Source organism: Pseudoclavibacter terrae, assembly GCF_008831075.1.
In the GTDB taxonomy this organism is placed as follows: domain Bacteria; phylum Actinomycetota; class Actinomycetes; order Actinomycetales; family Microbacteriaceae; genus Pseudoclavibacter; species Pseudoclavibacter terrae.
Map to the genome: position 1 here is coordinate 643004 of NZ_WBJX01000001.1, position 54466 is coordinate 697469.

A 54466-nucleotide genomic window follows, 5' to 3' on the forward strand; every position below is an offset into this window, starting at 1 on the left:
CACGGACGTGACCGGCGTCATCACCCTGCCCGAGGGCAAGGAAATGATCATGCCTGGTGACACCACGGACATGACCGTCGAGCTCATCCAGCCGATCGCCATGGAAGAGGGCCTCGGCTTCGCAATCCGTGAGGGTGGCCGCACCGTCGGCGCCGGCACGGTGACGAAGATCAACAAGTAAGCTTCCAGCTCACTGCAGAGTGGGGTCGGACCTTCGGGTCCGGCCCCATTCTTGTTTTCTCGGCGTCCGAGCGGCTCGCGACTGCTCGCGGGTCGACTCGGCGGCTCACCGATTCGGGAACCGGGTTAGAATCAGACGCCGTGTGACGAGCGAAGCTCCGCAGCCTCTCGATCCCCTCCGATGAGCTCCTCGACGCACCGAGCGGAGGAACGCCCACCGCCTCAGCGCAGCCCCAGGAGCTCGACGAATGTCCGTACGCGCAGAACGCCCCACGAGCGCGAGCGCTCGGCCTGCGCCGAACCGCTACCGGACCGACATCCAGGGACTGCGGGCGATCGCATCCCTCCTCGTCGCGTCGTTCCACATCTGGTTCGGCACCGTCTCCGGCGGCGTCGACCTGTTCTTCGTCCTCGGCGGGTTCCTGCTCGCCACGACGCTCGTCGGGGAACTCGAGCGGCGGGGGAGCATCCGAGCCTGGCAGTACGTGAAACGCACGGCGACGCGCCTGTTCCCGATGGCCGGGCTCGTCCTCATCGTCGTCGCTGTCGTCCTCCTCCTCACGGCCCCGGCGCTCTCCTTCCAGCGGAACGTCACCGACCTCTTCGCCGCCGCCACGTACTGGGAGAACTGGCGACTCGCCGGGGACGCGACCGACTACATCGCCGCTGGCCACGACAAGTCAGCGGTCCAGCATTTCTGGGCCATGTCGGTGCAGGGCCAGGCCACGCTGATCCTGCTCGGGTTCGTCCTCGTGCTCGGCGCCGTCGCGAAGCTGGCGAAGTGGCCTGTGCGGCGCGTGGCCGTAGCGGGGTTCGCGCTGCTCACCGCCGCCTCCCTCGCCTACGCCCTCAACGGGGTGGCGGTGGACCCCGTCCCCACCTACTACAGCACGTGGGCTCGCCTGTGGGAGTTCGGGATCGGGGCCGTCGCGGCGCTGGTCATCACGCGGATCCACGTGCCGAAGATGCTCCGGGCGATCCTCGGCAGCCTGGGTCTCGCCCTCGTGCTGAGCGCAGGTCTCCTGCCGAGCTCCTGGCCGTATCCGGGACTCATCGCGCTCTACCCGGTCGGCGGGGCTCTGCTCGTCCTCATCGCCGGCGCATCGGGCGAACCCGCCGGGGGCAACCGGCTCCTCACCTGGAGGCCCTTGGTCTGGCTCGGCGGCTTCTCCTACGGCCTGTACCTCTGGAGCTGGCCGATCCTCAAGCTGTTCGTCGAGGTCTTCCCGGACCGGGCCGAGCCGGTCTCCTTCTTCGACGGACTCCTCCTCCTCGCGGTCTCGATCGCCATCGCGTGGGCGACCTCCCGCGGCCTCAAGCTCCTGGGGAGGATCAGGAACCCGCTCGCACAGATCGACGCGACGGCCCCGAAGTGGAAGCCGAACCCGAGGCTCATCACCTCCATCACCGTTCCCCTGGTCGCACTTGTCGCCTTCGTCGGCGTCCAGATCGCTCCGCAGGTCCACGAGGACGCCATCGAGGCGATCGAACTCGCGCCGGCCGTCGACAACCCCGACGAGCTCTCGGCGGTCATCGCGGACGCGATCGCAGACCCCACCGTCCCGGACGGGCGGCTGCTCACCGGGGCTGAAGCGCGCAGCGAGGAGTGGGAGCTCGACGACTGCGTGTCGGTCGCGTCGGACGAAGCGGTCGATCGCTGCGTTTACGGAAGCCCGGATGCAGAGCGCGAGGTGTGGATCGTCGGGGACTCCCAGGCCGTGACGTGGGCGCCAGGGTTCCGAGAGGCACTCGGCGAGGACACGAAGTTGCAGCTCATGGGGCTGTCGATGTGCCCGTTCACCTCCGGAGCGGGACTGGACAGCATCGACCACTACCGGGAGACGTGCGAGGGACACAACTCCTGGGTCGTGGAACAGGCGACCGAGCGCCTCCCGGACGTGGTCGTGGTCACGTACGGCGCCTGGTGGGTCGGTGACGGATACGAGGAGCTCGGCGATGACGTCGGAGCCGACCTCGGACGGGGCAGCAGCGACTACGTCCGAGCCCTCACCGATCTCGGCATCGAGGTCGTGTGGCTCGACTCGGTGCCGCCGACGCAGGCCCTCGACGAGTGCATGGAGGCGTCGACGGTCTCGGAGGCAGCGCGTGCGTGCGAGACGCCGTTCGGCGAGGAGCGCCAGCAGCGCGTCGACGAGCTGGCGACCGAGATGGGGGAGTCCGGTGCCGATGTGGTTCCCACGACCGCCTGGTTCTGCGACATCGACCTGGCGTCGTGCCCGAGCGTGGTTGCCGGGACTCCTGTCCACAGCGATCCGACGCACATCGGCAGGCAGTACTCGCTGTACCTCTCGAAGGTCATCGCTGACCGAGTTCTGGCCCCGCACGGCTTCTGAGCCAGCGATCTCGAGGTCGCGACACGCCCGGGTTGCAAGAACAGGTCCCTCCGGTCTAAACTCGGTGAGTTCAGTATTTCGGGGCCCGGCGCTAGTCGTGTGTTCGAATCACTGCCCGGAGAGTGCATAAGCGCCCAATGTCTTCAGACAGCAGTCGGAAGACAGACGGAGTGTCGCAAGACGCCCAGCGCGCAGCTTAGGCCACCGGCAGCAGAGCAAAGCTCCGGCCAACGGACAACACCTCACCGAGGTCGAGTCCGGAAGGCCGTCCATCAGCTTGAGTACACTCCTGTGCTCCGAGCAGGTGAACTTGACAGAAAAACAGTGGTGCGAATCCCGGCGTGAAGACGCCACGGGGTTGCATGCGAAGCCGCAATGGCGGCACGTCATTGAGAGAGAGAGTCAACCATGGCGGGACAGAAGATCCGCATTCGACTGAAGTCGTATGACCACGAGGTCATCGACAGCTCGGCGCGCAAGATCGTCGACACCGTAACCCGTGCTGGCGCCTCCGTCATCGGTCCGGTGCCCCTGCCTACCGAGAAGAACGTGATCGCCGTGATCCGTAGCCCTCACAAGTACAAGGACAGCCGCGAGCACTTCGAGATGCGCACCCACAAGCGTCTGATCGACATCGTCGACCCGACGCCGAAGGCCGTCGACTCGCTCATGCGTCTCGACCTTCCGGCCGACGTCAACATCGAGATCAAGCTCTAGGGAAACACATGTCTACCGCTACCAAGACGTTCAAGGGACTGCTGGGCACGAAGCTCGGCATGACCCAGGTCTGGGACGCTGACAACCGTCTCGTCCCCGTCACGGTCATCCAGGTGAGCACCAACGTCGTCACCGAGATCATGACCGTCGAAAAGAACGGCTACGAAGCCGTCCAGATCGCCGCAGGCGCCATCGACCCGCGCAAGGTGAACAAGCCGGCCGCCGGCAAGTTCGCAGCAGCGGGCGTCACGCCGCGCCGTCACATCACCGAACTCCGCACCGCTGACGCAGCGACGTACACGATCGGTCAGGAGCTCGGCGCAGACACGTTCGAGCCCGGCACCAAGATCGACGTCGTCGGCACCAGCAAGGGCAAGGGCTTCGCCGGTGTCATGAAGCGTCACAACTTCTCCGGCGTCGGCGCATCCCACGGTGCCCACAAGAACCACCGTCGCCCCGGCTCCATCGGTGCCTCCGCGACCCCCAGCCGTGTCTTCAAGGGCACGCGCATGGCTGGCCGGATGGGTGGCGACCGCGTCACCGTCCAGAACCTCACGGTTCACGCAGCCGACGCCGAGAAGGGCATCCTCCTCGTCAAGGGTGCTGTCCCCGGCCCCAAGGGTCGTCTCGTTTTCGTTCGCAACGCAGTGAAGGGGGCCTAGTTTCCTATGGCAACCAAGATTGACGTCACCGACGCAGCCGGCAAGAAGTCCGGCACGGTCGAACTGCCTGCCGCCATCTTCGACGCGCAGACCAACGTCCCGCTGATCCACCAGGTTGTCGTCGCACAGCGTGCAGCTGCTCGTCAGGGCACGCACAAGACGAAGAACCGTGGAGAGGTTTCCGGTTCAGGCCGCAAGCCGTTCAAGCAGAAGGGCACCGGCCGCGCCCGTCAGGGTTCGGTCCGCATGCCGCAGCACAAGGGCGGTGGCATCGTCCACGGGCCGACGCCGCGCGACTACTCGCAGCGCACCCCCAAGAAGATGATCGCAGCAGCCCTCATCGGCGCACTGAGCGACCGCGCACGCGGTGGCCACCTGCACATCGTCGACTCCCTCGTCACGGGTGAGAAGGCCTCGACCAAGGTCGCAGCCGCAGCAATCGCGAAGGTCGCGGCGGGACGCAACATCCTCGTCGTCCTCGACCGCAGCGACGAGCTCAGCCTCCTGAGCGTGCGCAACCTCCCGGCGCTCCACGTCCTGTTCGTTGACCAGCTCAACGCCTACGACGTGCTCGTCTCGGACGACATCCTCTTCACGAAGGCTGCCTACGACGCGTTCGTCGAGAGCAAGACCAGCAAGGAGCAGGGCGCATGAGCGCAAACAACAAGGACCCGCGCGACATCATCTTCGCGCCGGTGATCTCCGAGAAGAGCTACAGCCTGATCGACCAGGGCAAGTACACCTTCGAGGTCGACCCTCGTTCGAACAAGACCGAGATCAAGCTCGCCATCGAGCAGATCTTCGATGTCAAGGTCGACAAGGTCAACACCTTGAACCGCACGGGCAAGACGCGCCGCACCCGCTTCGGGCTCGGCAAGCGCAAGGACACCAAGCGCGCCATCGTCTCGCTCAAGTCCGGCACCATCGACATCTTCTCGAACGCCGGTTAATCGAGAGCACAGAGGACGAATTCACATGGCTATTCGCAATTACAAGCCCACGACGCCTGGCCGTCGTGGAGCCTCGGTGTCCGAGTTCACCGAGATCACGCGCTCGACTCCTGAGAAGTCGCTGCTCCGCCCCCTGACCAAGTCGGGTGGCCGCAACAACCAGGGACGCATCACGACCCGTCACATCGGTGGTGGCCACAAGCGCCAGTACCGCGTCATCGACTTCCGTCGCAATGACAAGGACGGCGTGAACGCCAAGGTCGCTCACATCGAGTACGACCCCAACCGCACCGCTCGCATCGCGCTGCTGCACTTCTTCGACGGAACCAAGCGCTACATCCTGGCTCCGAACAAGCTCAAGCAGGGCGACATCATCGAGTCGGGCGCTGGCGCCGACATCAAGCCGGGCAACAACCTCCCGCTGAAGAACATCCCGACCGGTACGGTCATCCACGCCATCGAGCTCCGCCCAGGCGGCGGCGCGAAGATGGCGCGTTCGGCCGGAGCATCCGTTCGCCTCGTCGCGAAGGACGGCCCCTACGCGCAGCTGCGTCTGCCGAGCGGCGAAGTCCGCAACGTCGACGTGCGCTGCCGCGCGACGATCGGCGAGGTCGGCAACGCCGAGCAGTCGAACATCAACCTGGGCAAGGCCGGCCGCAAGCGCTGGCTCGGCGTTCGTCCCACGGTCCGTGGTGTCGTCATGAACCCGGTCGACCACCCGCACGGTGGTGGTGAAGGTCGCACCTCCGGTGGACGTCACCCGGTGAGCCCCTGGGGTAAGCCAGAAGGCCGCACCCGTCGCCCCAACAAGGAGAGCGACAAGCTCATCGTCCGCCGTCGCCCTGCCGGCAAGAAGCGTAAGTAGGAGATCAGAAGATGCCTCGCAGTCTCAAGAAGGGCCCCTTCGTCGACGAACACCTCTTCCAGAAGGTGGTCAAGCAGAACGAAGCTGGCTCGAAGAACGTCATCAAGACCTGGTCGCGCCGATCGATGATCGTGCCGGACATGCTCGGACACACCATCGCCGTGCACGACGGTCGCAAGCACATCCCCGTGTTTGTCACCGAAACCATGGTCGGCCACAAGCTCGGCGAGTTTGCACCGACCCGCACCTTCCGTGGACACGAGAAGGACGACAAGAAGGGTCGTCGCCGCTAACGCGGCGACGTGAAGGAGGAAAATATGGTGGAGTCAACCGCACGCGTGCGGCACATCCGCGTCACCCCTCAGAAGGCTCGTCGCGTCGTCAACTTGATCCGCGGCAAGCAGGCGCTCGAAGCGCTCGCAATCCTGAAGTTCGCACCTCAGGGTGCCTCTGAGCCGGTCTACAAGGTCGTTGCATCAGCAATCGCCAACGCACGAGTCAAGGCAGACAAGGACAGCGAGTTCCTTGACGAGCGCGACCTCTACATCGCCAAGGCGTTCGTAGACGAGGGTGCAACCCTCAAGCGCTTCCGTCCGCGTGCACAGGGACGAGCATTCCGCATCAACAAGCGCACAAGCCACATCACGGTTGTGCTGGCGACGCCGGAGCTCGCCGAGGCCGAGAAGGGGAGCAGCAAGTAATGGGCCAGAAGATCAATCCGTACGGCTTCCGTCTCGGAATCACGACCGACCACGTCAGCCGCTGGTACGCAGACTCGACCAAGCCGGGTCAGCGCTACAGCGACTACGTCAAGGAAGACATTCGCATCCGCGAGTACCTCCAGAAGTCGCTCGACCGTGCAGGCGTCTCGCGTATCGAGATCGAGCGCACACGTGACCGCGTTCGCGTCGACATCTACACGGCTCGCCCCGGCATCGTCATCGGACGACGCGGAGCAGAGGCCGAGCGCATCCGCGCCGACCTCGAGAAGCTCACGGGCAAGCAGATCCAGCTGAACATCCTCGAGGTCAAGAACCCCGAGGCTGACGCTCAGCTGGTCGCGCAGGGCATCGCCGAGCAGCTCTCTGCTCGCGTCGCCTTCCGCCGTGCAATGCGCAAGGGCCTCCAGGGCGCTCAGCGTGCAGGTGCCAAGGGCATCCGCATCCAGGTCTCCGGCCGCCTCGGCGGCGCTGAGATGAGCCGCTCGGAGTTCTACCGCGAAGGACGCGTTCCGCTGCACACGCTCCGCGCCAACATCGACTACGGCTTCTACGAGGCCAAGACCACCTACGGTCGCATCGGTGTCAAGGTGTGGATCTACAAGGGCGACATGACCAACAAGGAACTCGCCCGCGAACAGGCCAACCAGAAGTCGTCCCGTGGGGACCGTAACGACCGCTCCCGCCGTGGCCCGCGCCGCGACAACGAGAAGCAGGTCGCCGCAGGAGTTGAGGCGTAACCATGTTGATTCCACGTCGAGTCAAGCACCGTAAGCAGCACCGCCCGGACCGCAGCGGCATGTCGAAGGGTGGCAACACCGTCTCGTTCGGCGAGTTCGGCATCCAGGCGCTCACGCCGTCCTACGTCACGAACCGTCAGATCGAGGCAGCTCGTATCGCGATGACCCGCCACATCAAGCGTGGCGGCAAGGTCTGGATCAACATCTACCCGGACCGCCCGATGACCGCTCGCCCCGCCGAGACCCGCATGGGTTCCGGTAAGGGTGCAGTCGACTCCTGGGTCGCGAACGTCAAGCCCGGCCGCGTCCTCTTCGAGGTCGCCGGCGTCAGCGAGGAGCTCGCTCGCGAGGCCCTCACGCGCGCCATCCACAAGCTGCCGCTCAAGGCACGCATCATTTCGCGCGAGGAAGGCGAGTAATCATGGCGATTGGTACCAAGGAGCTCGCCACCACCGAGCTCGACAACTTCGAAGACGGACGTCTCGTCGAAGAGCTCAAGAAGGCGAAGGAAGAGCTGTTCAACCTGCGCTTCCAGGCCGTGACCAACCAGGTCGAAGAGCGTGGACGCATCCGTCAGGTCAAGCGCGACATCGCGCGCATCTACACGGTGATCCGCGAGCGTGAGCTCGGGATCCGCGCAACCCCGGCCCCGGTCGAGAAGCCGGCCAAGAAGTCGAAGGCCACGAAGGCTTCGAAGAAGGCCGAAGCCCCTGAGGCTGCGCCCGAGGCTGAGAACGAGGAGACCAAGTAATGGCTGAAAGCACGACACAGCCCGAGGCAACGGAAGAGGCGCACGAGCGCAACTACCGCAAGACCCGGCGCGGCTACGTCACGAGCGACAAGATGGACAAGACCATCACCGTCTCGGTCGAAGAGCGCGTCAAGCACCCCCTCTACGGCAAGGTGCTCCGCCGCTCGAGCAAGGTCAAGGCGCACGACGCCGACAACCAGGCCGGCATCGGCGACCTCGTCCTGATTGCAGAGACCCGTCCCCTCAGCGCTACCAAGCGCTGGCGCCTGGTCGAGATCCTGGAGAAGGCGAAGTAGGCCTCGCCTCTTCGACCGCTCAGCGAAGGAATTTGACAGATGCTTCAGCAAGAATCCCGAGTCCGCGTCGCCGACAACACCGGCGCCAAGGAACTCCTCACGATCCGCGTACTCGGTGGCTCCGGCCGCCGCTACGCGGGAATCGGTGACGTCATCGTCGCGACCGTCAAGGACGCGATCCCCGGCGGAAACCTCAAGAAGGGTGAGGTCGTCAAGGCCGTCATCGTTCGCACGATCAAGTCGACCCGTCGTCCCGACGGCTCGTACATCAAGTTCGACGAGAACGCAGCGGTCATCCTCAAGGGTGACAACGAGCCGCGTGGCACTCGAATCTTCGGACCGGTCGGTCGCGAACTCCGCGACAAGAAGTTCATGAAGATCGTGTCGCTCGCGCCGGAGGTGATTTAACCCATGGCAACGATCCGCAAGGGAGACCTGGTCCAGGTCATCTCAGGCACGAGCCAGGCCCGCGGTGGAGACCGCGGCAAGCAGGGCGAAGTGCTCGAGGTGCTCCGCGACGAGAACCGCATTCTCGTCCAGGGCATCAACTTCGTGACCAAGCACGTTCGCGTCGGACAGACGCAGCGTGGCACGAAGACGGGTGGCATCGAGACCGTCGAGGCCCCCATCCACATCTCGAACGTCGCACTCGTCGACCCCGAGACCAAGCAGCCGGCTCGCACCGGTGTGCAGGTCGAAGAGGTCACGAAGGACGGCGTCACCAAGACGGTGCGCACGCGCGTCTTCAAGCCCTCGCGTCGCGCAGCCAAGCCTGCCAAGGCAGAGAAGGCCCCCAAGGCTGACAAGGCCGAGAAGGCCGAGAAGAAGCCCGCGACGAAGGCCAAGGCCGCCGCACCGAAGAAGAAGGACGACGAGTAGATATGACTGACATCGCCACGGAGGCTGGCAAAATCCAGCCCCGTCTCAAGCTGAAGTACCGCGAAGAGCTCAAGGCTCAGCTGCAGGCAGACCTCGGCGTGAGCAACGTCCACCAGGTTCCGGGTCTCGTGAAGATCGTCGTGAACATGGGTGTTGGCGAGGCAGCTCGCGACGGCAAGATCATCGAAGGTGCCATCACGGACCTCACGGCGATCACGGGTCAGAAGCCCAAGGTCACGAAGGCCACGAAGTCCATCGCGCAGTTCAAGCTGCGCGAAGGCCAGCCGATCGGCGCGCACGTCACGCTGCGCGGCGACCGCATGTGGGAGTTCCTCGACCGCCTGCTCTCGCTCGCTCTTCCCCGTATCCGCGACTTCCGTGGTCTCAGCGACCGCCAGTTCGACGGCAACGGAAACTACACCTTCGGCCTCACGGAGCAGGTAATGTTCCATGAGATCGATCCAGACAAGATCGACCGCACACGCGGTATGGACATCACCGTCGTCACGACGGCGAAGAACGACGAAGAAGGACGCGCCCTCCTGGGCAAGCTCGGCTTCCCGTTCCAGGCCGGTCTCCAGCAGAACTAGTCTGAACACCCGAGGGTCACGGCAGCAGCCGTGACCCCATCGGGCTGTTGCAACCGCAACCGCCCGTCCACCACAGGTCGCGGGGCCGTGTACGGCCCCGCGAAACCAGGCGAAAGGCACTCATCATGACGATGACAGATCCCGTCGCAGATATGCTGACGCGACTGCGCAACGCGAACTCGGCGCACCACGACTCCGTGTCGATGCCGAGCTCGAAGCTCAAGTCCCACATTGCCGACATCCTCAAGCGCGAGGGTTACATCACCGACTGGACAGTCGAAGATGCACGAGTGGGCCAGACCCTCACTCTCTCGCTCAAGTTCGGTCCGAACCGCGAGAGGTCGATCGTCGGCATCAAGCGCGTCTCCAAGCCAGGTCTTCGCGTCTACGCGCGCTCGACCGAGCTGCCAAGCGTCCTCGGCGGCCTCGGCATTGCCATCCTGTCCACCTCCTCCGGTCTCCTCACGGACCGTCAGGCCGAGCAGAAGGGCGTAGGCGGAGAAGTCCTCGCCTACGTGTGGTAATCCGTCATGTCACGAATTGGTCGTCTCCCGATCAGCGTCCCAGCTGGCGTTGACATCAAGATCGACGCACAGAACGTCACCGTCAAGGGCCCGAAGGGCGAGCTCGCGCTCGTCGTCGCCAACCCCATCGAGGTCAAGCTCGAAGACGGTCAGGTTCTCGTCACGCGTCCGAACGACGAGCGTGAGTCCCGTGCACTGCACGGCCTGACCCGCACGCTCATCAACAACAACATCATCGGCGTCACCGAGGGCTACACCAAGAAGCTCGAGGTCGTTGGAACCGGTTACCGCATCGTCTCCAAGGGCACGGGCGTCGAGTTCGCACTCGGCTACTCGCACCCGATCAACGTCGAGCCCCCGGCGGGCATCACGTTCCAGGTCGAGGGCAACAACAAGCTCACGGTCGTCGGAATCGACAAGCAGGCTGTCGGCGAGGTCGCAGCGAACATCCGCAAGCTCCGCCTCCCCGAGCCCTACAAGGGCAAGGGCGTGCGTTACGAGGGCGAGCAGATCCGCCGCAAGGCCGGAAAGTCAGGTAAGTAACCATGGGACTCGGAACTCGAGGAAAGAGCAAGCAGGCAGCGACCCGTCGCCGCCACGTCCGCCTTCGCAAGAAGGTCTCCGGCGACGCGCAGCGTCCCCGTCTCGTCGTCACGCGCTCCGCGCGTCACGTCTTCGTCCAGGTTGTCGACGACACCAAGGGCATCACGCTCGCATCCGCATCCACCATGGAAGCTGAGCTGCGTGCGTTCGAGGGCGACAAGTCCGCAAAGGCGAAGCGAGTCGGCGAGCTCGTCGGCGCACGCGCCAAGGACGCCGGCATCGAGAGCGTGGTCTTCGACCGCGGCGGCAACAAGTACGCCGGTCGCGTCGCGGCCATCGCTGATGGAGCACGAGAGGCAGGGCTGAACCTGTGACCGAGAAAATCGACACCAACACGCCCGACAACATGACCGACACGCCCGTTGAGACGGCCGCGTCGAGTGAGTCGGCACAGCGCGAGGGCGGCAGCGGACGCGACAACAACCGTCGCGGCGGCGGTCGCGGCGAGCGCGGACAGGGTGGCGGTCGTGACCGCAACTCCCGCGACGACAAGAGCCAGTTCCTTGAGCGCGTCGTCACCATCAACCGCGTCTCCAAGGTCGTCAAGGGTGGTCGACGCTTCGCGTTCACCGCGCTCGTCGTCGTCGGAGACGGCAACGGACTCGTGGGCGTCGGCTACGGCAAGGCCCGTGAGGTCCCGCTGGCCATCTCCAAGGGCGTCGAAGAGGCGAAGAAGAACTTCTTCCGCGTCCCGCGCGTCCTGAAGACGATCCCGCACCCCGTGCAGGGCGAGGCAGCAGCAGGCGTCGTCCTGCTCCGTCCCGCCGCTGCAGGTACCGGTGTTATCGCCGGTGGCCCCGTCCGCGCCGTACTCGAGTGCGCGGGCATCCATGACGTCCTGTCGAAGTCGCTCGGCTCGTCGAACACGATCAACATCGTGCACGCGACCGTCGCGGCCCTCAAGCAGCTCGAGGAGCCGCGCGCCGTCGCAGCTCGTCGTGGCCTGCCTGTCGACCAGGTCGTCCCGCAGCGCATCCTGCGTGCCGAGGCCAACGCGGCCAAGGCAGCAGCCGAAGCACAGAAGGTTGGTGCCTGATGGCCGCGAGTCTCAAGGTGACCCAGATCAAGTCCAAGATCAGCGAGAAGCAGAACCAGCGCGACACCCTGCGCTCGCTCGGCCTCAAGCGCATCGGCGACACCGTCGTGAAGCCGGACAACTCGGTGAACCGCGGCTACGTCAAGACTGTCGCTCACCTGGTCTCAGTTGAGGAGATTTCCGAATGAGCAAGAACGAGAACGAGAAGGACGTGACCTCCGAGCCGCAGCTCAAGGTCCACCACCTCCGCCCCGCTCCCGGCGCCAAGAAGTCCAAGACGCGCGTCGGTCGCGGTGAGGGCTCCAAGGGCAAGACCGCTGGTCGCGGCACCAAGGGGTCGAAGGCACGTACCACCGTGCGCATCGGCTTCGAAGGTGGCCAGATGCCACTGCACATGCGTACGCCGAAGCTGCGCGGGTTCAAGAACCCGTTCCGCGTCGAGTACCAGGTCGTCAACCTCTCCAAGCTGGCTGAGCTCTTCCCCGAGGGCGGCGATGTCACCATCGCGAACCTCGTGGCAAAGGGCGCGGTTCGCAAGAACGAGCCCGTCAAGGTGCTCGGCAATGGCGAGATTGCGGTTAAGCTGAACGTCGCGGTCGACAAGGTCTCCAGCTCAGCAGAGCAGAAGATCGTTGCTGCCGGCGGTTCCGTCAAGTAGTAACTCCAAGCGGGGGTCGGCGGTTGCCGACCCCCGCTTGTCTCTTTCACGAGAAATGAAAGCAGGAACGTAGTGTTCAGTGCCGTCGCACGAGTGTTCAAGACTCCGGATCTTCGTCGCAAGATCCTCTTCACGCTCGCTATGGTCGCCATCTACCGGATCGGCACCACGGTTCCTGGCCCCTTTGTGAACTACGTCAACGTGCAGCAGTGCCTCGACACTGGGACGCAGATGGCCGGTCTCTACGACATGGTCAACCTGTTCTCCGGTGGTGCGCTGCTCCAGTTGTCGATCTTCGCGCTGGGCATCATGCCGTACATCACGGCATCGATCATCACGCAGCTGCTGCGTGTGGTCATCCCACACTTCGAGGCACTCCACAAGGAGGGTCAGGCGGGCCAGTCGAAGCTCACGCAGTACACGCGCTACCTGACGATCGCCCTCGCGATCCTGCAGGCGACGACGCTCGCCACGGTCGCGAAGTCGGGGACGCTCTTCGGCACAGGCAATGCAGCCTGCGAGAACGTCCTCAGCATGCTCAACGAGTCCGCTGCGACCCCTGAGAACGCCGTGATCAACATGGTCCGCATCGTGCTCATGGTCGCTGCCATGACCGCGGGCACCGCAGTCATCATGTGGATGGCGGAGCTCATCACGGAGCGCGGCGTCGGCAACGGCATGTCGCTCCTGATCTTCACCTCGATCGCCGCGTCGTTCCCCTCCGCGTTCGGCGCCATCGCGGCGGGAACCGGTGGAATGACGACGCTCGTCATCGTCATCGCGATCGGGCTCCTGATCATGATGGCGGTCGTGTTCGTCGAGCAGTCGCAGCGTCGCATCCCGGTGCAGTACGCCAAGCGCATGGTCGGGCGCCGCACCTACGGCGGCAACAGCACGTACATCCCCATCAAGGTGAACCAGGCAGGTGTGATCCCCGTGATCTTCGCCTCGTCGCTGCTGTACCTGCCCGCGCTCGTCGCGCAGTTCAACCAGCCGGCGGCGGGGGAGACCCCGCCCGAGTGGGTCACCTGGGTCATGAACAACTTCACGACCGGAGACCACCCGCTCTACATGGCGGTGTACTTCCTCCTCATCATCGGCTTCACGTACTTCTACGTCGCGATCGCCTTCAACCCGGAGGAAGTCGCAGAGAACATGCGCAAGCACGGTGGCTTCGTGCCCGGTATCCGCGCCGGTCGACCCACCGCCGAGTACCTCAACTTCGTGCTGACGCGCATCACGTTCCCCGGCTCCCTGTACCTGGGTGTGCTCGCGCTCATCCCGCTCATCGCGCTCTCCACCGTCAACGCGAACGCGAACTTCCCGTTCGGCGGCGCCTCGATCCTCATCGTCGTCGGTGTCGGCCTCGAGACGGTGAAGCAGATCGACGCTCAACTCCAACAACGCAACTACGAGGGGCTTCTCCGATGACACATCACGACCAGACCTTCCGCCTGCTCATCGTCGGACCTCCAGGGGCTGGCAAGGGAACGCAGGCCGTCGGCATCGCTGAGGCCTTCGGCATCCCCGCCATCTCCACGGGCGACATCTTCCGTGCCAACATCAAGAACGGCACGAACCTCGGCATCCAGGTTCGCGAGATCATCGAGAGCGGCAACCTCGTTCCCGATTCCCTCACGAACGAGCTCGTGCGCGACCGCCTGACCGAGGCGGACGCCGCAGCCGGCTTCCTCCTCGACGGCTACCCTCGCACGCTCGAGCAGGTCGCGTTCCTGACGCAGCTGCTCGCAGAGCAGGGCACCGCGATCGACGCGGTCATCGAGCTCAAGGTCGATGTGGACAGCGTCGTCGAGCGTCTCCGCCGTCGTTCGCTCGAGCAGGGTCGCGCGGATGACACGGAAGAGGCCATCCGCCACCGTCAGAACGTGTACCTGCAGGAGACGGCGCCTCTTCTCGAGACGTACGCAGCGCGCGGCGTGCTCGTGAGCGTCAACGGCTTCGGCACGGTCGAAGAAGTCCGCAACCGGATATTCGCCGCCCTCGAGCAGCGTGGCCTGCGTCACCCGCTGCACCGCTTGAGCGGCAAGTAGGCACGACACCGCACCGCAACCTAGGACCCGCCGGGAGGAAACTCCGGGCGGGTCCTTCGTGCTGGGGCCGATCGCCCACGGCTGCCCTCGTCCAGGGCCTTTCGTCCCTGGTCCACTGCTGATCTTCTCGGCTAGCGTTGCTCTGTACGCCTCCCAGTCGGGAGGCGCTGCATGAACCCTGCAGACAAGGTTGTCCAGGAATGGAGACGCGTATGCCCTCGCCCTCAGCTGAGCCACATGACCTCGTCGATTTCGACGTGCTGCTGAACGAAGAGGAGTTGGCGCTGCGTCGACGGGTGCGGCTCCTCGTGGACGAGCACGTGCGGCCGCGTATCGCCTCCTGGTACGAGGATGCTGAGTTCCCGATCGACCTCGTGCCGGTGCTTGCGAGCGAGGGACTGCTCGGCATGCACCTGAGCGGGTACGGATGCGCCGGACGCAGCGCCGTCGAGTACGGGATCGCGGCCGCCGAGCTGGAGGCTGGCGACTCGGGGATCCGCACGTTCGTCTCCGTGCAGGGCTCTCTTGCGATGAGCGCGATCTGGAAGCACGGCAGCGAGGACCAGAAGAACGAGTGGCTTCCGCGCATGGCGGCGGGCGAGGTCATCGGATGCTTCGGTCTGACCGAGCCCGAGGCTGGATCTGATCCGGGGACCATGCGCACCTTCGCCCGGCGGGACGGCGACGACTGGGTTCTCAGCGGTGCGAAGAGATGGATCGGCCTGGCGTCGCTCGCGCAGATCGCAGTCATCTGGGCGCAGACCGACGACGGCGTCCGCGGCTTCCTCGTGCCGACCGCAGCCGCCGGCTTCTCGGCGACGCCAATCGGCCCGAAGCTCTCGATGCGCGCCTCCGTGCAGTGCGACATCGTCCTCGACAAGGTCAGGGTGCCTGCCGATGCCATGCTCCCCGGGGCACGCGGGCTGCGCGGGCCCTTCGAGTGCCTCAACGAAGCCCGGTACGGCATCGCGTGGGGCGTCATGGGGGCGGCCAGGGACAGCTTCGAGGCGGCACTCGCCTACGCGGGGGAGCGGCAGCCGTTCAACCGTCCGCTGTCCGGCTTCCAGCTGACCCAGCAGAAGCTCGTCGACATGGCTCTCGAGATCAACAAGGGCTTCCTGCTCGCGCTCCAGCTCGGACGCCTCAAGGACGCCGGGCGCATCCAGCCGCATCACATCTCCGCCGGCAAGCTCAACAACACGCGGGAGGCGATCGCCATCGCACGTGAGGCACGGACCGTACTCGGCGGCAACGGCATCACCCTCGACTACTCTCCGCTGCGTCATGCGAACAACCTCGAGTCGGTGCGCACCTACGAGGGGACGGACGAGATCCACACCCTCGTGCTCGGCAACAAGCTGACCGGCATCCCGGCCTTCAGGTAGGAACGACCGATGCTTCCAGATCGCGAACACGATGGTGTGCTGAGCGGGGTGCGGGTCGCGGACTTCTCGCGGGTGCTCGCGGGCCCGTACGCGACGATGATGCTGGCCGACTTCGGCGCGGACGTCATCAAGATAGAGCCGCCAGGCGGTGACGAGACGCGCGCCTGGACGCCGCCGGTCGATGCGCGTGGGCAGTCGACGTACTTCGGGGGAGTGAACAGGGGCAAGCGGTCGCTGCTGCTCGACCTGACCGACGCCGCTGACCTCGCGACGGCGAAGCGCCTCGCCCTCGAGGCCGATGTCGTGGTCGAGAACTTCCGGCCCGGAGTCATGGCGCGCTTCGGTCTGGACTACGAGACCGTGCGCGGTGAGAACCCGTCCGCCGTGTACTGCTCCGTCACGGGATTCGGCGCCGTCGGCGGTGCAGCGATGCCCGGTTACGACCTGCTGGTGCAGGCCGTCGGCGGCCTCATGAGCATCACCGGGCCGGTGGACGGAGAGCCGAGCAAGGTCGGCGTCGCCCTCGTCGACGTGCTGACCGGGTTGAACGCGGTGACCGGGATCCTCCTCGCGCTCCGCGAGCGGGAAAGAACCGGCGTCGGGCAGCGGGTCGAGGTCGATCTCATGACGAGTCTGCTGTCGGCGCTCGCAAATCAGGCGTCGAGCACGCTGGCGACGGGAGAGGCTCCTGCGCGGCTCGGCAACGCGCACCCGAGCATCGCGCCGTACGAGCTGTTCGAAGCTCGGGACCGGCCACTCGTGATCGCCGTCGGCAACGATCGTCAGTTCGCCGCGCTGGCGGACGCCCTGGGGGCTCCCGGCCTGGCGAGCGACGCGCGATTCGCCTCCAACCGCCTGCGTGTGCGGCACCGCGCCGAGCTCAGGGCGATCCTCGCGGGGCTGCTGGCCGGCAAGAAGGCGCGCGACTGGGTCGAGGTGCTGACCTCATCACGGGTGCCCGCCGGTCTCGTGAACGACGTCGCCGAGGCGTTCGAGCTCGCTGGGCGTCTCGGGCTGGAGCCGGTCGTGGACCTCCCGGGAGCTGGAAGCGACCCGGTCCGATCGGTGGCGAACCCCATCCACCTGTCTGCGACGCCCGCGCGCCCCCGCGTCCCGTCGCCGGAACTCGGCTCGCGGGGTGCAGGCGTCACCTGGAGGTAGGGCCGCGGTTCTCCGATCGTGACGGCCCACGGGCGATGTTGCTGAAGTGTTGCCGGCGGCACGCACCGTGCCCTCGTCCCGGGAACGAGCGTCGGAGGGCGCCGAAGATGCGCACACCGAGGACGGAGCGCGGATGACCTGGACTGAGCTCTCACCGAGGGCGGAGCGCGGACCTCGCGCCGGGCGAGGTGAGGATGGACACGAGAGGCCGAGCGACTCGCGGCTCACTACGCCAGCACCGCCGAGGAGTGGGAGCGCCTGGGCGGCAGGCCCAAGGGCTGGCACTAGCGGGACCAGGTTACAGAACCGTGACCCGCGTCTCGCCGGTGTTGCCAAAGCGTTGTCGCCTGCTGGCCTGAACGCCCGCGGCGGGAGGCTAGCTTCGCAGGACCCCATCGGATCGGGGATGAGGCGAGCACGGAGGACTTCTTGACCTGGACTGCGAACGCAGAGGCGAACGAGGCCGCTCCCGAGGCCGCGTCGTCCGCGCACCCTGCAGGTGACGAGCGCCCTGCCCCTGCCCCTGCCCTGCCCCTGCCCCTGACGTCGGCCCCGTTGCCGCTCCCGCCCTGTGGCAGCGGAACCTTGCCCTCGGCGTCTTCCTGGCCTCGCTGCTCGTCGGGGTGACGGCGTGGCGGGCATTCGGGATGACCGTCTGGTGGGAGCCGAGCGATCACGGCGAGGGGTATTTCCGGCAGTTCATCGGCAGCTACCTCGGAATCGGGCTCTCGCTCGCGGTCTGGCCGCTTTTGCTTCTCTTGGCCGCCCTTGCGCTTGTGCTCGCGTTGCGGAGCACGCGTTCCTCGGCGGTGCGGCTCGCATGCGCGGCGGCCGTCATCGCGGCCACGCATCTCGGCTTCACGGTGCACTGGACGCTCGAGGCCGAACGAATCGTGGTCGAGTACGCGGGCCTGTCGGCGCAGGGACCGGGCGCCGCGAGGTCCTCGGACCCTCAGGCAGGCCCAGAGGAGACCCCCGATGCGGTGGGGTGGGCGTACGAGCAGCCCCTGGACCCAGCGGGCTCGGTGACCTCGCTGTCGAAGGAGGAGCTGGCTGCCGGGGTGGAGTCGCTGCGGGTCGCGACGCTCGGAGTGATGGTGAACCCGATCCCGAACCTCATGGTGGGTCCGCTCGACGCTCCGCCGGAGGAGGTCGGCTGCGTGCCCGGCGCAGAGACGGGGGACGTCCCCGACGAGGGCACTGCCTCGGGTACCGCCTACGTCCTGACGCTGAGTCTGTCCGGGCCAGACACGATCACCGATGAGCAGAACATCATGGCCCTCTGGCAGGAGCGGGGCCTGACCTACGATCGCGCCATGGGCACGAACTATGCGGGAGGGCCGGTCTCGCAGGCGATCGATCAGGTGCGGATGCGCGGCGACAGCGAGGGGTGGCTGAACATCACCATCACGAGCCACTGCGCGCCCGACGCGGAGGAGTGAGCCCGATGGAACAGCTTCACGAAGAGGGCCGGGCGAGCGCGGACCAGGAAGGCCCGCACGACACCCGGATCGCCAAGGGCGTCGTCGTGCTCTCCCTGCTCACGCTCGGCGTCCCGCTGGCCGCGTTCCTCTGGCTTGTGCTCTTCTCGCGTGCTGCCATGCCACGGGCACTCGGCCCCGGGACGCTTCCCGGCTGGCTCGGCTCTCTGCCGGTCCTCGAGCCGGCGTCGTTCCTCACTATGCTCGGGGCGCTGGCACTCCTGCTTCTCGCCGCCGCCGCACCCACCGTGTTGTCGAGCCTTGCGAGGGACCTTGCACTCAAGCTGCACGCGCAGCATGTGCTGCTCCTCGCCGGGGCCCTCGTCACGGCGCGCGCGGTGTGCCGCCTCTCCGCGATCGGGACGCTCGTCGTCGCCCTGCTCTTCGTGACCGCCTCGGCCCTCTCTCTCACCGGTGGGCTCGCGTCCGCCGGTGACTCGACCCCGACGCCACACGGCGAGGCCCAGCTGACGGACGATGTCCCGCCGGATGACAGAGACGTCGAGGTGAGCGTCGACACCTCGGCCGCCGACGCGGAGCGCGCAATGGGCCTGGTGACACCGGAGCAGCGTGCGGGAGTCGTCGGGCTCGCGGAGGCGACCATGGCGCTCGTGCCGACGGCAGCGTACGTGCGCGACTCGGCGGGTGGAGAGCCGCTGCAGACCACAGCGCGCTTCTGCACGATGGGTTCGGAGGAGGGAGTCGCGGTCGACGTGAGCGCGTACTTCCAGACCGACGGGCAGGCCTTCGACGGCGAGGCGATCCGCACGCTCTGGGGTGAGCGCGGACTCACCGTCAGCGGCACGCTGAGCGAGATCAACGGAGACACAGACGGCACGGCGGATGCGAGCTACACGACCCTGTTCTACGACACGGACGGCGTGTTCGTCCTGATGCTCCTCGGGCAGTGCCGTTCCGTGGCGTGAGACGTGGTGCACCGACGCCACGATCGCGCGTTCGTCAGGGTCGTAGACTCTCCTGATGCGCAAGAGCATCTACAAGACCCCTGCCGAGCTCGCAGCGATGGTCCCAGCCGGGCTGATCACGGCTCTCGCCCTCGACGCCGTCGCAGAGGCGATCCGGCCGGGAGTGACCACGCTGGAGCTGGACGCCATCGCGGAGAGGGTCGTGCGCGACAACGGTGCGGTCCCGAACTTCGCGCTCGTCCCCGGGTACCGTCACACGATCTGCGCCTCCGTCGACGATGCGGTGGTGCACGGCATTCCGAACGCCGAGCCGCTGAGGGCGGGGCAGCTGGTCTCGATCGACGCCGGCGCCATGTTCGAAGGCTGGAACGGGGACTCCGCACGCACCTTCGTCGTTCCCGGCGACGGCGCGGACACGGTCGCGGTGGCGGATGGGGCGCGCCTCAGCGAGGCCTGCGAACGCTCGCTCTGGGCAGGTATCGCGAAGCTCGCGACGGCGAGGCACCTCGCCGAGGTCGGCGCGGCGGTCGAGGAATCCATCGAGCAGTCCGGCGACTTCGGGATCCTCGAGGACTTCGCGGGACACGGCATCGGGCGCAGCATGCACGAGGAGCCGACCGTGCACAACATCCGCGTGTTCGGCCGAGGGCCCGTCGTCAAGCCGGGGCTCGCCATCTGCATCGAGCCGATGCTCACGCTCGGTGGGCCGGATGTGGTCATCGACGACGACGAGTGGACCGTGCGCTCAGCCGACGGAACGCTCGGCGCGCACTGGGAGCACACCATCCTCGTCCATGCCGGCGGCATCTGGGTCTCGACCGCCCACGACGGGGGAGCGGCGGGACTCGCGCCATTCGGCGTGGTGCCGGTTCTGCCAGCTGGCGCAGGAGTATAGCCCGCACTTGCACTCCGCGGGAAGACCACCTAGAGTTGACGCTTGGTGTCTTTTGCGTTGCGATTTCGCGCGCGTCGTCACCGTCCATCCGCACGACCAGCGTGCATTCAATAGCAAACGACAGTGAGGCTATGGCCAAGAAAGACGGCGTCATCGAGATCGAGGGTTCGGTTGTCGAGGCATTGCCAAACGCAATGTTCCGCGTAGAGCTCTCGAACGGACACAAGGTTCTTGCTCACATCTCGGGCAAGATGCGTCAGCACTACATCCGCATCCTTCCTGAGGACCGCGTGATCGTGGAGTTGAGCCCGTACGACTTGACCCGCGGCCGCATCGTCTACCGCTACAAGTAGGCACGCTGTAAGGAACGGCTGGGCATACGCCTGCCCAGCACGAGGCCAGCGATCACAGAAGGAACTTCAATGAAGGTCAACCCCAGCGTCAAGAAGATCTGCGACAAGTGCAAGGTTATCCGCCGTCACGGTCGCGTCATGGTCATCTGCGAGAACCCGCGCCACAAGCAGCGCCAGGGCTAATCGCTCGGGGCTCCTCTCGCACGTGCGAGTCGCGCGTGAGAGATGCCCCTGAGTGCACCAGCACTCGACGTCACAACTGAATACGAAACAGCACCAGTAAGAACCGAAGGGCGTCGAGCCCGACGGGGACACCTTCGGACCGAGGCCGGGGCCCATCCGGTGCATCACACCTCAACCCACAGGAGAAATCCCATGGCACGTCTCGCAGGCGTCGACCTCCCGCGCGAAAAGCGCGTCGAGATCGCACTCACCTACATCTACGGCGTCGGCCGCACGAGCGCACTCAAGGCGCTCCAGGACACCGGCATCGACGGCAACATCCGCGTCAAGAACCTCGACGACGAGCAGCTCGTTCAGCTCCGCGACTACATCGAAGGCAACTTCAAGGTAGAAGGTGACCTCCGACGCGAGGTCGCAGCTGACATCCGCCGCAAGGTCGAAATCGGCAGCTACGAGGGTCTCCGCCACCGCCGCGGTCTCCCCGTGCGCGGCCAGCGCACGAAGACCAACGCGCGTACCCGCAAGGGTCCGAAGCGCACGGTCGCCGGCAAGAAGAAGGCACGCTAGTCGCCGCCGCGACAGCGCCCGCAGATTTCGTAGGAGAGAACATTGGCTACCCCAAAGAGCGCCGCTCGTAAGCCGCGCAAGAAGGACAAGAAGAACGTCGCAGTGGGCCAGGCCCACATCAAGTCGACCTTCAACAACACGATCGTGTCGATCACCGACCCGTCCGGAGCTGTCATCAGCTGGGCGTCCTCCGGTGGAGTCGGCTTCAAGGGCTCGCGCAAGTCGACCCCGTTCGCCGCGCAGCTCGCCGCCGAGGCAGCAGCTCGCCAGGCGCAGGAGCACGGCATGAAGAAGGTCGACGTCTTCGTCAAGGGACCGGGCTCCGGTCGCGAGACCGCGATCCGCTCGCTTCAGGCCGCTGGCCTCGAGGTCGGCTCGATCAACGACGTCACCCCCCAGGCACACAACGGCTGCCGCCCCCCGAAGCGTCGCCGCGTCTAGCCTCTCGTCCGCTGCGAGGCTCTCCCGCAAGGGAGGGCCTTGTGGCGGATGTTCGGCGTCCCCGCTCGAACTCCACACCCGGTCGACGACGTGCGTCGGCTGAATCGCCAAGTGTCATATAGCGGACACTTTGCCGAAAGGAACCCATAGTGCTTATCGCACAGCGTCCAACGCTCACCGAGGAAAGCCTCTCCGAGAACCGCTCGAAGTTCACGATCGGACCGCTCGAGCCCGGCTTCGGCTACACCCTCGGCAACTCACTGCGTCGCACCCTGCTGTCCTCCATCCCGGGGGCTGCAGTCACGAGCATCCGTCTCGACGGTGTCCTCCACAAGTTCACGACCATCCCTGGTGTGAAGGAAGACGTCACCGAGATCATCCTCAACATCAAGCAGCTGGTCGTCTCCAGCGAGCACGATGAGCCGATCACGGCCTACCTCCGCAAGACGGGGGCCGGCGAGGTCACGGCTGCTGACATCTCCGCACCGGCCGGTGTCGAGGTGCACAACCCGGACCTCGTCATCGCGACGCTGAACGACGACGCGAAGTTCGAGCTCGAGCTCACCATCGAGCGCGGCCGCGGCTACGTGTCGGCGACGCAGAACCGCAACGAGTTCTCCGAGGCCGGCCAGGTCCCGATCGACTCGATCTACTCGCCCGTCCTCAAGGTCACCTACCGTGTCGACGCGACGCGTGCCGGTGAGCGCACCGACTTCGACAACCTCGTCGTCGACGTCGAGACGAAGCCGGCCATCTCGCCGCGCGACGCCATCGCCTCGGCCGGTCGAACGCTCGTCGAGCTCTTCAGCCTCGCCCGCGAGCTGAACGAGCAGGCAGAGGGCATCGAGATCGGCCCAGCGCCGGTCGACGCGGTCCTCACCAACGAGCTGTCGATGCCGATCGAAGACCTCGACCTCTCCGTGCGCTCGTACAACTGCCTCAAGCGCGAGGGCATCAACACCGTTTCCGAGCTCGTCGCGCTCAGCGAGACCCAGCTCATGAACATCCGCAACTTCGGTCAGAAGTCGGTCGACGAGGTGCGCGACAAGCTCACCGAGCTCGGCCTCTCGCTCAAGGACTCGGTTCCCGGGTTCGAGGGCGCTCACTTCTACGGTGCCGGCGACGACACCGGCGAGTACGTCTAAACAGACCTGCCCGCCAGACCGACTTCACACGAAAGAGAATGACGAATGCCTAAGCCCAACAAGGGTCCTCGCCTCGGAGGCGGCCCCGCACACGAGCGCCTCATGCTCGCGACGCTCGCGGCCCAGCTGTACACGCACAAGCGCATCCAGACGACCGAGACGAAGGCCAAGCGCCTCCGCCCGCTCGCTGAGCGCCTGATCACCTTCGCGAAGCGCGGCGACATTCACGCACGCCGTCGCGTGCTGCAGGTCGTCACCGACAAGACCGTCGTGCACGAGCTCTTCACGGAGATCGCACCGCAGATGGCAGGTCGCGACGGCGGATACACCCGCATCATCAAGACCGGCTACCGCAAGGGCGACAACGCCCCCATGGCAGTCATCGAGCTCGTCCTCGAGCCCGTCACCCCGAAGGCCTCCGCAGTGAAGACCGCCCCAGCCGCGGCACCTGCTGAGCCCGAGGTCGAAGCGGACGAGGTCGAGACGGCCGCGGGTGACACCGAGGCGTCCGAGCCAACGGCCGACGGCGGCACGCAGCCGACGGAAGCCAACGACGCGGCAGCAGACGCCGCCGAGTCGGACACCGACGAGAAGGCCGACGACGCCAAGTAGTCGAACCTGACACCGAAGCCCTCGAGCATCCACACGGAATGCTCGGGGGCTTCGTCGTGTCGCAGAGAATCGTGATCGAGTAAGGGAAGATGGGTTCATGGCGCACGGGCGAGATACGGCACGGTTCCGTCTGGACATCGCCTACGACGGAACAGCCTTCAGCGGTTGGGCAGCGCAGCCCGAGCTGCGCACCGTCCAGGGCACGCTCGAGGACGCGCTCCGCCTCGTTGCCCGCGAACTCCCGCCCGGCCCGCTCCTCACCGTCGCGGGCAGGACCGACGCCGGCGTCCACGCCACGGCTCAGGTCGCGCACCTCGATCTGGATGAGCGTGCGGTCGACAACGTCCGACGGCGGTCAGACGACGACATCGCCGAGATCCTCCTCCGCCGCACCAACGGTGTGCTCGGGCGTGACAGCGACGTCGTCGTCGCCCGCGTCTCACCGGCGCCGGCCGGCTTCGACGCGCGCTTCTCGGCGATCTCACGCAGCTACGAGTTCCGCATCGCAGACCGACTCACGCCCCCGAACCCCATCGAACGGCACCGGACCGCCGTCGTCACCCGCGCGCTGGACGCTGGCCTCATGCAGGCGGCGGCGGACACCCTCGTGGGCCTCCACGATTTCGCCGGCTTCTGCAGGCCCCGCCCGAACGCGACGACGATCCGCACGCTGCAGCGGTTCGACTGGGCGCGCGATGAGCACGGCGTGCTCCTCGCGCACCTCGAAGCTGATGCGTTCTGCCACTCGATGGTGCGCTCTCTCGTGGGAATGTGCGCTGAGGTGGGGGCCGGGCGCATCCGCATGAAGGACGTACCGGCGCTGCTCGAGGCGACTGAGCGAAGCAGCGCGTTCCCCGTCCTCTCCGCGAAAGGCCTGACCTTGACGGGGGTCGGCTACCCGCCCGAGCACGAGCTGCTTCAACGCCAGCAGGTGACGAGGGCGCAGCGCCCGGCGCTGCATCTGGTCGAGCCGCTGGGCGAGTCCACGAGCATCGATGCGGGATCTACATCTCCCGACTGATTCCCAGGGTCTCGCGAGCGTCCAGACTGGATGCATGGTCGATCTCATCAGCTACGCGGCGCTGGCTCTGCCCGTCGCCGTCTTCATCCTGCTGAGCCTGACCTCGAAGCTCTGGCCAAGGGCCACGGCGGCCGGGGCCTGGACCGCGCTCGGAGTCGGCATCATCGTCTCCGCCTACGGCGTCGTGAGCATGGCGGTTCCCTCGCTCGACCCGACCGACCCCGACTTCTTCCTCGGATCCTTCCTCTTCGCTGCATCCCTGATCGCCGGGGGAGTTGGGACCATGCTGATCGTCGGCGTGTTCGGCGCTGCGGCGAGGTTCCGGACGATCCGCGCGCGCCGCCTCGCGCATGTGCCCGCATGAGATTGCCATCGGACGTTCGCTGACGTAAGCTACTCAAGTTGTCTGCACTCCGGTGTCGGCTTCGAAGTTGAGCCCTCGACTGTGACGTTCGCGGCTGAGCGTCCCTGGGACACGGTTCCCGGCACCTCATCCGCAACCATCACGACAGAGCGGGATTCACGACCTCCTCATTTCGACGAAAGGTGCACATTCATGCGCACGTACACACCAAAGGGCGGTGACATCACCCATGACTGGGTGGTCATCGACGCGACTGATGTCGTTCTCGGCCGTCTCGCAACCCACGCGGCAGCACTGCTCCGCGGCAAGCACAAGGCAACCTTCGCTCAGCACGTTGACATGGGCGACTTCGTCATCGTCATCAACGCTGAGAAGGTCGCGCTGACGGGCTCCAAGCTCCAGAAGAAGCTCGCCTACCGCCACTCGGGCTACCCGGGCGGCCTCACGGCGACCTCCTACACGGAGATGCTCGAGAAGCACCCAACGCGCGCCGTCGAGAAGGCGATCCGCGGCATGCTCCCCAAGAACACGCTCGGACGCGACCAGCTCAAGAAGCTCAAGGTCTACGCAGGCGCTGAGCACCCGCACGCAGCCCAGCAGCCGAAGCCGTACGTCTTCGACCAGGTTGCCCAGTAGCGGCCCGAGCTAGGAAAGAGAACACAGTGGCAACCATTGCAGAGTCCATCGAGCAGCCGCAGAGCTACTCGACCGAAACCCCAGAGGCAGAGGCGGCCGTCCAGGCACCTCGTCCGGCGCTCACCGTTCCCGGTGCGGCTGTCGGTCGCCGCAAGCAGGCAATCGCCCGCGTGCGCCTCATCCCGGGAACCGGCACCATCACGGTCAACGACCGCGACATCGCCGACTACTTCCCGAACAAGCTGCACCAGCAGCTGATCAACGACCCGTTCACGATCCTGAGCCTCGGTGGCGCGTACGACGTCATCGCGCGCATCTCGGGTGGCGGACCTTCCGGCCAGGCCGGCGCCCTTCGCCTCGGCATCGCGCGCGCTCTGAACGAGATCGACCGCGAGAACAACCGCCCGGAGCTCAAGAAGGCCGGCTTCCTCTCTCGTGACGCTCGCGTCAAGGAGCGCAAGAAGGCCGGACTCAAGAAGGCCCGTAAGGCGCCTCAGTACTCGAAGCGCTAAGTCCAGACATTTCGAATGCCTAGGCTTTTCGGAACGGACGGGGTTCGTGGGCTTGCGAACGACCACCTCACGGTCGAGCTCGCCCTCAGCCTCGCCCAGGCCGCTGCCATCGTGCTCGCGACATCTGCTCGCGAGCACGGGCGGCGGCCTCGTGCTGTTTTGGCCCGCGATCCGCGGGTCTCAGGCGAATTCATCTCGGCCGCGGTCGCGGCCGGGCTCGCCTCCTCCGGGGTCGACGTGCTCGACGCCGGGGTCATCCCCACGCCTGCCGCCGCGTTCCTGACGGCGGAGATCGGCGCCGACTTCGGTGTCATGATCTCCGCGTCGCACAACCCTGCGCCCGACAACGGGATCAAGTTCTTCGCGCGCGGCGGACGCAAGCTGGCCGACGATCTGGAGAATCAGATCGAGGCGCTCCTCGGCCGAGAGAAGCTCACGCCCACCGGTGCCGGTGTCGGGAGCATCGAGCGGTTCGCCGACGCGGAAGACCGCTACGCGCTCCACCTGCTGCGCAGCCTGCCGCTCCGCGAGGACGGCACTTCGCCGCTGCGGGGCCTGCATGTCGTGCTCGACTGCGCCCACGGCGCGGCCGCGGGGGTCTCTCCCGAGGTCTTCACCGATGCTGGCGCGCAGGTGACGGTCATCGGCAACGCGCCCAACGGACTCAACATCAACGAGGGCGTCGGGTCGACCCACCTCGGTGAGCTGGCGCGCACCGTGACCGAGCTCGGGGCAGACCTCGGCATCGCCCACGACGGCGACGCCGACCGCTGCCTCGCCATCGATGCTGACGGGAACGTCGTCGACGGCGACCAGATCATGGCGATCCTGGCGGTCTCGATGCGGCGACGCGGTGCCCTGCGTGAAGACACGCTCGTGGCGACCGTCATGTCGAACCTCGGCCTCAAGATCGCGATGCGCGAAGCGGGCATCCGCATGATCGAGACGAAGGTCGGCGACCGCTACGTGCTCGAAGAGCTCAACGAGCGGGGCCTGGCCCTCGGCGGAGAGCAGTCGGGGCACGTGATCCTCACCGACTACGCGACGACCGGCGATGGAATTCTCACCGGACTCCACATCGCGGCGGAGATGCGGCGCACGGGCAAGACCCTCGCCGAACTCGCATCCGTGATGCGCGTCTACCCGCAGGTGCTCATCAACGTGCCAGGGGTGCGGAAAGAAGACTGCGCCACCGACGAACCGCTGCAGGCCGCGGTCGCCCAGATCGCCAGCGAGCTCGGCGAGACGGGACGGGTGCTGCTGCGCCCGTCGGGAACCGAGCCGCTCGTGCGCGTCATGATCGAAGCCGGCGAGCAGGAGACCGCGCAACGTCATGCGGAGGCGCTTGCCGCCGTCGTCCGCGAACGCCTGGCCCTCTGAGGCGGGCTCGCGAGGGACGGCACCCGCGAACATCAGTCGAGAACGGGGTTCCACTGCGCCAGGACACGGTGCAGCGGAACCCCGTTCTCGTTCTGCGGGATTCCACTTGAATCTCCAGCCTCGCCACTGGCACCCTCAGTGAGCCCTCCGCGAGGGGAGCCCACCTCGGTGTGCGAACAAAACAAAGCCCGAGGCAAAGTTTTGGTGACAATCTCGCATCTCGGGCTTCGCGCGTGGATATGCTCAACACGCGGAAATCCCGCCAATCGTAAGGAGCTCTCCATGATCGAACGCAAGATCACCGTCGCCTCGGAACACGGCCTTCACGCACGTCCCGCAGCGCTCTTCGTGCAGGCAGCGACCGAAGCCGGCGTCCCGGTGACGATCGCGAAGGGCGACAAGAGCGTCAACGCGGCCAGCATCCTCGGCGTGCTCTCGCTTGGCGTCTCCAAGGGTGACGAGATCACCCTCTCCGTCGATGGTGACGAAGCCGTCGCCGACCAGCTCGTGGCTCTCCTGGAGACCAACCACGACGCTTGAGCCGCCGCGCGCGCTCCGGCCACTCGGCCAATTCTTGAAATCCGGGAACAGTCGCACTGACTTCTCCCCTCCGATCCCCGCGCATGGGGACTGCTTGGAGCAACAATGACTGCAGAAGCCACAACGACCGAACGAAAGGGCGCCCGGGTCGGCGTCCAGAAGTTCGGTGCGTTCCTCTCCGGCATGGTCATGCCGAACATCCCGGCGTTCATCGCCTGGGGCCTCATCACCACGCTCTTCATCGAGACGGGCTGGCTGAACGAGCTGTTCCCCGGCAACGGCCAGCTCTGGGGCACCCTGGGTGGCTGGGCGATCGACCCGGCCACCATCAGCGACGAGAACCCAGAGGGCACGGCCTTCCCCGGCCTCGTCGGCCCGATGATCACCTACCTGCTGCCCCTCCTCATCGCCTACCAGGGCGGCAAGATGGTCTACGACACGCGTGGTGGCGTCGTCGGCGCGATCGCGACGATGGGTGTCATCGTCGGCGCCGGAATCCCGATGTTCATCGGTGCCATGATCATGGGCCCGCTCGCGGCATGGATCATGAAGAAGGTCGACAGCATCTGGGACGGCAAGATCCGCGCCGGCTTCGAGATGCTCGTCAACAACTTCTCGGCCGGCATCCTCGCGATGCTTCTGGCTCTCGCCGGGTTCTTCGCGATCGCTCCGGTCATCACGTGGCTCACCGAACGCCTCGGCGAGGGAGTCGACGCACTCGTCAACGCCGGGCTGCTGCCGCTCGCGAGCATCCTCATCGAGCCCGCGAAGATCCTGTTCCTCAACAACGCGATCAACCAGGGAGTCCTCACGCCCCTGGGAGTCGCGCAGTCGGAAGAGGCGGGCAAGAGCATCCTGTTCCTGCTCGAGGCGAACCCCGGCCCCGGTCTGGGACTCCTCCTCGCGTTCTGCTTCTTCGGTGTCGGGGTTGCACGCGCGAGTGCACCTGGCGCGGTCATCATCCAGTTCCTCGGTGGCATCCACGAGATCTACTTCCCGTACGTGCTCGCGAAGCCCGCTCTCATCCTCGCGGTCATCGGCGGTGGCGCGACCGGCGTCCTCACGAACGTCATCTTCGACTCGGGTCTCGTCGCTCCGGCTTCTCCCGGGTCGATCTTCGCGATCATGATCATGACGGCGCAGGGGAGCCACCTCGGCGTCATCCTGTCGGTCGTGTTCTCGGCTGGAGTCACTTTCGCGATCGCTGCTGCCATCCTGCTGAGCTCGCGCAAGAAGGACCTGGCCGCAGAAGCTGCCGGGGGCAACAGCTTCGCGGATGCTGTCGCGCAGACCGAGGCGAACAAGGGCAAGAAGTCCGACGCTCTGTCTGGTCTGGCCACGCAGGCCGGTGGTGACGCGGTCGACACCAGGGTGATCACCAATGTCGTCTTCGCGTGCGATGCAGGCATGGGCTCGAGCGCCATGGGGGCATCCGTGCTCAGGAACAAGATCAAGAAGGCCGGAATCGAGGGGATCAACGTGAAGAACGTCTCGATCGCGAACCTCGACGCAACGCCGGACCTCATCGTCACGCACCAGGACCTCACGGACCGGGCGAAGCAGAAGTCCCCAGACGCGATCCACGTGTCCGTGGAAAACTTCATGAACAGCCCCAGGTATGACGAGGTCGTGGCAAGGCTCGCCAACCAGTGAGCCACGCCATCGATTGACCCTCGGCCCCGAGCTGGAACACTCCAGCTCGGGGCCTCCTATCGAAAGGAACCGAAAAAATGGCAGAAGTACTGAGCCTCGACAGCATCCGTCTCGGCGGAACCGCACGAACGCGCGAGGAAGCCATCACGGAAGCGGGTGAGCTGCTCGTCGCAGCCGGTGCCGTGACGCAGGACTACATCCAGGCGATGCACGATCGCGAGCAGAGCGTCTCGACGTTCATGGGCAACTACCTCGCGATCCCGCACGGCACGAACGAGGCCAAGGACTCGATCCTCGGTTCCGCCCTGTCCGTGATCCGCTACGACGAGCCCATCGACTGGGGTGGAAACGAGACCCGTTTCGTCATCGGCATCGCAGGCAAGGACGGCGGCCACCTCGAGATCCTCTCGAGCGTGGCGATCGTGTTCAGCGACGAGGACAACGTGGACGCCCTCCTGAAGGCGGAGACGCCGGAAGAGCTCGCACGGCTCCTCGGGGACGTGAACGAGTAATGAAGGCAGTCCACATCGGTGCTGGCAACATCGGTCGCGGCTTCATCGGGCTCGTCCTGCATGAAGCCGGGTACGAGGTCGTCTACGCCGACGTCAACGCCGACCTCATCGGGGCGCTCCAGGCGGTCGACACCTACACGGTGCACGAAGTCGGTCCGTCCGCCAAGAGCCACGTCGTCGATCGCTTCCGGGCGATCAACTCGGCCACGCACGAGGACGAGGTCGTGCAGGAGATCGCCACAGCCGACGTCGTCACGTGCGCCGTCGGTCCGAACGTGCTCCGCTTCATCGCGCCCGTCATCCGCAAGGGCCTCGCAGCCCGCCCGGCCGACGCGCCGAAGCTCGCCGTCATGGCGTGCGAGAACGCGATCGGCGCATCCGACACGCTCAAGGGGCTTGTCCTCGACGGCGCCGAGGAGCTGGCCGACCGAGCCGTCTTCGCCAATACGGCGGTCGACCGCATCGTTCCCGAGCAGGCTGTCGAGGGGGTCGATGTCACCGTCGAGGACTTCTTCGAGTGGACGATCGACCGGACGCCGTTCGACGGTGCCGAGCCGAGAATCCCGGCCGCGCACTTCGTGGACGACCTCGAGCCGTACATCGAGCGCAAGCTCTTCACGGTGAACACGGGTCACGCGACGATCGCCTACCACGGCTTCGTCGCGGGCGCCACGAACATGCAGGATGCGCTCGCGCTTCCCGCGGTCGCGGCAGAGGTCGAAGCGGTGCTGGGCGAGACGAGCCGAGTGCTCGTCTCGCAGTTCGGGTTCTCGGAAGACGACCACGCCGAGTACGTCGCGACGACGCTCTCGAGGTTCGCGAACCGTGATCTGCCCGACCAGCCCGCTCGCGTCGGCCGTCAGCCGCTGCGCAAGCTCTCGGCGAAGGAGCGCTTCGTGCGCCCGGCGTCTGAGGCTGCCGCGGCGGGGCTGTCGTACGACGCGCTCGTTCGCGCGATCGGGGCGGCTCTGCGGTTCGACTTCGAAGCCGACCAGGAGAGCGTCGAGCTGCAGCAGAAGCTCGCGACGCTCGACGCGGAGACGTTGACCCGCGAGGTCACCGGCCTCGACGGCGGCGCGCTCTACGCAGCGGTGGTCGCAGAGGTCGAGCAGGCGCAGGCGGCACGCACCGCCTAGCGTCCGCACCACGCAGTCACGAAGCCCCTTCCGAGTTCGCTCGGGAGGGGCTTCGCGCTGTCCCATCGCCCAGCCATCCCGAGACTGCGACCAGGCGCCCCTGGGCTCGAGAACGAGGCGCCGGGCTTAGACCTTGCGGAGGAGGACGCTGCGCACGGTGTGGTCGCTCGCCTTGCGGAGCACCAGTTGCGCGCGGGAGCGGGTCGGCATGACGTTCTCGCGCAGGTTCGGGCCGTTGATGCGCGACCAGATGCTGCGGGCGTGCTCGAGGGCCTCATCGGTGCTGAGGTCGGCGAAACGCCGGAAGTACGACCTCGGATTCGTGAACGCGCCGCGCTGCAACGACAGGAAACGCTGCTCGTACCACCGGGCGATGTCCTCAGAGCGCGCGTCGACGTAGATGGAGAAGTCGAACATGTCGCTCACGGCGAGCGAATGAGCACGAGGGGGCTGGAGCACGTTGAGGCCCTCGACGATGAGGACATCCGGTTGATTCACGACGATCTCGGCGTCGGGGACGATGTCGTAGCTGAGGTGCGAGTAGAACGGCGCGCGGGCCTCCGTTGCGCCGCTCTTCACTTTCGTGATGAACCGCAGCAGCGCCCGCTGGTCGTACGACTCCGGGAAGCCCTTGCGTTCCATCAGGCCGCGGCGCTCGAGCTCCGCGTTGGGGTAGAGGAAGCCGTCCGTGGTGACGAGCTCCACGCGGGGCGTGTCCTCCCAGCGGCGCAGCAACTCCCTGAGGAGGCGCGAAACCGTCGACTTCCCGACGGCCACCGACCCGGCGACGCCGATGACGAACGGCGTGGATGCGCTGCGCTCGCCGAGGAAACCGCTGGTCGCGCGGTGCAGCGAACGGGCGTTCGAGACGTAGAGGTTGATGAGGCGGGACAGCGGCACGTAGACGTCCCGAACCTCGTCCAGATCGAGGTGATCCCCGAGGCCTCGGAGGCGGATGAGGTCGGACTCGTCGAGCGTCATCGGGGTCGATGGTGCCAGGTCGGCCCAGTCCTGGCGGAGGATCTCGACGAAGGGCGAGTCTCCTCCGCTGCGCGGAATCTGACCAGTTGCGGACATAGAACGCGAGTCTAGTGCGGTGTCCGGCCCCGCATGAGCGGTGCCCCTAAGATGGCCCCTATGTGCGGAATTGTTGGTTACGTTGGTCCACGAGAGAGCCTTGACATCCTGATGGGCGGCCTCGCAAGACTCGAGTACCGGGGGTACGACTCCGCGGGTGTCGCGGTCATCGATGACGAGGGGCAGATCGAGACCCGCAAGCGCGCGGGCAAGCTGAAGGTGCTGCGCGAGGACCTCGAGCGCCACCCGCTCTCCGATGGCCACACGGGCATCGGCCACACCAGGTGGGCGACGCACGGCGGTCCGACGGACGCGAACGCGCATCCGCACCTCGCCGATGACGGCAAGCTGGCTGTCATCCACAACGGGATCATCGAGAACTTCGCCGAGCTCAAGGCTGAGCTCGTCGAGCTGGGCTACACGTTCAAGTCGGAGACGGACACCGAGGTCGCAGCCGTCATGATCGGCCACGTCTACCGCGAGGTCGGCAGCCTCGAGCAGGCCTTCCGGGCCGTGGTCCGGCGCCTCGACGGGGCGTTCACGCTTCTCGCGGTGCACGCGAACGAGCCCGGACTCGTAGTCGGCGCGCGTCTCAACTCGCCGCTGGTCATCGGCCTCGGCGATGGAGAGAACTTCCTCGGCTCCGACGTCGCCGCATTCGTCGAGTACACGCCGCGTGCACTGGCCGTCGGTCAGGAGCAGATCGTGCTCGTGCGTCCGGACTCGGTCGAGATCACGACGTTCGACGGCGAGCCCGCCACGGCGGAGGCCTTCGAGGTGTCGTGGGACGCGTCAGCCGCCGAGAAGGGCGGCTGGCCGAGCTTCATGGCCAAGGAGATCGACGAGGACCCGGAAGCCGTTGCGAACACGCTGCGCGGTCGCATCGTCGAGGGGCGGGTCGCACTGCCAGACCTCGACGCGCTCGGGGACGACTTCTTCAACGACATCCACCGCATCATCATCGTCGCCTGCGGAACGGCCGCCTACTCGGCGCAGGTGGGCGCGTACGCCATGGAGAAGTGGGCCCGCGTGCCCGTGCAGGTCGAGCTCGCCCACGAGTTCCGCTACCGCGACCCCGTCCTCGACTCCCGCACGCTCATCGTCTCGATGAGCCAGTCTGGCGAGACGATGGATACCCTCATGGCGGTCCGCTACGCCATGTCCCGAGGCGCGAAGACGCTCTCGATCTGCAACACGCAGGGTGCGACGATCCCACGCGAGTCCGACGCGGTCGTCTACACGCACGCGGGACCCGAGGTCGCCGTCGCATCGACGAAGGCGTTCCTCGCCCAGATCACCGCGCTCTACCTGCTCGGCATCTACACGGCCACCGTGCGCGGCACGATGACCGACGAGCGCCGCGAGGAGCTCCTCACGGAGTTCCAGACGATCCCAGAGAAGGTGCGGACCGTCCTCGGCGTCCGGGAGCGCATCCACGAGCTCGCGAACTGGATGGCCGACACCCGCTCGGTGCTGTACCTGGGCCGCAACGTCGGCTACCCCATCGCTCTCGAGGGCGCGCTGAAGCTCAAGGAGATCGCGTACATCCACGCGGAGGGCTTCGCGGCGGGCGAGCTCAAGCACGGCCCGATCGCGCTCATCGAACCCGGACAGCCCGTCTTCGTCATCGTGCCGAGCCCTCGCCACGACGACACGCTGCACCCGAAGATCGTCTCGAACATCCAGGAGATCCGCGCACGCGGTGCCCGGGTGCTCGCGATCTGCGAGGTCGGTGACGCGGCCGTGCTGCCGTACGCCGACGAGGTCATCGCGGTTCCGCCGACCGAGCCCTTCTTCGAGCCGCTCCTCGCAGTCGTGCCGCTGCAGATCTTCGCGATCGAGTTGGCGACGGCCAAGGGCCTCGACGTCGACCAGCCTCGCAACCTGGCGAAGTCCGTCACCGTCGAGTAGTCGAGCGTGATCTTCGGTATCGGAGTGGACACTGTGGAGCTCGCGCGGTTCGCGCGGGCCCTGCAGCGGGCGCCGCGCCTGCGTGAACGCCTGTTCACTCCCGCTGAGCGGGAGCGGTCTGTGGCGTCCCTCGGTGCACGGTTCGCGGCTCGCGAGGCGGCGGTGAAGGCGCTCGGCGGGATCGGGTCGCTCAGCTTCCTCGATTTCGAGGTGGAGAGCGGCCCCGCGGGTCGCCCGGAATTCGCGGTGACTCCCGCGCTCCGTGCGCACCTCGACGCCGTTGGCGTCGACCACCTGCATCTCTCGCTCACCCACGAGCGCACGACTGCGACCGCGTTCGTCATCGCCGAACGGGCTGCGGGCGCCGGAGTCGGCGCGTGACGGGCCCTCGTATCGACGTCGACCTCGATGCCATCCGGGCGAACGTGCGCGCGGTCGCCGAGCTCACCGGCACGCCCCTGCTCGCCGTCGTCAAGGCGAATGCCTACGGGCACGGGGCATCCGACGTCGCGCGGGCCGCGCTCGAGGGCGGAGCCGAGCGCCTCGGCGTCGTCGACCTCGCCGAGGCGTTCGCGCTCCGAGCGGCCGGCATCACGGCGCCCATCCTCGCTTGGATGCACGGGGCACGCACCGATTGGCTCGCGGCGCTCGGCGCCGAGATCGAGCTGGGCATCTCGTCGCTCGCGCAGCTTGAACTCCTGGATATCGGCCTTGGTCGCCTCGAGCATTCGGATCGCTCCGTGGTGGTGCATCTCAAGCTCGACACCGGCCTTGGGCGCAACGGCATCAGTGCGCTCGAGTGGGAAGCCGCGTTCACGAAGACGGCCGAGCTCGAGCGGCGGGGCATCGTCCGGCTCGATGGGCTGTTCAGCCACCTCGCGGGGGCGGGCCATGAGGCGGACGCCGCCCAGCTCACCTCGTTCGAGCGCGCGCTTGCGCTCGCGGGACGCTGCGGGCTGACGCCCTCCGTCCGGCATCTTGCCGCGACGGCGGGCTCGATGACGTTGCCGGAGGCGCGCTTTGATCTCGTGCGCCTGGGCGTCTCTCTGTACGGGCTCTCGCCGTTCTCCGCGGGCGCAGACTGTCCCGTCGCCCTGCGGCCGGCGCTCGCGCTGAGCGCTCCCATCCGTGAAGACCAGCGGGGGTATCGCGTCGACGTCGGGCACGCCGTCGGGCTGCCGCCGGTTGCACCGGGTTCGCTGCTCTTCACCGACGATGCCGGCGCCGACTGGCGCCTGGTGTCGGTGGATGCCCTGGAGCTGCGCATCGAGCCGGTCGACGCTGACGTCGCCGCGTCCGAGAACCCCGCCGAGCGTGACGAGGAGCGTCGCTTGCTGGTCATCGACGCGGATCGCTCTGCGAGCGCCGACGACTGGGCGGCCGCGGCGGGCACCATCAACTACGAGGTCGTCACCCGGCTCAGTGCGCGCATCCCGCGACGTCCTTCCTCTCTCGGAGGCGCGGCGTCGGCAGGGGGTGCGGGCATCCCAGCCCGGACCGACGGTCTCGCGCCACTGCGGGAGCTCACGGTCGACGTCGAGCTGCTGCGCACCCGCATGAGCGAGCGAGCGCGCGGCCTCGCGGAGGCGCTCGCCGAGGGGACGGGGGCGCGTCAGGCGGCTCGGATGTTCAGCGTCGACGTCTCGGCGGACGCCTACGGCCTCGGTGCGCGACTCGTCGCTGATCTGACCCTCGAACACGGCCTCCTCCCGCTCGTCGCGACCACGACGGAGCTCGCGCACGTGGGGGAGGCGGCACGAAGCAGCACGCTCGTCGACCACGAGCGCACGAGGGACGCCGGAACCCGCGCGGTCTACGGGTTCGACGGTCCGGGAGCGCACGCGGCGGTCTCCCTCGCGAGCGAACTGGTGCACGTCAAGCGCGTCGCGGCCGGGCACGGCGTCTCCTACGGCTACGACTGGGTCGCCGAGGAATCCACGATCCTGGGTCTGGTCCCGCTCGGCTACGCCGATGCCATTCCCCGCCGCGTCGCAGGCCGCGCCGAGGTCGTCGTCGGTGGCAGGAGGAAGCCGATCGTCGGACGCGTTGCCATGGACCAGGTGGTGGTCGACCTCCAGGATCAGGAGGCGTGGATCGGCATGCCCGTCTCCGTCTTCGGTTCGGGCCCTCAGGACATCCGCCTCGACGAGTGGGCGGCATGGTCCGGCGTCGAACCCCGGGCCTTCGTGGCGGCGCTGGGCACTCGCGTCGTGCGGCGGGCAGTCCAGGGGGACGGGAAGGTGCAAGCAGATGCAAGATGACACGACCGTGAGCGCCATCGTCGGCCTCGCCACGGCTGATGAGATGGTTCGGGCTGGCGAGATCGTCGGCGGTCAGCTGGTGGCAGGCGACGTGCTGGTGCTCACCGGCCCACTGGGCGCAGGCAAGACGACGTTCGCTCGCGGACTCGGCACAGCACTCGGCGTCCGCGGGCCGGTCACGAGTCCGACGTTCGTGCTCGCGCGCACCCATCCATCGCTCGTGGGCGGGCCCGAGCTCATCCACGTCGACGCCTACCGCCTCGGCCACCCCGCTGAGCTCGACGACCTCGGTCTCGATCTGGCTGCGAGCGTGACCGTCGTCGAGTGGGGGCGGGATGCGGTGCCGCTGGTCACCGATCGCTGGCTGGAGATCACCATCGACCGTTCGACGGCGTCGTTCCCAGCGGCACCTGCGGCCGAGCGGCCTCGCTCGGAGGGGCCTCCCGACGATGACGCGGACGACGAGCCGCTCGACCCGCGCCGGCTGACCCTGGGCGTCCACGGGGCATGGGACCGACCCGTCGGCGAGTCGCTCGGGAGCGCGCTGCGCACCGAGTTCGGCGCGCCCGCCGCGTAGAATCGATCACATGCTCTTAGCGATCGACACGTCAGCGGGCACGGATGTCGCGATCGTCACCCCGCACGGTCGCGTGCTCGGTGAGCTTCGCAGCTCCGACACCCGTCACCACGCCGAGGCGGTCGGCGACGCCATCGAGACGGTGCTCGCCGAGGCGGGGCTCTCGCCCCAGCACATCACGCAGGTCATCGGCGGGATGGGCCCCGGCCCGTTCACGGGACTCCGTGTGGGCGTCGCCGCGGCACGCACGTTCGCGTTCGCTCGCGGGGCGCGCTTCATCCCGATGCCAAGCCACGATGCCGCGGCCCACGAGTGGCGTGCCGCGCATCCCGAGGCGAACGGCGACCTCCTCGTGTCGACGGATGCCCGGCGCGGTGAGCTCGCCTGCTCCCGCTACGAGCAGGGCCTCCTCGTGGCCAGCTCGTGCGAGCTGCACAGGCCCGACGCCGTTCCCGGTGCCGCGCACCATTTCGACACGCGCACGATCTCGGCCGCTCACCTCGCCCTCGCGTGGCTCGACCGCGAGGCGCAGGGCCTCGAGGCCGAGCCGAACTCGATCGTCTACCTGCGTGGCGCCGACGCCGTTCCATCGAACGGTCCGAAGCGGGTGACCGGATGATGCGGGTCGCACTTCGCGAGGCCTCCCACGACGACATTCCTGCCATGGTGAGGCTCGACGAGGCGGCGTTCCCGCTGGACCCGTGGTCGCCGTCCATGCTCGCTGGCGAGGTCAAGAGCCAGCACACGAGGTATGTCGTCGTCGAGGACGCGGCTTCGGGCGAGATCCTCGCGGCTGCCGGGGTCATGGCCCTGCAGGGTGGTGGGGAGGCGGATGTGCAGACGATCGCCGTCGACGAGCGTCTCCGGCGCGGCGGGTGGGCGACGCGAATGCTGGCGGAGCTGTTCGCCTGGGCCGAGGGGCGCGGCGCGAAGCAGGTGTTCCTCGAGGTACGGGAGAACGGTGAGGCGGCCAGGGCCCTGTACTCGGGGCTCGGCTTCGAGGAGATCGGCCGGAGGCCGAAGTACTACCCAAGAGAGGGTGTGGATGCGATCGTGATGCGCGGCCAGCTTCCAGCGGTTCGGGTGTCTGCGGAGACGCGCGTCGCGGCGGGCTCGCGACGGGAGCCGCTTGTGCTCGGCATCGAGTCGTCGTGCGACGAGACCGGCGTCGGCATCGTCCGCGGTCGCGAACTGCTTGCCAACGAGGTGGCTTCGTCCATGGACGAGCACGCCATCTTCGGTGGCGTCGTGCCGGAGATCGCCGCACGCGCCCACGCAGACGCCATCGTGCCGACGATCGCTGCGGCCCTCGAGACAGCGGGGGTGACGCTCGACGAACTGGACGCCATCGCCGTGACGCAGGGGCCTGGCCTCGCGGGGGCGCTCATGGTCGGGACGGCGGCGGCCAAGGCGCTGCACGTCGCCACGGGCATCCCGCTCTACGCGGTGAACCACCTCGTCGGCCACGTCGCGGCCGACGTGCTCCGCGACGATGTCGGCCAGCTCGAGCTGCCCGCCGTGGCGCTGCTCGTCTCTGGCGGGCACACCTCGCTCCTGCACGTTCGCGACCTCGTCGATGACGTCGAGTTGCTCGGCGAGACGATCGACGACGCGGCGGGTGAGGCGTTCGACAAGGTCGCGCGCCTGCTCCGCCTGCCCTACCCGGGGGGTCCGGAGATCGACAAGGCTGCCGCCGGCGGCGACCCGAGGGCGATCCGTTTCCCGCGGGGGCTGACCAAGCCGAAGGACCTCGAGAAGCATCGCTACGACTTCTCGTTCTCGGGCCTCAAGACCGCCGTCGCCCGGTGGGTGGAGGCACGGGAGGATGCAGGCGAGCCCGTGCCGGTCGCCGACGTCGCCGCGAGCTTCCGTGAGGCGGTCGCCGATGTGCTCACCGCCAAGGCGGTCGCCGCCTGCACGGAGCTCGGCGTGCCCCGTCTTGTCCTCGGCGGGGGAGTGGCTGCCAACGCCCGCGTGCGCGAGCTGGCCGAGGAGCGCTGCGCGGCAGCCGGGATCGAGCTGCGCATCCCGCCCCTCCGACTCTGCACGGACAACGGGGCGATGATCGCCGCGGTCGGTGCGATGCTCTTCGCCGCCGGCAAGCCGCCGGCGCGGCTCGACTTCGCCGCGGATTCGACCCTGCCCGTGGCGACGCCCCGCGGGGTGCAGGTGGGGTCAGCCGTGGGGGACTCAGCAGGAGGGGGAATCGCGTGACGACACCTGAGCAGCCGAAGCTGCCGCCGCGAAAGCCGGTGGAGCTGCCGCCGATCGACCGCACGCCGGTCGAGGACACCAGCAACGCCGCCTACTCGGCGCTCACCCCGCGGACGACCGCAGACGGTCGCCCGTCGGAGGACACCGACGTCGACACCTCCGCGGTCGCTGCGCCTGTTGCCCGCGCTCAGCGGATCGAGGTCGACCCGGCCATCGCGCATGTCCAGGCCAACGCGACCGCGTCGGCATCCGCCCCCAGGTCGCAGACGCCAGAGCCCGCAGGCCTGGGCCTGAGCCGGTTCGCGCTCGTCGTCTCCGTGCTGCTCTCGCTCACGGGCGCGATCCTCGCGGCTGCGCTCTCGGTCGCGGTGACGCCGTCTCCACTCTGGCCCCTGTACATCGGTGCGAGCATCGGCGCGGTCGCCGTGCTGCTGGCTGTGCTCGCGCGTCGGCACCGCGGTTGGATCGTGGCCCTCGTGCTCGCGGCGGCGGTCGCCGTCGGCTCCGTCGGCTTCGCGTTCGTCGTCGCCTGAGGCACGCCGAGAGCAGCGGATCGTCCTGCCGGCTGTGAAGTCATCCTGCGGGATGACGGTGCTCTGACCGCGGGGATGACGCTCCGCCAAGCCCGCGGCCGTACCGTTGGAGCATCCCAAGACGCTTTGAGAGGAGCGGACATGACCTGGTCAACACCAGAAGGCCCCGGTGAGCGGATCCCCGCCCCGAACCTCGACGAACGTCCTGAAGACCGAGCCCAGGAGGTGCGCCAGGACCCGCTCGATCAGCGGGGTGCCGGCGCGTCCGTCCCGCTGTTCTCGACCCCGGACGTCGCCTCGTCAGGCTACGATCCTCGGTTCCCGGCAGGCGGCTCCAGCTCGGCGGGGTACGGCCAAGGGTACGCAGGTACTGGGCAGGGGTACCCCGGCGACGGGCAGCCCATCCCCGCACAGCACCCCGCCTATCCGGTCGCCCCGTACACGCAGGCCCCGTATGCCGGTCCGCGGACACCCGCCGCCGGCACGCTCACCCTCAGCATCGTCGCGCTCTGCCTCAGCGGCGGCTCGTTCCTGGTCGCGCTGATCCCGGTGCTCCAGTTCGTGTGGTGGATGGTCGGCATCGCTGGCATCGTGTGCGGTTTCATCGCGCTGCGCCGCGAGCCTCGCGGCCGCGCCCTCGCCATCACCTCCATCGTGCTCGGGTTCATCTCCGTCTTCGGGCTGCTCCTCCTCATCGTCCTCGCGCTGCTCTTCTTCGGCGGTATCGGACTCCTCGGCGGCCTCAGCTCCTACTGAGGTCCAGACCCGACGCAACCTTGTGTGACGGTTCCCAGTCAAACCCTGGGAACCTAGGGTTTGACGGACGCCCGCAAGAGCACCCTCGCCTGCTCCACGCACGTGAACACCAGCCAACAACACCGCGAGATCGGTGAACCGGAAGGAGCTCCGCAATGAGCGACAGCAACCAGGTCCCAGGAGACAAGCCCAAGCTTCCCGACGACGGGAACACGCCTCCCCAGTACGAGGCGCCCGCCGCCTACACGCCTCCCGCGGAATCCGTGGACTACTCGGCGCCCTCCTCATCGGGCACGGACTACACGCCGCCTGCATCTTCGGGCGCCGACTACTCGGCTCCCTCGGCCGCGGGCAGCGACTACACGGCTCCGTCATCTTCGGGCACCGACTACTCGGCTCCCTCGTCTTCGGGCACCGACTACTCGGCTCCCTCGGCCGCGGGCAGCCAGTACACGCCGCCCGCCGCTTCCGGGTCTGCCGCTTCCGGCTCGGTGAGCTACACGCCGCCGAGTGAGCCAGCTGCCGCGCCCAGCTCCGCTCCGTACTCCCAGGCGCCCTCAGCAGGGCAGGCGCCCGCATACGGCGCCGCGCAGGGGCAGTCGCAGGGCCACGGCGCCACGCAGGGCTACGCGACTCCCGGCTACCCGACGCAGTCGGCGACGCCGAAGCGCACGCTCAGCATCGTCGGCCTCTCGCTCGGTGGAGTCGGCGTCCTGCTCGGACTCCTCGGCCAGTTCTACCTCGGCCTTCCGCTCGGTGTCGCTGGCCTCATCTGCGCCATCATGGCGAAGAAGCGCGAACCGCAGGCCGGAGCGATCCGCACCTGGGGCTTCTGGGTCTCGATCGCCTCGATCGTCATCTCAGCCGTTGTGGGCATCATCGGCGTCATCTTCGCCGCGGTCTTCCTGAACGAGATGTCCGGATACGGATACTGATCACCAGCTGACAGAACCAGCCGGAGTGCGGGCGGAAGTCTCCGCCCGCACTCTAAGCTTGAGCAGCACCTGCAGCCTTGTCGACGATTGAGAAGGACACCATGTCTGACCCGAACGGCCCCCAGTACCCCCAGCAGCCTCACCAAGGCGGGCAGCCTCACAACGGTCAGCCCCAGAACGGGCAGGCGCCGAACGGCCAGCAACCGTACGATCAGTCCCAGCAGTATGGGCAGTCCCAGCCGGGAGGACAGCAGTTCGGGCAGCAGCCTGGTGGCTACGGGCAGCAGCCCGTCTTCGGGCAGCAGGCCGGTGGCTACGGGCAGCAGCCTGGCTACGGCCACGGCGATGGCGGCTTCGGGCAGCAGCAGCCCGGGTACTCGGGCTACGAGCAGCAGGCGCCGTCCGCGCAGCAGGCTCCCGCGCAGCAGGCCTACGGTGCACCTCAGCAGGACCAGTACGGGCAGTCGCAGCTCGGCGCACCGCCGCAGCAGGGACAATACGGCCAGCCACAGTACGGCGCGCCGCAGCAGGGGCAGTACGGTTCTGCCCAGCAGGCGCCGTACGGCCAGCAGCCCGGTCAGCACTTCGGCGGGCAGGGCTACGGGCAGCAGCCGAAGGCGCCGGCGCCCGTTCTCGGCATCATCGCTGTCGCGCTCGGCGCGCTCTCGCTTCTTCTTCTCCTGCTCCCCGGGTGGGCCTACATCGTCTCGCTCGTCTTCGGCCTCGGAGCGGTCGGGCTCGGTATCGCCGGGCTCCGAGCCCCCAAGGGACTCGGGCGCACGCTTGCGGTCGTCGGGCTCGTCACCGGTGGACTGGCCGTGCTGATCGCCCTCGCGACGCTCATCGTCGTCCTGACCGTCTGAGGCTCTGCCCGTCAGCTCAGACGATCAGCAAGGATGGCGACTCGCCTGTCGCCGATCCTCGTGAGGATCAGCACGGCGGAGCTGGCTCCCTTGAGTGCCAGCTTGCGCCGGAACTCCGCCGGGTCGATGTCGACGCCGCGCTTCTTGATCTCGAGCACGCCGATATCTCGCTTGCGCAGCTCGCTCTTCAGCGATGACGCGTGCAGGGGAAGCACCTCGCGGACCGAGAAGGCGCTCGCGAACGGCGAGGGTGCGAAGGCGTCCGCCGTCATCCACGCGATGGTCTCGGAGATCATCGTAGCCTTGAGCGAACGCGCGAGGTCGCCGATGAGGCGGGCGCGGATGATCGCCGGGTCAGGCTCGTAGAGCACGGTTCCGAGCTCGCCGACCTCGGCATCGTGCACGTCCTCGCTGCTCGTGAGCTCGGCCGCTCCCTGCTTGCCGATGACCAGCGCCGACCGGCGGATGCCCGCGCGCGCCGCGTCGTGCATCCACACCGTCGCCTCGACGAGGTCGCCGCCAGACGACACCCACTGCGTCTCGGCATCCTCCGGCAGGTACGCGTGGTCGATGCCGGGACCGAGTTTGATGCCGGTCGGGCGTTCGCGGCCGGCCCCGAACACGAAGTCGAGGGCTGGGCTCCAATCCGAGGGGTCGAAGTGCCGAGCGGTGCTTCCGCCGTTGGTCGTTCGCCGAGCCGGGTCGAACCAGAGGGCATCGAAATCTGCGAGGTCGACCTCCTCCGCCCGGCCGTGCTCGACCCGCGCGTTGGGGAACGGTGCGAGGTTGTGCGCCGCGATCGCCGCCGTCACCTCGTCGAGGTCGTAGGCCGTCACTTCGAGCCCGAGCGAGGCGAACGCCATCGAGTCCGCGCCGATGCCGCAGCCCAGGTCGGCGACGCTGACCGCGCCCGCCTGGCGGAACCGGTCAGCATGGTGGGCCGCGACCTGCAGCCGGGTCGCCTGCTGCAGGCCGGCGTCGGTGAAGAGCATCCGCTCGACGAACGGCCCGAACTTGGCGAGTGCGCGACGCCGCAGCTTCGCCTGCGTCACCACGGCGGCGACGGTCGCGGGTGAGCCGCCGGCGGCACGGAGCCGCGTCACGAGCGCGAGCGCGTCTGCGGACGACGCGACGGCCGGCGCGTCGTCGAGCAGCGTCATCGCCTCGGGCGTGAGGAGGGCCAGGAGTTCGTCGCGCTGCACGTTCACTACGCTACCGGCGTACGCCCGGAGACGGTGCCGCGTTGCAGTCCTCGCCGGATCGCCCCTACACTCGGAGTTAGCACTCTCATGGGGAGGGTGCTAATTCTGAACTTCCTATCGCTGAGAAAGAGGTCAACCGTGTCGGTGAACATTCAGCCGCTCGAGGATCGCATCGTCATCAAGCAGGTCGAGGCCGAGCAGACCACGGCTTCGGGTCTTGTGATTCCGGACACCGCCAAGGAGAAGCCCCAGGAGGGCGAAGTCGTCGCAGTCGGCCCCGGCCGCATCGACGACAACGGCAACCGCGTGCCGCTCGACCTGGTGGTCGGCGACAAGGTCATCTACTCCAAGTACGGCGGAACCGAGGTCAAGTACGGCGGCGAAGAGCTGCTCGTGCTCTCGGCTCGCGACATCCTCGCGAAGATCGTCTAGTCTCCAGCTCCACAGAGACTGCCAGGTCCTTCTGGACTGACTGGCTCGCAATGGCGTCCACCTCCGGGTGGGCGCCATTCGTGCATCCGGCGGTCGGCGCGGGCGTACGATCGCGAGGTGACGGAATCTCCTCGGTCCGGCCTCTGGCTGGCGTTCAGCGCGTACGCGCTCTGGGGGTTCATGCCCCTCTACGTCGTGGCGACCGCTCCGACGACACCTGTCGAGCTCATCGCGTGGCGCATCATCCTGAGCGTCGTGTTCTGTCTGCTCGGCGTGCTCGTCATGCGCGCGTGGCGCCCCTTCCGGGAACTCATCTCGAAGAAGCGGGTCGTGCTCGGCCTCGGCGTGGCGGGGGTCCTGGTCTCCGCGAACTGGCTCTTCTACGTGCAGGCCGTCGCGACGGGGCACACGCTCGATGCCGCGCTCGGCTACTTCCTGAACCCGATCGTGTCGGTTGCGCTCGGGCTCGTCTTCCTCCGCGAGAAGCTGCGTCCGCTGCAGTGGGTTGCGGTCGGCCTGTCACTCGTCGCCGTCCTGGTCATCTCGCTCGGCTACGGTCGCATCCCCTGGCTCGGCCTCGGCGTCGCACTGACGTTCGGGCTGTACGGGCTGGTGAAGAAGCGGGTCGGTGTGCAGGCGGATGCGCTGAGCGGGCTGGCCGTCGAGACCACCCTGATCCTCCCCATCGGAGCGATCTGTCTCGTCTGGACGATCCTGTTCGGCGGCGGGATCACGTTCGGCACGGTGTCGGCGGTGAACACGGGCGTGCTCCTCTTCGCCGGGGTGGTGACGAGCGTGCCGCTGCTCCTCTTCGCCGCGGCGGCGCGACGCCTTCGCCTCATCGAGCTCGGACTGATGCAGTACATCGCGCCGATCCTCCAGTTCGTGCTCGCCGTCGCGGTGTTCTCGGAGCCCATGCCGCTGGAGCGGTGGATCGGGTTCGCGATTGTCTGGGTCGCGCTCATCCTCTTCACGGTCGACCTCGTCCGGACGGCTAGACTTGGCGCCAAGATTCCCTCGGTGGCTGACCAGCTCGGTCCGCCGACACGGGGCTGAGGCCCGAAGGCCGCGGAGCGGGACGTCCCGGGAATGCGTCCGGTGCTCGCGCTGTTCCACCACCACTGAGCTGTTTCCCCACACACGCGGATGCCGCCGAACGGCGCATCCCAGATACCTCCTGGAGCGTAATGACCGAGTCGGACCCCTTTGGCTTCACCGGATTGACCTACGACGATGTGCTGCTGCTCCCGGGGCACACCGACGTCATCCCGTCTGAGGTCGATACGACGACGCAGCTCACTCGCGGCATCACCCTGCGCGTGCCGCTCGTCTCGGCGGCGATGGACACGGTCACGGAGGCTCGCATGGCGATCGCCATGGCGCGCCAGGGCGGCATGGGCATCCTGCACCGCAACCTGTCGATCGACGACCAGGTCGAGATGGTCGACCGAGTCAAGCGGTCCGAGTCCGGAATGGTGACGAACCCGGTCACGACGACGCCGAACGCCACCGTCGCGGAGGTCGACGAGATCTGCGGGCAGTACCGGGTCTCCGGCCTCCCCGTGGTCGACGAGGTCACCGGCAAGCTCGTCGGCATCATCTCGAACCGCGACATGCGCTTCGTCCCGGAGTCCGAGAAGCGGTCGACTCGCGTGCACGAGGTCATGACCGGTGAGGGCCTCGTGACGGCACCCGTCGGCATCTCCGGCGACGACGCCTACAAGCTGCTCGGCATGCACCGTATCGAGAAGCTCCCGCTCATCGACGGCGAGGGCAAGCTCGCCGGCCTCATCACGGTGAAGGACTTCGACAAGAGCGACAAGTACCCGAACGCGACGAAGGACGACGCCGGACGACTGCGCGTCGGAGCGGCCATCGGATTCTTCGGAGATGGCTGGGAGCGCGCCGAGCGCCTCGTGGCCGCTGGGGTCGACGTGCTCGTCGTCGACACGGCCAACGGCCAGTCCGCCGGCGTGCTCGACATGATCCGCCGCCTCAAGAGCGACCCGGTCCTCGGGCACGTGCAGGTCGTGGGCGGCAACGTCGCGACCCGCGAGGGAGCTCAGGCGCTCGTGGATGCTGGTGCCGACGCGGTCAAGGTCGGCGTCGGTCCCGGCTCCATCTGCACCACGCGCATCGTCGCCGGCGTCGGCGTGCCGCAGGTCACGGCCGTCTACGAGGCCTCGCTCGCGGCGACTCCCGCAGGCGTTCCGGTCATCGCGGACGGCGGCCTGCAGTACTCCGGTGAGATCGCGAAGGCGCTTGTCGCGGGTGCGTCGGCTGTCATGGTGGGCTCGCTGCTGGCCGGCACGGACGAGTCGCCAGGCGATCTCATCTTCGTCAACGGCAAGCAGTTCAAGAGCTACCGCGGCATGGGCTCGCTCGGTGCCCTGCAGTCGCGCGGCGAGCGCACGTCGTACTCGAAGGACCGCTACTTCCAGGCGGATGTCCCGAGCGACGACGAGCTCATCGCGGAGGGCATCGAGGGCAAGGTCGCGTACCGCGGCTCCATTCGCCAGTCGGTGTTCCAGCTCACGGGTGGCCTGCGCCAGTCGATGTTCTACGTCGGCGCTCGCACGGTGCCGGAGCTCAAGGCGAAGGGGCGCTTCGTGCGCATCACGCCTGCTGGGCTGAAGGAGTCGCACCCGCACGACGTGCAGATGGTCTCGGAAGCGCCGAACTACCGTCGCTAGCCGTCTCAGCGGCGCGGTGCGTCGGGGGCTCCCCGCCGCCGCGCCGCAGCAGCGGGCACGGGGGAGGGCTAGGCTAGGCAGGTGACTGAGATCGAGATCGGCCGCGCAAAGCGAGCCCGCCGCGTGTACTCCTTCGACGATGTGGCGATCGTGCCATCCCGGCGAACCCGTGACCCGGAGGATGTCTCCATCACGTGGAAGATCGACGCGTTCACGTTCGACATCCCGCTCATCGCAGCCCCCATGGACTCGGTCATGTCGCCTGAGACGGCAATCGGCTTCGGCAAGCTCGGCGGCCTCGGCGTGCTCGACCTCGAGGGTCTGTGGACACGCTACGACGACCCAGCCCCACTGCTCGCGCAGATCGCGGACCTGCCTGCGAAGCAGGCGACCGCGAAGCTCCAGGAGATCTACCGCGAGCCCGTCAAGGGCACGCTCATCAAGGAGCGCCTGCAGCAGATCCGCGAGGCCGGTGTGCCCGCGGCAGGTGCGCTGTCCCCGCAGCGGACGCAGCAGTTCATGAACGACGTCCTCGAGGCCGGCACCGACCTCTTCGTCATCCGCGGCACGACGGTGTCGGCCGAGCACGTCTCGCACAACCAGGAGCCCCTGAACCTCAAGCAGTTCATCTACGAGCTCGACGTGCCCGTCATCGTCGGCGGGGCCGCCACGTACACGGCTGCCCTGCACCTCATGCGCACGGGCGCCGCCGGCGTGCTCGTCGGCTTCGGCGGGGGAGCCGCGTCGACCACGCGTCGCGTGCTCGGCATCCACGCCCCGATGGCGACGGCCATCGCCGACGTCGCGGGTGCTCGACGCGACTACCTCGACGAGTCGGGTGGACGCTACGTGCACGTCATCGCGGATGGCGGCATCGGCACCTCCGGCGACCTCGTCAAGGCGATCGCCTCCGGCGCCGACGCGGTCATGATCGGCGCGGCCCTCGCCCGTGCGACGGATGCGCCAGGCCGCGGCTGGCACTGGGGTGCCGAGGCACGCCACGAGAAGCTCCCGCGCGGAAACCGCGTGCAGGTCGGGCAGGTGGCACCCATGGCCGAGATCGTCGCGGGCCCCGCCGACAGCGCCGACGGCATCTCGAACCTCACCGGCGCCCTCCGCCACTCGATGGCGACGACCGGCTACTCGGGGCTCAAGGAGTTCCAGCGGGCAGAGATGGTCGTCGCCCCCTACACGCCGACGGCGTAGCCGGAACCGCGGCCGGGCCGGCTGACGGCTCGGTCAAAGGTTGAGCGTTCAGACTTCCCTTACAAGCAGCAACTGAGAACGAGGAGCAGGTTATGGCGAACAGCGTCTCTCGAAGCGACAAGCTCGGCCCACAGGAACGTGCTGCGGCGATCGAGTCCCTCAAGACCAAGAACCTCGACGTGCTCGTCGTCGGCGGCGGCGTCGTCGGAGCGGGTGCCGCCCTCGATGCCGTCACCCGAGGCCTCAGCGTCGGCATGGTCGAGGCGCGCGACTTCGCCTCCGGCACGTCGAGCCGTTCGTCGAAGCTCATCCACGGCGGCATCCGGTACCTCGAGCAGATGAACTTCAGCCTCGTGCGGGAGGCGCTGCTCGAGCGCGGCCTGCTCCTGCAGCGCCTCGCCCCACACCTCGTGAAGCCCATCCGCTTCCTCTACCCGCTGAAGAACCCGCTCGAGCGCTTCTACATCGGCGCAGGCATGCTCATGTACGACCTCTTCGCGAAGACCGGAGAGGTCAAGCCGGGCGTGCCCATGCACCGCCACTACACGCGCAGCCAGGTCGCGAAGATGTCTCCCGGTCTGTCCAAGAACTCGTTCTCGGGCGGGCTCACCTACTACGACGCGGGCGTCGACGACGCGCGGTTCGTCGCGGTCCTCGCCCGCACCGCATCCTTCTACGGCGCCCACGTCGCGCCGCGCGTGCGAGTCGAGGGTTTCCTCAAGGTCGGCCAGCGCGTCGTCGGCGCCCAGGTCGTCGACCTCGAGACCGGCGAGCGCTTCGAGATCCGCGCGAAGCAGGTCGTGAACGCCACCGGAGTCTGGACCGACGACACCAACAAGATGGTCGGCGAGCGTGCCTCGTTCCGAGTCCGCGCCTCCAAGGGCGTCCACCTCGTCGTGCCCCGCGACCGCTTCCAGTCGGCGTCCGGCCTCCTCCTCCGCACGGAGAAGAGCGTCCTGTTCGTCATCCCGAACGGCCGCCACTGGATCATCGGCACGACAGACACCGACTGGAAGCTCGACAAGGCGCACCCCGCCGCGACGGCCGCCGACATCGACTACATCCTGAAGCACGTCAACGAGGTCCTCGCGGTGAAGCTCACTCGAGCCGACGTCGAGGGCGTCTACGCGGGCCTTCGGCCGCTGCTCTCCGGCGAGTCGGATGAGACCTCGAAGCTCTCCCGCGAGCACATGGTGGCGCACTCCGTGCCCGGCCTCGTGCTCATCGCCGGCGGCAAGTACACGACCTACCGCATCATGGCGAAGGACGCGATCGACGCGGCAGCGGATGCGCTCGACGGCAAGATCCCCGCCTCGACCACCAAGGACATCCCGCTGCTCGGCGCCGTCGGCTACAAGGCCGCCTGGAACCGTCGCGGCAAGATCGCCCGCGCCTTCGGACTGCACCGCGTGCGCATCGAGCACCTCCTCAACCGCTACGGAACGCTGACGGACGAGATCCTCGACCTCATCCGCCAGAACCCGAAGCTGGCGGAGCCCATGCCAGGCGCCGACGACTACCTGCAGGCGGAGGTCACGTACGCCGCAACCCACGAGGGTGCCCTGCACCTCGACGACGTGCTCGCACGCCGCACCCGCATCTCCATCGAAGCGTGGGACCGCGGCATCTCCGCAGCTCCGGTCGCCGCGCGCCTCATGGCGGATGCACTCGGCTGGGACGAGGAGCGCACGCAGCGCGAGATCGACACCTACGTCGAGCGAGTGGCCGCCGAGATCGCGAGCCAGGAGCAGCCCGACGACGAGTCCGCCGACCGCATCCGGCTCGAAGCTCCCGACATCGATTCCGTCCTCGGCCACGCCGGTGACAACACGCCGTTCGGAACCGCCCCGGCCCTGCCGATGATCGAGGTTGACGAGACCGCAGACGTCGAGGCCGCGACGGTCAAGGCCGAGTCGAAGGACGCCCAGAAGTCCTGATGTCCGAAGCTGCCCGCGCTCATCCCGCGCCGCCGTCGATGGGTCGAGTGCTCGTTCGCCCCAAGTGGTTGGGCGTGCTTGCCCTCGCGCTCGTCGTCGCGTCGGTCTTCGCGTGGCTCGGGCGCTGGCAGCTGGAATCCGCGTTCCTCTCGCTCGAGCACGGCAGGACCGTCGCCCAGGAGGCGACGCAGCCGCCCGTGGGTCTCGGGGAGCTGGCGCAGCCGCAGGAGCGGGTCGCAGATGCGGCCGTCGGCCGGCAGGTCACGTTCGCCGGCGTCGTGGACGCGCGGGATTTCGATGTCGTCGCCGAACGCCTCCAGGGGGAGCGGCTCGGCTACTGGGTGATCGGGCACGTGGCGGTCACTGACGATGAGGCCGGCGGGTCCGGCGCGGCTGACGAGGCCCCAGGGCTTGCCGTCGCTGTCGGGTGGACGGACGACGAGGGGTCGGCGCGCGACCTCGCGACGAGGCTGCAGTCCGCGGCCGGCGACGGGGAGCTGGCGCTGTCCGGGCGGCTCGAGTACGGGCAGGCACCGCAGGTCAATCGCGGCGACGACGCGCAGGCCCTCACCGCCATGGCGCCCACGCACCTCATCAACCGCTGGGCGGAGCCGGCCGCGCAGAACTACGGCGTCTACGTGAGCCTCGACGAGCCCTCGATGCTGGCCGTCCTCGGCTCAGCTGCTGGTGCCGGTGAGCTCGAGGCCATCACGCCGCAGGCTCTCGAGGCCCCGCAGCTCAACTGGCTGAACATCTTCTACGCCATCGAGTGGGCGCTCTTCGCCGGGTTCGCGATCTTCATGTGGTGGCGACTCGCCCGCGACGAATACGAGAAGGAGCGCCAGGAGGCGGCTGAGGCGCCGAGCGTGCTCGCCGAGCAGCTCAAGCGCGACCGACTGAAGGCCATGCTCGACGAGCGAACGAAGGGCGAGGCCCTTCGCCTAGACTAGAAGCCATGCCTCACGACGCCCTCTTGAACGCCAACCCCGGTTTCCGACGGGCGCTCCGCTTCTACCAGGTGACGGCGTACGTGACCGGCATCCTCCTGCTCCTGCTGTGCATCGAGATGTTCCTCAAGTACGCCTTCCACCTCGAGGTCGAGGCGTTCGGCCCGTTCGGGATCATCGCGCTCGTCCAGGAGGGCACGACGACCGCGCTCAACCTGAGCCTGTGGGTGCTCATCGTGCACGGCTGGTTCTACGTCGTCTACCTCGTCGCCTCCTACGTGCTCTGGCAGCAGATGCGCTGGCCCATCGTCTGGCTCCTCGCCATGGCGGCCGGGGGCGTCGTGCCGTTCCTGTCGTTCGTCACCGAATGGTTCATGTCGCGTCGAGCGAAGCGCGACCTCGTGCTGCGAGAAGAACGGCGGCTCACCGCCGCCGGTGAGGAGCAGAAGCTCCGCGACTTCGAGGCGAGCCTGAGCGAGGCGGAGCGCGAGCAGCTCGAGAGCGACGTGCAGCAGTCACTCGCTGAGCACCAGCGCCGCGCGAACTAGCGCGCCAACTTTCCCAGCCGCACTCTCCGCACCACCCGAAAGGTGTCCATGGCAACCACCGACCCGCAGGCCACAGCTCCGCAGCAGTCGACAGATCAGCGCCCAGTGCTCGTCGTCGACTTCGGCGCGCAGTACGCGCAGCTCATCGCTCGGCGCGTCCGCGAAGCGAGCGTCTACTCCGAGATCGTGCCGCACACCATCTCGGCCGAGGAGGTGGCCGCGAAGAACCCCGTCGGCATCATCCTCTCGGGCGGTCCCTCCAGCGTGTACGCCGAGGCGGCTCCGTCGCTCGACTCGGGCATCCTCGACCTCGGAGTGCCGACACTCGGCATCTGCTACGGCTTCCAGGTCATGGCGACGCAGCTCGGCGGCGAGGTCGCGAAGACCGGTCGTCGCGAGTACGGCTCCACCGCGGTGAAACTCGAGGGTGGCGAGTCGAGCCTGCTCGACGGCCAGCCTGATGAGCAGACCGTGTGGATGAGTCACGGCGACTCGGTCGCCCGCGCGCCAGAGGGCTTCACGGTGCTCGCCACGACGGAGGACACCCCCGTGGCGGCGTTCCAGAACACCGAGCGCGCCCTCTACGGGGTGCAGTGGCACCCCGAGGTGCTGCACTCGGAGCACGGCCAGGCGCTCCTCGAGGGCTTCCTGCACCGGGCCGCTGGCATTCCAAGCGACTGGACCCCCGCATCGGTCATCGACGAGCAGGTCGCGCGCATCCGCGAGCAGATCGGGGACGCCAAGGTCATCTGCGGCCTCTCCGGGGGCGTCGACTCCGCGGTGGCTGCCGCCCTCGTCTACAAGGCCGTCGGCGACCAGCTCACGTGCGTGTTCGTCGACCACGGCCTGCTGCGTCAGGACGAGCGCCGTCAGGTCGAGGAGGACTTCGTCGACGCGATCGGCGTGCGCCTCGTGACGGTGGATGCACGCGAGCAGTTCCTCACGGCTCTCGCCGGCATCACCGATCCGGAGGAGAAGCGCAAGACCATCGGCCGCGAGTTCATCCGCAGCTTCGAGCAGGCCGAGGTCGACCTCATCAAGGAAGCGCAGGAGTCCGGTGAGCGCATCCGCTTCCTCGTCCAGGGAACGCTCTACCCGGACGTCGTCGAGTCAGGCGGCGGCACCGGCACGGCCAATATCAAGAGCCACCACAACGTGGGCGGCCTGCCGGAAGACATGCAGTTCGAGCTCGTCGAGCCGCTCCGGACGCTCTTCAAGGATGAGGTTCGCGCCGTTGGCCGCGAGCTCGGAGTTCCCGAGCCCATCGTCGCTCGCCAGCCGTTCCCCGGGCCGGGGCTCGGCATCCGCATCATCGGCGAGGTCACGCAGGAGCGGCTCGACCTCCTGCGCGAGGCAGACGCGATCGTGCGTCAGGAGCTGACCGCGGCTGGGCTCGACACGGAGATCTGGCAGTGCCCGGTCGTGCTGCTCGCCGACGTCCGCTCCGTGGGCGTGCAGGGTGACGGTCGCACCTACGGGCACCCCATCGTGCTGCGTCCCGTCTCCAGCGAGGACGCCATGACGGCCGACTGGACGCGCCTGCCCTACGATCTGCTCGCCCGCATCTCGAACCGCATCACGAACGAGGTCGACGACGTGAACCGCGTGGTGCTCGATGTCACGTCGAAGCCGCCGGGAACCATCGAGTGGGAGTAGTCCGCGGCGAGGGCTGACACGAGCGGGGATGCACACTGTGCATCCCCGCTCGTGCATTCTGTGCCAGATCAGCTGAAATCTGGGCAAGGTCGCGATGACAGCGTTCCGGAGCTCACCGTACGGCGGCGGTCGGCCCCTGTGCGGGTGCAAAGCACCGGGCAAATGTGCCCGGACATAAATGCCTGGTTGGGGTGATCAAAACCGAGGAGACGAAAGGTTTTCGGTTTCCGCGCCGGGGATTCCGGATTTCCGAATCAAGATTCCCTGGTGCCCGGACGGGAGAAAATGCCTGTTTGGTGCGCGAATCGAGGCTAGTGGCGCTCGTTGGGTGGTGGCATGGTTGAGGGGTTCCCAGATGTGCAACTTCACCTCCCCGCTCAGAGAGTTCGCGACATGGCACCACGTTTCCCAGCCGACCCGCTTCCCCAGGTACCCGCCGACACAGGGCTGATCTCGACGCCCCAGCGCGAGGACACGACCTCGGGCCACCTCGTCGACCATGAGCTGCTGCAGGACGCCGCAGGTCAGCTCATCGAGACCGACCCCGAACACGGCCTCTCCGTCGAGTACCAGGGCCAATGGGCGTCGGTGCGGCCAGGCGAGCGCATCGAGATCGGACGCGACGCGGACATCCGCCTCGACGCGAACCCGTTCCTGCACCGCAAGCTGCTTCGCATCGCCGCGAAGGACGGGCTCTGGTTCGTGTCGAACATCGGGACCCGGATGACGCTCAGCGTCGTCGACGGCTCGGGGCGCGTCCAAGGGCGACTGCTGCCCGGCGCGCACCTCCCGATCGTCTTCGAACGCACGAGCATCCACTTCTCCGCCGGCGAGCGCCACTACGAGGTCAAGGTGCACGCCGCCTCACCGGTGTACATGGATCTGCCGGGCGGACCCGGCTCAGTTCCGGAGACCGCCGGGCGCGAGCAGACGCACATCGCGTTGACCCCCGCACAGCGCCTCCTGCTGCTCGCGCTCTGCGAATCGGTGCTGCTGCGAGGCGAACACGGGCTCGGGGACATCCCCACGAGCGCTCGCGCCGCTGAACGCCTCGGCTGGACCGTCACCGCCTTCAACCGCAAGCTCGACAACGTGTGCGAGAAGCTCGACCGCATCGGCGTGGAGGGCCTCCGCGGCGGTGCTCGCTCGTACGCGACCAACCGGCGCGCGCGCCTCGTGGACTACGCGGTGCGCAACAAGCTCGTCGGCGAAGACGAGCTCTACCTCCTCGACGTCGATC

64 protein-coding genes and 1 pseudogene (2 of these 65 cut by a window edge) are annotated in these 54466 nt (G+C 67.5%); 63 read left to right on the top strand and 2 right to left on the bottom strand.

Annotated elements, in window-relative coordinates:
• The 44 genes and pseudogenes from tuf to F8O03_RS03155 form a co-directional block, all read left to right on the top strand.
• On the top strand, positions 1-181 hold the end of the coding sequence (tuf, locus tag F8O03_RS02940; protein ID WP_068479300.1) for an elongation factor Tu. The gene continues 1013 nt to the left of window position 1, outside the view; 181 of the gene's 1194 nt are visible here — the last part of the coding sequence; its start codon lies beyond the left edge, outside the window; its stop codon occupies positions 179-181.
• A gap of 247 nt (positions 182-428) precedes the next feature.
• Positions 429-2534: an acyltransferase family protein gene (locus tag F8O03_RS02945; RefSeq protein WP_151422303.1), complete on the top strand. Its 2106-nt coding sequence runs from the start codon at positions 429-431 to the stop codon at positions 2532-2534.
• A 408-nt stretch (positions 2535-2942) separates the two neighbouring features.
• Entirely contained in the window at positions 2943-3251 is a 309-nt protein-coding gene (rpsJ, locus tag F8O03_RS02950) for a 30S ribosomal protein S10 (RefSeq protein ID WP_068479296.1), read from the top strand.
• A gap of 8 nt (positions 3252-3259) precedes the next feature.
• Positions 3260-3913, top strand: a complete 654-nt coding sequence (gene rplC, locus F8O03_RS02955) for a 50S ribosomal protein L3 (protein WP_104254037.1) — start codon at positions 3260-3262, stop codon at positions 3911-3913.
• A gap of 6 nt (positions 3914-3919) precedes the next feature.
• The gene (gene rplD, locus F8O03_RS02960) at positions 3920-4567 is read left to right on the top strand and encodes a 50S ribosomal protein L4 (RefSeq protein WP_104254036.1); all 648 of its coding nucleotides are present in this window, start codon (positions 3920-3922) and stop codon (positions 4565-4567) included.
• Positions 4564-4863: a 50S ribosomal protein L23 gene (gene rplW / locus F8O03_RS02965; protein WP_068479290.1), complete on the top strand. Its 300-nt coding sequence runs from the start codon at positions 4564-4566 to the stop codon at positions 4861-4863. Before rplD ends, rplW begins: the two co-directional genes overlap by 4 nt.
• 25 nt (positions 4864-4888) lie before the next feature.
• Positions 4889-5728: a 50S ribosomal protein L2 gene (rplB, locus tag F8O03_RS02970; RefSeq protein WP_104254035.1), complete on the top strand. Its 840-nt coding sequence runs from the start codon at positions 4889-4891 to the stop codon at positions 5726-5728.
• 11 nt (positions 5729-5739) lie between these two features.
• Positions 5740-6021 (top strand): 30S ribosomal protein S19, encoded by a 282-nt coding sequence (rpsS, locus tag F8O03_RS02975; RefSeq protein WP_068479286.1) that lies wholly within the window; start codon positions 5740-5742, stop codon positions 6019-6021.
• A 24-nt stretch (positions 6022-6045) separates the two neighbouring features.
• Entirely contained in the window at positions 6046-6429 is a 384-nt protein-coding gene (gene rplV / locus F8O03_RS02980; RefSeq protein ID WP_104254034.1) for a 50S ribosomal protein L22, read from the top strand.
• Positions 6429-7187: a 30S ribosomal protein S3 gene (gene rpsC, locus F8O03_RS02985; RefSeq protein WP_068479282.1), complete on the top strand. Its 759-nt coding sequence runs from the start codon at positions 6429-6431 to the stop codon at positions 7185-7187. Before rplV ends, rpsC begins: the two co-directional genes overlap by 1 nt.
• A gap of 2 nt (positions 7188-7189) precedes the next feature.
• Positions 7190-7606, top strand: coding sequence for a 50S ribosomal protein L16 (gene rplP, locus F8O03_RS02990; protein ID WP_068479279.1), 417 nt, complete (start codon positions 7190-7192; stop codon positions 7604-7606).
• Positions 7607-7608: 2 nt separating this feature from the next.
• The gene (gene rpmC / locus F8O03_RS02995) at positions 7609-7938 is read left to right on the top strand and encodes a 50S ribosomal protein L29 (RefSeq protein WP_104254033.1); all 330 of its coding nucleotides are present in this window, start codon (positions 7609-7611) and stop codon (positions 7936-7938) included.
• Positions 7938-8234 carry a 30S ribosomal protein S17 gene (rpsQ, locus tag F8O03_RS03000; protein WP_104254032.1) on the top strand — a complete coding sequence of 99 codons (297 nt, stop codon included), beginning with the start codon at positions 7938-7940 and terminating at the stop codon, positions 8232-8234. Before rpmC ends, rpsQ begins: the two co-directional genes overlap by 1 nt.
• A 39-nt stretch (positions 8235-8273) precedes the next feature.
• Positions 8274-8642: a 50S ribosomal protein L14 gene (gene rplN / locus F8O03_RS03005; protein WP_104254031.1), complete on the top strand. Its 369-nt coding sequence runs from the start codon at positions 8274-8276 to the stop codon at positions 8640-8642.
• 3 nt (positions 8643-8645) lie between these two features.
• Positions 8646-8990 (top strand): annotated as a pseudogene (rplX, locus tag F8O03_RS03010) (50S ribosomal protein L24); the annotation flags it as partial.
• Positions 8991-9115: 125 nt separating this feature from the next.
• The gene (rplE, locus tag F8O03_RS03015) at positions 9116-9703 is read left to right on the top strand and encodes a 50S ribosomal protein L5 (protein ID WP_104254029.1); all 588 of its coding nucleotides are present in this window, start codon (positions 9116-9118) and stop codon (positions 9701-9703) included.
• Positions 9704-9828: 125 nt separating this feature from the next.
• Positions 9829-10227 carry a 30S ribosomal protein S8 gene (gene rpsH, locus F8O03_RS03020; RefSeq protein ID WP_068479267.1) on the top strand — a complete coding sequence of 133 codons (399 nt, stop codon included), beginning with the start codon at positions 9829-9831 and terminating at the stop codon, positions 10225-10227.
• Positions 10228-10233: 6 nt separating this feature from the next.
• Complete coding sequence (gene rplF / locus F8O03_RS03025) at positions 10234-10770, top strand: 50S ribosomal protein L6 (protein WP_104254028.1); 537 nt, start codon at positions 10234-10236, stop codon at positions 10768-10770.
• 2 nt (positions 10771-10772) lie between these two features.
• A complete protein-coding gene (gene rplR, locus F8O03_RS03030; RefSeq protein ID WP_068479263.1) occupies positions 10773-11144 on the top strand; it encodes a 50S ribosomal protein L18 in 372 nt (123 codons plus the stop codon).
• A 32-nt stretch (positions 11145-11176) separates the two neighbouring features.
• Positions 11177-11866, top strand: coding sequence for a 30S ribosomal protein S5 (gene rpsE / locus F8O03_RS03035; protein WP_104286337.1), 690 nt, complete (start codon positions 11177-11179; stop codon positions 11864-11866).
• The gene (gene rpmD, locus F8O03_RS03040; protein WP_068479261.1) at positions 11866-12054 is read left to right on the top strand and encodes a 50S ribosomal protein L30; all 189 of its coding nucleotides are present in this window, start codon (positions 11866-11868) and stop codon (positions 12052-12054) included. Before rpsE ends, rpmD begins: the two co-directional genes overlap by 1 nt.
• Positions 12051-12524 carry a 50S ribosomal protein L15 gene (gene rplO / locus F8O03_RS03045; RefSeq protein ID WP_068479260.1) on the top strand — a complete coding sequence of 158 codons (474 nt, stop codon included), beginning with the start codon at positions 12051-12053 and terminating at the stop codon, positions 12522-12524. The genes rpmD and rplO overlap by 4 nt, the downstream gene beginning before the upstream one ends.
• A gap of 72 nt (positions 12525-12596) precedes the next feature.
• Positions 12597-13955 (top strand): preprotein translocase subunit SecY, encoded by a 1359-nt coding sequence (gene secY / locus F8O03_RS03050; protein WP_151422305.1) that lies wholly within the window; start codon positions 12597-12599, stop codon positions 13953-13955.
• A complete protein-coding gene (locus F8O03_RS03055) occupies positions 13952-14575 on the top strand; it encodes an adenylate kinase (protein ID WP_151422306.1) in 624 nt (207 codons plus the stop codon). Before secY ends, F8O03_RS03055 begins: the two co-directional genes overlap by 4 nt.
• Before the next feature lie 212 nt (positions 14576-14787).
• Positions 14788-15960, top strand: a complete 1173-nt coding sequence (locus F8O03_RS03060; protein ID WP_208851780.1) for an acyl-CoA dehydrogenase family protein — start codon at positions 14788-14790, stop codon at positions 15958-15960.
• A gap of 9 nt (positions 15961-15969) precedes the next feature.
• Positions 15970-17121 carry a CaiB/BaiF CoA transferase family protein gene (locus tag F8O03_RS03065; protein WP_151422308.1) on the top strand — a complete coding sequence of 384 codons (1152 nt, stop codon included), beginning with the start codon at positions 15970-15972 and terminating at the stop codon, positions 17119-17121.
• 647 nt (positions 17122-17768) lie between these two features.
• Positions 17769-18563: a hypothetical protein gene (locus F8O03_RS03070; RefSeq protein WP_151422309.1), complete on the top strand. Its 795-nt coding sequence runs from the start codon at positions 17769-17771 to the stop codon at positions 18561-18563.
• 5 nt (positions 18564-18568) lie between these two features.
• A complete protein-coding gene (locus F8O03_RS03075; RefSeq protein ID WP_151422310.1) occupies positions 18569-19528 on the top strand; it encodes a hypothetical protein in 960 nt (319 codons plus the stop codon).
• Between the two features lie 55 nt (positions 19529-19583).
• Positions 19584-20423: a type I methionyl aminopeptidase gene (map, locus tag F8O03_RS03080; protein WP_151422311.1), complete on the top strand. Its 840-nt coding sequence runs from the start codon at positions 19584-19586 to the stop codon at positions 20421-20423.
• 131 nt (positions 20424-20554) lie between these two features.
• Entirely contained in the window at positions 20555-20776 is a 222-nt protein-coding gene (gene infA, locus F8O03_RS03085; protein ID WP_066056559.1) for a translation initiation factor IF-1, read from the top strand.
• A gap of 69 nt (positions 20777-20845) precedes the next feature.
• Positions 20846-20959, top strand: coding sequence for a 50S ribosomal protein L36 (rpmJ, locus tag F8O03_RS03090; RefSeq protein WP_008361054.1), 114 nt, complete (start codon positions 20846-20848; stop codon positions 20957-20959).
• Between the two features lie 192 nt (positions 20960-21151).
• Entirely contained in the window at positions 21152-21526 is a 375-nt protein-coding gene (gene rpsM, locus F8O03_RS03095) for a 30S ribosomal protein S13 (protein ID WP_151422312.1), read from the top strand.
• Positions 21527-21568: 42 nt separating this feature from the next.
• Positions 21569-21967 carry a 30S ribosomal protein S11 gene (gene rpsK / locus F8O03_RS03100; protein ID WP_068479244.1) on the top strand — a complete coding sequence of 133 codons (399 nt, stop codon included), beginning with the start codon at positions 21569-21571 and terminating at the stop codon, positions 21965-21967.
• A gap of 149 nt (positions 21968-22116) precedes the next feature.
• Positions 22117-23112, top strand: a complete 996-nt coding sequence (locus F8O03_RS03105) for a DNA-directed RNA polymerase subunit alpha (RefSeq protein WP_104254019.1) — start codon at positions 22117-22119, stop codon at positions 23110-23112.
• Positions 23113-23157: 45 nt separating this feature from the next.
• On the top strand, positions 23158-23724 hold the full coding sequence (rplQ, locus tag F8O03_RS03110) for a 50S ribosomal protein L17 (RefSeq protein WP_104254018.1): 567 nt from the start codon (positions 23158-23160) through the stop codon (positions 23722-23724).
• A 97-nt stretch (positions 23725-23821) separates the two neighbouring features.
• Positions 23822-24745 carry a tRNA pseudouridine synthase A gene (locus tag F8O03_RS03115; protein ID WP_151422313.1) on the top strand — a complete coding sequence of 308 codons (924 nt, stop codon included), beginning with the start codon at positions 23822-23824 and terminating at the stop codon, positions 24743-24745.
• A gap of 34 nt (positions 24746-24779) precedes the next feature.
• Positions 24780-25109: a hypothetical protein gene (locus F8O03_RS03120; protein WP_151422314.1), complete on the top strand. Its 330-nt coding sequence runs from the start codon at positions 24780-24782 to the stop codon at positions 25107-25109.
• A 192-nt stretch (positions 25110-25301) separates the two neighbouring features.
• Positions 25302-25745, top strand: a complete 444-nt coding sequence (gene rplM / locus F8O03_RS03125) for a 50S ribosomal protein L13 (protein ID WP_068479234.1) — start codon at positions 25302-25304, stop codon at positions 25743-25745.
• A gap of 26 nt (positions 25746-25771) precedes the next feature.
• The gene (rpsI, locus tag F8O03_RS03130; protein WP_104242637.1) at positions 25772-26257 is read left to right on the top strand and encodes a 30S ribosomal protein S9; all 486 of its coding nucleotides are present in this window, start codon (positions 25772-25774) and stop codon (positions 26255-26257) included.
• 15 nt (positions 26258-26272) lie between these two features.
• Positions 26273-27637 carry a phosphoglucosamine mutase gene (gene glmM, locus F8O03_RS03135; protein WP_151422315.1) on the top strand — a complete coding sequence of 455 codons (1365 nt, stop codon included), beginning with the start codon at positions 26273-26275 and terminating at the stop codon, positions 27635-27637.
• Positions 27638-27919: 282 nt separating this feature from the next.
• On the top strand, positions 27920-28177 hold the full coding sequence (locus F8O03_RS03140; RefSeq protein ID WP_104254014.1) for an HPr family phosphocarrier protein: 258 nt from the start codon (positions 27920-27922) through the stop codon (positions 28175-28177).
• Positions 28178-28282: 105 nt separating this feature from the next.
• Positions 28283-29830 (top strand): PTS mannitol transporter subunit IIBC, encoded by a 1548-nt coding sequence (locus F8O03_RS03145; protein ID WP_151422316.1) that lies wholly within the window; start codon positions 28283-28285, stop codon positions 29828-29830.
• A 77-nt stretch (positions 29831-29907) separates the two neighbouring features.
• On the top strand, positions 29908-30342 hold the full coding sequence (locus F8O03_RS03150) for a PTS mannitol transporter subunit IIA (protein WP_104254012.1): 435 nt from the start codon (positions 29908-29910) through the stop codon (positions 30340-30342).
• Positions 30342-31478, top strand: a complete 1137-nt coding sequence (locus tag F8O03_RS03155) for a mannitol-1-phosphate 5-dehydrogenase (protein WP_151422317.1) — start codon at positions 30342-30344, stop codon at positions 31476-31478. Before F8O03_RS03150 ends, F8O03_RS03155 begins: the two co-directional genes overlap by 1 nt.
• 126 nt (positions 31479-31604) lie before the next feature.
• Here F8O03_RS03155 and coaA read toward each other — a convergent pair whose 3' ends face one another.
• Positions 31605-32555 (bottom strand): type I pantothenate kinase, encoded by a 951-nt coding sequence (coaA, locus tag F8O03_RS03160; RefSeq protein WP_151422318.1) that lies wholly within the window; start codon positions 32553-32555, stop codon positions 31605-31607.
• A gap of 60 nt (positions 32556-32615) precedes the next feature.
• Between coaA and glmS the strand changes: the two genes are divergently transcribed.
• The 10 genes from glmS to F8O03_RS03210 all read left to right on the top strand — a co-directional run bounded on the left by glmS (position 32616) and on the right by F8O03_RS03210 (position 42605).
• Positions 32616-34466, top strand: a complete 1851-nt coding sequence (glmS, locus tag F8O03_RS03165; RefSeq protein WP_151422319.1) for a glutamine--fructose-6-phosphate transaminase (isomerizing) — start codon at positions 32616-32618, stop codon at positions 34464-34466.
• Positions 34467-34472: 6 nt separating this feature from the next.
• Positions 34473-34847, top strand: coding sequence for a holo-ACP synthase (locus F8O03_RS03170; protein WP_151422320.1), 375 nt, complete (start codon positions 34473-34475; stop codon positions 34845-34847).
• Positions 34844-36727 carry an alanine racemase gene (locus F8O03_RS18375; protein ID WP_151422321.1) on the top strand — a complete coding sequence of 628 codons (1884 nt, stop codon included), beginning with the start codon at positions 34844-34846 and terminating at the stop codon, positions 36725-36727. Before F8O03_RS03170 ends, F8O03_RS18375 begins: the two co-directional genes overlap by 4 nt.
• Positions 36717-37304, top strand: coding sequence for a tRNA (adenosine(37)-N6)-threonylcarbamoyltransferase complex ATPase subunit type 1 TsaE (tsaE, locus tag F8O03_RS03180; RefSeq protein ID WP_151422322.1), 588 nt, complete (start codon positions 36717-36719; stop codon positions 37302-37304). Before F8O03_RS18375 ends, tsaE begins: the two co-directional genes overlap by 11 nt.
• 10 nt (positions 37305-37314) lie before the next feature.
• A complete protein-coding gene (tsaB, locus tag F8O03_RS03185; protein WP_151422323.1) occupies positions 37315-37923 on the top strand; it encodes a tRNA (adenosine(37)-N6)-threonylcarbamoyltransferase complex dimerization subunit type 1 TsaB in 609 nt (202 codons plus the stop codon).
• Between the two features lie 44 nt (positions 37924-37967).
• The gene (gene tsaD / locus F8O03_RS03190) at positions 37968-39518 is read left to right on the top strand and encodes a tRNA (adenosine(37)-N6)-threonylcarbamoyltransferase complex transferase subunit TsaD (protein ID WP_151422324.1); all 1551 of its coding nucleotides are present in this window, start codon (positions 37968-37970) and stop codon (positions 39516-39518) included.
• Positions 39515-40051, top strand: coding sequence for a hypothetical protein (locus tag F8O03_RS03195; RefSeq protein WP_151422325.1), 537 nt, complete (start codon positions 39515-39517; stop codon positions 40049-40051). The genes tsaD and F8O03_RS03195 overlap by 4 nt, the downstream gene beginning before the upstream one ends.
• A 141-nt stretch (positions 40052-40192) precedes the next feature.
• Positions 40193-40807, top strand: a complete 615-nt coding sequence (locus tag F8O03_RS03200; RefSeq protein ID WP_151422326.1) for a DUF4190 domain-containing protein — start codon at positions 40193-40195, stop codon at positions 40805-40807.
• Between the two features lie 155 nt (positions 40808-40962).
• Positions 40963-41742 (top strand): hypothetical protein, encoded by a 780-nt coding sequence (locus F8O03_RS03205; protein WP_151422327.1) that lies wholly within the window; start codon positions 40963-40965, stop codon positions 41740-41742.
• Between the two features lie 101 nt (positions 41743-41843).
• Positions 41844-42605, top strand: coding sequence for a dicarboxylate/amino acid:cation symporter (locus F8O03_RS03210; RefSeq protein WP_151422328.1), 762 nt, complete (start codon positions 41844-41846; stop codon positions 42603-42605).
• An 11-nt stretch (positions 42606-42616) separates the two neighbouring features.
• On the opposite strand, the gene F8O03_RS03215 is transcribed toward F8O03_RS03210, so the two are convergent.
• Positions 42617-43807, bottom strand: a complete 1191-nt coding sequence (locus tag F8O03_RS03215; RefSeq protein ID WP_151422329.1) for a class I SAM-dependent methyltransferase — start codon at positions 43805-43807, stop codon at positions 42617-42619.
• Positions 43808-43945: 138 nt separating this feature from the next.
• Here F8O03_RS03215 and groES point away from each other — a divergent pair, with 138 nt between their 5' ends.
• The 9 genes from groES to F8O03_RS03260 all read left to right on the top strand — a co-directional run.
• Complete coding sequence (gene groES / locus F8O03_RS03220; protein WP_068479200.1) at positions 43946-44239, top strand: co-chaperone GroES; 294 nt, start codon at positions 43946-43948, stop codon at positions 44237-44239.
• A gap of 117 nt (positions 44240-44356) precedes the next feature.
• Complete coding sequence (gene rarD / locus F8O03_RS03225; RefSeq protein WP_244295872.1) at positions 44357-45295, top strand: EamA family transporter RarD; 939 nt, start codon at positions 44357-44359, stop codon at positions 45293-45295.
• Between the two features lie 131 nt (positions 45296-45426).
• The gene (gene guaB / locus F8O03_RS03230; RefSeq protein ID WP_151422330.1) at positions 45427-46932 is read left to right on the top strand and encodes an IMP dehydrogenase; all 1506 of its coding nucleotides are present in this window, start codon (positions 45427-45429) and stop codon (positions 46930-46932) included.
• An 81-nt stretch (positions 46933-47013) separates the two neighbouring features.
• Positions 47014-48138, top strand: a complete 1125-nt coding sequence (locus F8O03_RS03235) for a GuaB3 family IMP dehydrogenase-related protein (protein WP_104254001.1) — start codon at positions 47014-47016, stop codon at positions 48136-48138.
• A gap of 92 nt (positions 48139-48230) precedes the next feature.
• A complete protein-coding gene (locus tag F8O03_RS03240) occupies positions 48231-50075 on the top strand; it encodes a glycerol-3-phosphate dehydrogenase/oxidase (RefSeq protein WP_151422331.1) in 1845 nt (614 codons plus the stop codon).
• A complete protein-coding gene (locus tag F8O03_RS03245; RefSeq protein ID WP_151422332.1) occupies positions 50075-51025 on the top strand; it encodes an SURF1 family protein in 951 nt (316 codons plus the stop codon). The genes F8O03_RS03240 and F8O03_RS03245 overlap by 1 nt, the downstream gene beginning before the upstream one ends.
• 5 nt (positions 51026-51030) lie before the next feature.
• Positions 51031-51570 (top strand): DUF3817 domain-containing protein, encoded by a 540-nt coding sequence (locus tag F8O03_RS03250; protein WP_151422333.1) that lies wholly within the window; start codon positions 51031-51033, stop codon positions 51568-51570.
• A 48-nt stretch (positions 51571-51618) separates the two neighbouring features.
• The gene (guaA, locus tag F8O03_RS03255; RefSeq protein ID WP_151422334.1) at positions 51619-53226 is read left to right on the top strand and encodes a glutamine-hydrolyzing GMP synthase; all 1608 of its coding nucleotides are present in this window, start codon (positions 51619-51621) and stop codon (positions 53224-53226) included.
• Between the two features lie 393 nt (positions 53227-53619).
• A protein-coding gene (locus F8O03_RS03260) for a hypothetical protein (protein ID WP_244295874.1) crosses the window boundary here: on the top strand, positions 53620-54466 show its 5' portion. 44 nt of this gene lie beyond the right edge of the window; only the first 847 of its 891 coding nucleotides appear in the window; it begins with the start codon at positions 53620-53622; its stop codon lies beyond the right edge, outside the window.

What these genes read in the sequence shown, in the direction of transcription:
- F8O03_RS02945 (WP_151422303.1), top strand. Translation starts at nt 429, where the DNA reads ATGTCCGTACGCGCAGAACGCCCCACGAGCGCGAGCGCTCGGCCTGCG.
- rpsJ (WP_068479296.1), top strand. Translation starts at nt 2,943, where the DNA reads ATGGCGGGACAGAAGATCCGCATTCGACTGAAGTCGTATGACCACGAG.
- rplC (WP_104254037.1), top strand. Translation starts at nt 3,260, where the DNA reads ATGTCTACCGCTACCAAGACGTTCAAGGGACTGCTGGGCACGAAGCTC.
- rplD (WP_104254036.1), top strand. Translation starts at nt 3,920, where the DNA reads ATGGCAACCAAGATTGACGTCACCGACGCAGCCGGCAAGAAGTCCGGC.
- rplW (WP_068479290.1), top strand. Translation starts at nt 4,564, where the DNA reads ATGAGCGCAAACAACAAGGACCCGCGCGACATCATCTTCGCGCCGGTG.
- rplB (WP_104254035.1), top strand. Translation starts at nt 4,889, where the DNA reads ATGGCTATTCGCAATTACAAGCCCACGACGCCTGGCCGTCGTGGAGCC.
- rpsS (WP_068479286.1), top strand. Translation starts at nt 5,740, where the DNA reads ATGCCTCGCAGTCTCAAGAAGGGCCCCTTCGTCGACGAACACCTCTTC.
- rplV (WP_104254034.1), top strand. Translation starts at nt 6,046, where the DNA reads ATGGTGGAGTCAACCGCACGCGTGCGGCACATCCGCGTCACCCCTCAG.
- rpsC (WP_068479282.1), top strand. Translation starts at nt 6,429, where the DNA reads ATGGGCCAGAAGATCAATCCGTACGGCTTCCGTCTCGGAATCACGACC.
- rplP (WP_068479279.1), top strand. Translation starts at nt 7,190, where the DNA reads ATGTTGATTCCACGTCGAGTCAAGCACCGTAAGCAGCACCGCCCGGAC.
- rpmC (WP_104254033.1), top strand. Translation starts at nt 7,609, where the DNA reads ATGGCGATTGGTACCAAGGAGCTCGCCACCACCGAGCTCGACAACTTC.
- rpsQ (WP_104254032.1), top strand. Translation starts at nt 7,938, where the DNA reads ATGGCTGAAAGCACGACACAGCCCGAGGCAACGGAAGAGGCGCACGAG.
- rplN (WP_104254031.1), top strand. Translation starts at nt 8,274, where the DNA reads ATGCTTCAGCAAGAATCCCGAGTCCGCGTCGCCGACAACACCGGCGCC.
- rplE (WP_104254029.1), top strand. Translation starts at nt 9,116, where the DNA reads ATGACTGACATCGCCACGGAGGCTGGCAAAATCCAGCCCCGTCTCAAG.
- rpsH (WP_068479267.1), top strand. Translation starts at nt 9,829, where the DNA reads ATGACGATGACAGATCCCGTCGCAGATATGCTGACGCGACTGCGCAAC.
- rplF (WP_104254028.1), top strand. Translation starts at nt 10,234, where the DNA reads ATGTCACGAATTGGTCGTCTCCCGATCAGCGTCCCAGCTGGCGTTGAC.
- rplR (WP_068479263.1), top strand. Translation starts at nt 10,773, where the DNA reads ATGGGACTCGGAACTCGAGGAAAGAGCAAGCAGGCAGCGACCCGTCGC.
- rpsE (WP_104286337.1), top strand. Translation starts at nt 11,177, where the DNA reads ATGACCGACACGCCCGTTGAGACGGCCGCGTCGAGTGAGTCGGCACAG.
- rpmD (WP_068479261.1), top strand. Translation starts at nt 11,866, where the DNA reads ATGGCCGCGAGTCTCAAGGTGACCCAGATCAAGTCCAAGATCAGCGAG.
- rplO (WP_068479260.1), top strand. Translation starts at nt 12,051, where the DNA reads ATGAGCAAGAACGAGAACGAGAAGGACGTGACCTCCGAGCCGCAGCTC.
- F8O03_RS03055 (WP_151422306.1), top strand. Translation starts at nt 13,952, where the DNA reads ATGACACATCACGACCAGACCTTCCGCCTGCTCATCGTCGGACCTCCA.
- F8O03_RS03060 (WP_208851780.1), top strand. Translation starts at nt 14,788, where the DNA reads ATGCCCTCGCCCTCAGCTGAGCCACATGACCTCGTCGATTTCGACGTG.
- F8O03_RS03065 (WP_151422308.1), top strand. Translation starts at nt 15,970, where the DNA reads ATGCTTCCAGATCGCGAACACGATGGTGTGCTGAGCGGGGTGCGGGTC.
- F8O03_RS03070 (WP_151422309.1), top strand. Translation starts at nt 17,769, where the DNA reads ATGACCGTCTGGTGGGAGCCGAGCGATCACGGCGAGGGGTATTTCCGG.
- F8O03_RS03075 (WP_151422310.1), top strand. Translation starts at nt 18,569, where the DNA reads ATGGAACAGCTTCACGAAGAGGGCCGGGCGAGCGCGGACCAGGAAGGC.
- map (WP_151422311.1), top strand. Translation starts at nt 19,584, where the DNA reads ATGCGCAAGAGCATCTACAAGACCCCTGCCGAGCTCGCAGCGATGGTC.
- infA (WP_066056559.1), top strand. Translation starts at nt 20,555, where the DNA reads ATGGCCAAGAAAGACGGCGTCATCGAGATCGAGGGTTCGGTTGTCGAG.
- rpmJ (WP_008361054.1), top strand. Translation starts at nt 20,846, where the DNA reads ATGAAGGTCAACCCCAGCGTCAAGAAGATCTGCGACAAGTGCAAGGTT.
- rpsM (WP_151422312.1), top strand. Translation starts at nt 21,152, where the DNA reads ATGGCACGTCTCGCAGGCGTCGACCTCCCGCGCGAAAAGCGCGTCGAG.
- rplQ (WP_104254018.1), top strand. Translation starts at nt 23,158, where the DNA reads ATGCCTAAGCCCAACAAGGGTCCTCGCCTCGGAGGCGGCCCCGCACAC.
- F8O03_RS03115 (WP_151422313.1), top strand. Translation starts at nt 23,822, where the DNA reads ATGGCGCACGGGCGAGATACGGCACGGTTCCGTCTGGACATCGCCTAC.
- F8O03_RS03120 (WP_151422314.1), top strand. Translation starts at nt 24,780, where the DNA reads ATGGTCGATCTCATCAGCTACGCGGCGCTGGCTCTGCCCGTCGCCGTC.
- rplM (WP_068479234.1), top strand. Translation starts at nt 25,302, where the DNA reads ATGCGCACGTACACACCAAAGGGCGGTGACATCACCCATGACTGGGTG.
- glmM (WP_151422315.1), top strand. Translation starts at nt 26,273, where the DNA reads ATGCCTAGGCTTTTCGGAACGGACGGGGTTCGTGGGCTTGCGAACGAC.
- F8O03_RS03140 (WP_104254014.1), top strand. Translation starts at nt 27,920, where the DNA reads ATGATCGAACGCAAGATCACCGTCGCCTCGGAACACGGCCTTCACGCA.
- F8O03_RS03145 (WP_151422316.1), top strand. Translation starts at nt 28,283, where the DNA reads ATGACTGCAGAAGCCACAACGACCGAACGAAAGGGCGCCCGGGTCGGC.
- F8O03_RS03150 (WP_104254012.1), top strand. Translation starts at nt 29,908, where the DNA reads ATGGCAGAAGTACTGAGCCTCGACAGCATCCGTCTCGGCGGAACCGCA.
- F8O03_RS03155 (WP_151422317.1), top strand. Translation starts at nt 30,342, where the DNA reads ATGAAGGCAGTCCACATCGGTGCTGGCAACATCGGTCGCGGCTTCATC.
- coaA (WP_151422318.1), bottom strand. Translation starts at nt 32,555, where the DNA reads ATGTCCGCAACTGGTCAGATTCCGCGCAGCGGAGGAGACTCGCCCTTC.
- glmS (WP_151422319.1), top strand. Translation starts at nt 32,616, where the DNA reads ATGTGCGGAATTGTTGGTTACGTTGGTCCACGAGAGAGCCTTGACATC.
- tsaE (WP_151422322.1), top strand. Translation starts at nt 36,717, where the DNA reads ATGCAAGATGACACGACCGTGAGCGCCATCGTCGGCCTCGCCACGGCT.
- tsaB (WP_151422323.1), top strand. Translation starts at nt 37,315, where the DNA reads ATGCTCTTAGCGATCGACACGTCAGCGGGCACGGATGTCGCGATCGTC.
- tsaD (WP_151422324.1), top strand. Translation starts at nt 37,968, where the DNA reads ATGGTGAGGCTCGACGAGGCGGCGTTCCCGCTGGACCCGTGGTCGCCG.
- F8O03_RS03200 (WP_151422326.1), top strand. Translation starts at nt 40,193, where the DNA reads ATGACCTGGTCAACACCAGAAGGCCCCGGTGAGCGGATCCCCGCCCCG.
- F8O03_RS03205 (WP_151422327.1), top strand. Translation starts at nt 40,963, where the DNA reads ATGAGCGACAGCAACCAGGTCCCAGGAGACAAGCCCAAGCTTCCCGAC.
- F8O03_RS03210 (WP_151422328.1), top strand. Translation starts at nt 41,844, where the DNA reads ATGTCTGACCCGAACGGCCCCCAGTACCCCCAGCAGCCTCACCAAGGC.
- guaB (WP_151422330.1), top strand. Translation starts at nt 45,427, where the DNA reads ATGACCGAGTCGGACCCCTTTGGCTTCACCGGATTGACCTACGACGAT.
- F8O03_RS03240 (WP_151422331.1), top strand. Translation starts at nt 48,231, where the DNA reads ATGGCGAACAGCGTCTCTCGAAGCGACAAGCTCGGCCCACAGGAACGT.
- F8O03_RS03245 (WP_151422332.1), top strand. Translation starts at nt 50,075, where the DNA reads ATGTCCGAAGCTGCCCGCGCTCATCCCGCGCCGCCGTCGATGGGTCGA.
- F8O03_RS03250 (WP_151422333.1), top strand. Translation starts at nt 51,031, where the DNA reads ATGCCTCACGACGCCCTCTTGAACGCCAACCCCGGTTTCCGACGGGCG.
- guaA (WP_151422334.1), top strand. Translation starts at nt 51,619, where the DNA reads ATGGCAACCACCGACCCGCAGGCCACAGCTCCGCAGCAGTCGACAGAT.